Source organism: Paenibacillus whitsoniae, assembly GCF_003955665.1.
GTDB lineage: Bacteria > Bacillota > Bacilli > Paenibacillales > NBRC-103111 > Paenibacillus_E > Paenibacillus_E whitsoniae.
On sequence record NZ_RXHU01000042.1, the window covers coordinates 171,775 to 228,193 of the forward strand.

General features: G+C 53.0%; 32 protein-coding genes (1 of these 32 cut by a window edge). 12 read left to right on the forward strand and 20 right to left on the reverse strand.

The window, feature by feature from the left end; all coding sequences use genetic code 11:
* The 3 genes from EJQ19_RS15485 to EJQ19_RS15495 all read right to left on the reverse strand — a co-directional run.
* On the reverse strand, positions 1-1,158 hold the 5' portion of the coding sequence (locus EJQ19_RS15485) for a response regulator transcription factor (RefSeq protein WP_164716567.1). 402 nt of this gene lie to the left of the window's left edge; only the first 1,158 of its 1,560 coding nucleotides appear in the window; it begins with the start codon at positions 1,156-1,158; its stop codon lies off the left edge, out of view.
* 96 nt (positions 1,159-1,254) lie between these two features.
* Positions 1,255-2,079, reverse strand: a complete 825-nt coding sequence (locus EJQ19_RS15490) for a sugar phosphate isomerase/epimerase family protein (protein ID WP_126142135.1) — start codon at positions 2,077-2,079, stop codon at positions 1,255-1,257.
* 235 nt (positions 2,080-2,314) lie between these two features.
* Positions 2,315-3,151 (reverse strand): helix-turn-helix domain-containing protein, encoded by an 837-nt coding sequence (locus EJQ19_RS15495; RefSeq protein WP_126142136.1) that lies wholly within the window; start codon positions 3,149-3,151, stop codon positions 2,315-2,317.
* A 132-nt stretch (positions 3,152-3,283) separates the two neighbouring features.
* Here EJQ19_RS15495 and EJQ19_RS15500 point away from each other — a divergent pair, with 132 nt between their 5' ends.
* A complete protein-coding gene (locus tag EJQ19_RS15500) occupies positions 3,284-5,593 on the forward strand; it encodes a beta-galactosidase (protein ID WP_126142137.1) in 2,310 nt (769 codons plus the stop codon).
* Positions 5,594-5,662: 69 nt separating this feature from the next.
* Here EJQ19_RS15500 and EJQ19_RS15505 read toward each other — a convergent pair whose 3' ends face one another.
* The 8 genes from EJQ19_RS15505 to EJQ19_RS15540 form a co-directional block, all read right to left on the reverse strand.
* Positions 5,663-7,753 carry a glycosyl hydrolase 115 family protein gene (locus tag EJQ19_RS15505; RefSeq protein WP_206438425.1) on the reverse strand — a complete coding sequence of 697 codons (2,091 nt, stop codon included), beginning with the start codon at positions 7,751-7,753 and terminating at the stop codon, positions 5,663-5,665.
* Positions 7,754-7,825: 72 nt separating this feature from the next.
* A complete protein-coding gene (locus EJQ19_RS15510) occupies positions 7,826-9,145 on the reverse strand; it encodes an ABC transporter substrate-binding protein (RefSeq protein ID WP_241242927.1) in 1,320 nt (439 codons plus the stop codon).
* Positions 9,146-9,266: 121 nt separating this feature from the next.
* Positions 9,267-10,823, reverse strand: coding sequence for a response regulator transcription factor (locus EJQ19_RS15515; protein ID WP_126142139.1), 1,557 nt, complete (start codon positions 10,821-10,823; stop codon positions 9,267-9,269).
* A 23-nt stretch (positions 10,824-10,846) separates the two neighbouring features.
* Positions 10,847-12,550, reverse strand: coding sequence for a cache domain-containing sensor histidine kinase (locus EJQ19_RS15520; protein ID WP_126142140.1), 1,704 nt, complete (start codon positions 12,548-12,550; stop codon positions 10,847-10,849).
* A 70-nt stretch (positions 12,551-12,620) separates the two neighbouring features.
* Entirely contained in the window at positions 12,621-13,460 is an 840-nt protein-coding gene (locus tag EJQ19_RS15525; RefSeq protein ID WP_126142141.1) for a carbohydrate ABC transporter permease, read from the reverse strand.
* Positions 13,457-14,416, reverse strand: a complete 960-nt coding sequence (locus EJQ19_RS15530) for a carbohydrate ABC transporter permease (RefSeq protein ID WP_126142142.1) — start codon at positions 14,414-14,416, stop codon at positions 13,457-13,459. Before EJQ19_RS15530 ends, EJQ19_RS15525 begins: the two co-directional genes overlap by 4 nt.
* A 188-nt stretch (positions 14,417-14,604) precedes the next feature.
* On the reverse strand, positions 14,605-19,977 hold the full coding sequence (locus EJQ19_RS15535) for an S-layer homology domain-containing protein (protein WP_164716568.1): 5,373 nt from the start codon (positions 19,975-19,977) through the stop codon (positions 14,605-14,607).
* 150 nt (positions 19,978-20,127) lie between these two features.
* Entirely contained in the window at positions 20,128-22,386 is a 2,259-nt protein-coding gene (locus EJQ19_RS15540; protein WP_206438426.1) for a right-handed parallel beta-helix repeat-containing protein, read from the reverse strand.
* Positions 22,387-22,728: 342 nt separating this feature from the next.
* Here EJQ19_RS15540 and EJQ19_RS15545 point away from each other — a divergent pair, with 342 nt between their 5' ends.
* The 10 genes from EJQ19_RS15545 (at position 22,729) to EJQ19_RS15590 (ending at position 39,281) form a co-directional block, all read left to right on the forward strand.
* Positions 22,729-24,528 (forward strand): cache domain-containing sensor histidine kinase, encoded by a 1,800-nt coding sequence (locus EJQ19_RS15545; RefSeq protein WP_164716569.1) that lies wholly within the window; start codon positions 22,729-22,731, stop codon positions 24,526-24,528.
* Positions 24,529-24,631: 103 nt separating this feature from the next.
* Positions 24,632-25,951: an ABC transporter substrate-binding protein gene (locus EJQ19_RS15550; RefSeq protein WP_126142145.1), complete on the forward strand. Its 1,320-nt coding sequence runs from the start codon at positions 24,632-24,634 to the stop codon at positions 25,949-25,951.
* 77 nt (positions 25,952-26,028) lie between these two features.
* Positions 26,029-26,910 (forward strand): carbohydrate ABC transporter permease, encoded by an 882-nt coding sequence (locus EJQ19_RS15555; RefSeq protein WP_206438427.1) that lies wholly within the window; start codon positions 26,029-26,031, stop codon positions 26,908-26,910.
* The gene (locus EJQ19_RS15560; RefSeq protein ID WP_126142146.1) at positions 26,910-27,764 is read left to right on the forward strand and encodes a carbohydrate ABC transporter permease; all 855 of its coding nucleotides are present in this window, start codon (positions 26,910-26,912) and stop codon (positions 27,762-27,764) included. Before EJQ19_RS15555 ends, EJQ19_RS15560 begins: the two co-directional genes overlap by 1 nt.
* 33 nt (positions 27,765-27,797) lie before the next feature.
* Entirely contained in the window at positions 27,798-29,429 is a 1,632-nt protein-coding gene (locus tag EJQ19_RS15565) for a response regulator transcription factor (RefSeq protein ID WP_126142147.1), read from the forward strand.
* Between the two features lie 110 nt (positions 29,430-29,539).
* Positions 29,540-33,520 carry an endo-alpha-N-acetylgalactosaminidase family protein gene (locus EJQ19_RS15570; protein ID WP_126142148.1) on the forward strand — a complete coding sequence of 1,327 codons (3,981 nt, stop codon included), beginning with the start codon at positions 29,540-29,542 and terminating at the stop codon, positions 33,518-33,520.
* Between the two features lie 141 nt (positions 33,521-33,661).
* Entirely contained in the window at positions 33,662-35,218 is a 1,557-nt protein-coding gene (locus EJQ19_RS15575) for a spore germination protein (RefSeq protein WP_338143334.1), read from the forward strand.
* 4 nt (positions 35,219-35,222) lie between these two features.
* Entirely contained in the window at positions 35,223-36,329 is a 1,107-nt protein-coding gene (locus tag EJQ19_RS15580; RefSeq protein ID WP_126142149.1) for a GerAB/ArcD/ProY family transporter, read from the forward strand.
* Entirely contained in the window at positions 36,326-37,516 is a 1,191-nt protein-coding gene (locus EJQ19_RS15585) for a Ger(x)C family spore germination protein (protein WP_126142150.1), read from the forward strand. Before EJQ19_RS15580 ends, EJQ19_RS15585 begins: the two co-directional genes overlap by 4 nt.
* Positions 37,517-38,033: 517 nt before the next feature.
* A complete protein-coding gene (locus tag EJQ19_RS15590) occupies positions 38,034-39,281 on the forward strand; it encodes a carbohydrate-binding protein (protein ID WP_206438428.1) in 1,248 nt (415 codons plus the stop codon).
* Between the two features lie 824 nt (positions 39,282-40,105).
* On the opposite strand, the gene EJQ19_RS15600 is transcribed toward EJQ19_RS15590, so the two are convergent.
* The 4 genes from EJQ19_RS15600 to EJQ19_RS15615 all read right to left on the reverse strand — a co-directional run bounded on the left by EJQ19_RS15600 (position 40,106) and on the right by EJQ19_RS15615 (position 48,900).
* Positions 40,106-45,412: an S-layer homology domain-containing protein gene (locus EJQ19_RS15600; RefSeq protein WP_126142151.1), complete on the reverse strand. Its 5,307-nt coding sequence runs from the start codon at positions 45,410-45,412 to the stop codon at positions 40,106-40,108.
* A gap of 74 nt (positions 45,413-45,486) precedes the next feature.
* Positions 45,487-47,040, reverse strand: coding sequence for an extracellular solute-binding protein (locus tag EJQ19_RS15605; RefSeq protein ID WP_126142152.1), 1,554 nt, complete (start codon positions 47,038-47,040; stop codon positions 45,487-45,489).
* Positions 47,041-47,114: 74 nt separating this feature from the next.
* Positions 47,115-47,975, reverse strand: a complete 861-nt coding sequence (locus tag EJQ19_RS15610) for a carbohydrate ABC transporter permease (RefSeq protein ID WP_126142153.1) — start codon at positions 47,973-47,975, stop codon at positions 47,115-47,117.
* A 19-nt stretch (positions 47,976-47,994) separates the two neighbouring features.
* On the reverse strand, positions 47,995-48,900 hold the full coding sequence (locus tag EJQ19_RS15615) for an ABC transporter permease (protein WP_126142154.1): 906 nt from the start codon (positions 48,898-48,900) through the stop codon (positions 47,995-47,997).
* A gap of 211 nt (positions 48,901-49,111) precedes the next feature.
* Between EJQ19_RS15615 and EJQ19_RS15620 the strand changes: the two genes are divergently transcribed.
* A complete protein-coding gene (locus tag EJQ19_RS15620) occupies positions 49,112-51,340 on the forward strand; it encodes a helix-turn-helix domain-containing protein (protein WP_164716570.1) in 2,229 nt (742 codons plus the stop codon).
* A 420-nt stretch (positions 51,341-51,760) separates the two neighbouring features.
* Here EJQ19_RS15620 and EJQ19_RS15625 read toward each other — a convergent pair whose 3' ends face one another.
* The 5 genes from EJQ19_RS15625 to EJQ19_RS15645 all read right to left on the reverse strand — a co-directional run bounded on the left by EJQ19_RS15625 (position 51,761) and on the right by EJQ19_RS15645 (position 56,291).
* Complete coding sequence (locus tag EJQ19_RS15625; RefSeq protein ID WP_126142156.1) at positions 51,761-52,726, reverse strand: GNAT family N-acetyltransferase; 966 nt, start codon at positions 52,724-52,726, stop codon at positions 51,761-51,763.
* A 242-nt stretch (positions 52,727-52,968) separates the two neighbouring features.
* A complete protein-coding gene (locus EJQ19_RS15630; RefSeq protein WP_126142157.1) occupies positions 52,969-53,919 on the reverse strand; it encodes a Ger(x)C family spore germination protein in 951 nt (316 codons plus the stop codon).
* The gene (locus EJQ19_RS32855) at positions 53,916-54,410 is read right to left on the reverse strand and encodes a GerAB/ArcD/ProY family transporter (protein ID WP_126142158.1); all 495 of its coding nucleotides are present in this window, start codon (positions 54,408-54,410) and stop codon (positions 53,916-53,918) included. Before EJQ19_RS32855 ends, EJQ19_RS15630 begins: the two co-directional genes overlap by 4 nt.
* A 38-nt stretch (positions 54,411-54,448) precedes the next feature.
* The gene (locus EJQ19_RS32860; protein ID WP_126142159.1) at positions 54,449-55,006 is read right to left on the reverse strand and encodes a GerAB/ArcD/ProY family transporter; all 558 of its coding nucleotides are present in this window, start codon (positions 55,004-55,006) and stop codon (positions 54,449-54,451) included.
* Positions 55,007-55,031: 25 nt separating this feature from the next.
* Positions 55,032-56,291, reverse strand: coding sequence for a spore germination protein (locus tag EJQ19_RS15645; protein WP_164716572.1), 1,260 nt, complete (start codon positions 56,289-56,291; stop codon positions 55,032-55,034).
* Between the last annotated feature and the right edge of the window lie 128 nt (positions 56,292-56,419).

The following is a 56,419-nucleotide window of genomic DNA, read 5'->3' on the forward strand; positions in this document are numbered from 1 at the left end:
AGTTCGCCATTCTTGCGTACGAATAACTCCTTCCTCTCCGAGACGCCGCAAAGCAGGCAGCCCGCGCTCGGATCTAACGATATCCATAGCGGTGACCAGCCTGCCGCATATCTCCCTCAAATACGGTACACTTCGGAATTTTGCAGCCTTTTCGAAGGCATTATCCAGCATGCTCTCCATGGATGCCAGATCACCTTGTCGAAACAGCTCGACTACCTTTTCCATAACCGGCACAACGCGCGTATCCAATTGGGTTGAGTCGTCACCATGACCGGGTCCAACAATTTTCGTCCCTCTTACAAACAAACAGGAAGTGAGTTGAGCCACGGTGTTGCGATGAATCACACTCAACGCCTCCAGTCTGTCGAATGGTTCAGAGTAAGACGTGCATACCGGAACGCCTGGACAGACTTCCTCCAGATGTGCCTTCAAGCGGAATGCGGCATCCGCATGCATGTCAATCGCTCCCTTTCTGCTTGCAACTGGCAGTGTCATAAGAAGAAAACCGACCTTACCGTTCTTCTTATAGGCGAGCTCTATTTCATACAAAGGCAGCTCCGGCAACTCTCCATGCCATATTGACGGAGGTGTCTCCACTTCTTTGTAGGGTACGACGGGGAAAGGCTCTTCCACCGATACGACGACATAGACAAACTGCTTGCCCTTCACTCTTTTGGAGCTGGCTGCCTCAACAGCCAGCTCCTCCGCCGGAACACGTCCCTCTGTCAGATCCTTCAAGTACTGACGCAGTACCATAGCGCTTCGACGCTGTTCTTCCGCGATCACCTCTTTTACCTTGCTCAGTTCACTGCGCAAACTCTCAGCGTCCAGCTCATGCTTCACCAAATAACTGACGATACCCAGTCGAAGCGCTTCTTTGACATAATCAAATTCTTTATAAGATGTAAGTAGAATAATTCGCCCCCGAAATCCAGCAGATAACAAGCGCTTGCTCAATTCGATGCCGTCCATATTGGGCATTCGAATATCGGCAACGATCAGATCGGGTTTAAGTTCCATGATTTTTGGAAACGCTTGCAATGGTCTGAAAAATTCACCGGCTATGCAGAACCCTTCCGCCTCCCAATCGATTAGTGCCTTTATATGCTCAATAGCGAGCACTTCATCGTCCACAATCATGACATTCAGACGGGTCATTCTCATCGCACTCCCTTTACTGTTAGCAGACGCTACAAAATGTTAAAGCGATACATGGAATTTCTCCATGTATCGCGTCGGTACTGGGCTGCCCTGCTATTTATGGATATCCTTCCATATCGAACGGGCAATATGGGCGAATACTAACGATTGCGACCATCGGTCGCCAATCTCTCTTCGGCGATCTCCATACTCATCGATGGTAATCGCATATGGAGGAGGTCCTAATTCGCAAATGAATGGGAAGGGTCTGTCCAGATTATTATGGTTCAGCCAGTTCGTCATCCCGCTTCTCCACCATCGTTCAAAATGGCGCATCATCGGATGCTCACCACATTCGCCTACATCAACCTGAATCTGTTCCCCGTTCGATACACGGGCATGTATGCTTGAAGTTCGTGTAAGCAGTTTTTGAAGATGCGTCTCGGCTTCTTCCGATACGGTGTGCATTTCACCAGCTACGACATAATGGGAAAAATCAATCGTTAATCTCAAATCTTCGATATGCTCTGCATACCGTACCGTTCTTATGAGATCCTGTGTAATCGTACCTCGATGCGTTTCAATATAGACGGGGATTCCCGCTTCCTTCGATAAAGCATTGATTTCAGAAATGAGCCTTTCTGCCGACTGCCCATACAAGAACGGAGTCAGCACTTGCGCATTAATGAAATCAATTTGCCCGAATAACTTGGCTTTTGCCAAGAATTGAGCCATATCTGCTGCACTATTCGGATAGGCATTGACGCTAAATGACAGTCCGTATTTGTTCAGCAGCTTCCGCCAATTATCCGCTTCTTCCGGCGCAGGTACGAAACCATTAATCCCATCAAACCCAGCTTCTGCAATCCGATTAAACCGGTCCTCCATTCGCCGGGACCCATCATCTTTATCAAGCCCATTCATTGTCCACCATGACATCTGGACTTCCAAACGAGGAGGTCTGCTGGAATAATCTTTGTGGATATGCGATGTCGTATTCAATTTTGCAAGATCCTCCATCCGGGTATATTTCAAGAACTGCCGGTGAACCATCCTTTTCTATCCAAAGTATATTGGATATCCCCATAGAAATGAACGATCAATCGTGCTGACTTTTCACACAATCCTGCTATTGCTATTCCTGTATCCCCTCGTTGTATTATTGCACGATAGACTACCCGCCAGCTTTGTCCTTTCGGTACGTCGAGGGAGTTACGCTGAAATACGCTTTGAATAGCCTAGAAAAATGATCAATGCTATCAAATCCCACATCCTCTGCAATTTCTGAAACTTGTCTCGTCGTATAGACGAGAAGCTGCGCGGCCTTTTCCAGCCTAAATTTATGCAGCGTATTCACAATGGTGTCGCCCACTTGTTCTTTAAATAAATGCGATAGCCGGGAGGTTGATAGACAGCTTCTTTTCGCCAGTTCAGGCAAAGATACTTTGTTGCGAAAGGAATGCTGCAAAAAGTGCAAAATATCGGCGATTCTAGGATCTATGGCAGCTACGCTGCCGGTCATTGAAGCCAATCTGACATGCAGCAGCGCCTCTTCCAGAGCGATCATGGAAAGCCGAATATGAAGCGAATTTGCTCCTTGCAGGCTGTGCAAGTGCATTCTCTTCATCGCTTCTTCAATGACAAACCGGTACGGCATGTCCGCTATTGAAATGTGAACAAATCGATTGCATCGTTCCGGGAATCGCATCCAAGTATTCCATTCCGGATCTGGGATAAAATGAACCCATACAAACTCCCATGACGAACCATGGGTTCTGTAATGATGGGAGAGGCCAGGAAGCAGCAGAGCGACATCGCCTTGACGACAGACTACCCCATCTTCCTCCGTAATCACCATGCCCTCTCCCGATATTGTATACATAAACAACCAGTCTACAATGCCGGGCGGCCGCTGAACCACGTAGTGCTCGTTTTCCTTATAATGACCGGAGATTAGAATACCATATGCTCTCATTTCATTTATAGCATAATCCATCGTATGTTTAGCCATATCCACTCTTCCTCGTTTTAGTGGGAGTTTTGTACAATAGACCTCGAACGTCTCTTCTTGATTTTGAACTCAACAGAATACATCGACTACAAACAAACACAATCAATGTAACACAGGGAGGCAGCCTTCACAATGAAATCAGTTAGACTTCGCATTGATGGACCCAATAAAGAAATAAGACCCGGAAAACTGTCAGCCAACAACGGCCGCGATCCTTATGGCCGCTCATTCGGATTCACTAACTTTTACATGACGAAGAATGGGACTCCAACCATTCCTGTAGTCGGCGAATTCCATTTCTCACGCTTCTCTTATTTGCACTGGGAGGAAGAGCTCCTGAAGATGAAGGCTGGCGGCGTAAATATTATTGCTACTTATGTATTTTGGATATTTCATGAAGAAGAGGAAGGCATATTTGAATGGGGCGGCGAGCGCAACCTTCGTCACTTCGTCGATCTATGCGCCAAGCATGATCTGCCGCTCATCTTGCGGATCGGGCCTTTCTGCCACGGCGAAGTCCGCAATGGCGGAATCCCCGATTGGATCTTCAACAAACCTCTCGAGATTCGTTCCAACGACGCCAACTATTTGTTCTATGCACGGCGTCTCTATCGTGAAATCGCAAAGCAAGTTAAGGGAACGTTTTTCCAAGAAGGCGGGCCCATTATTGCCGTACAGCTGGAAAATGAGTTCATGCATTGCGGGGCTCCACTCGATGCTTGGGGTTACAAAAGCGGCGTCTTCCTGTCTTCTGGAAAAGGAGGCAACGAGCATCTGGCCGAGCTGCGCCGTATCGCAGAAGAGTCCGGTATGCGACCAATATTTTTCACCGTGACTGCATGGGGCGGCGCAGCTGTTCCAGAAAGCGATACACTGCCGATGCTTGCCGGATACGCTTATACCCCGTGGATTCCAAACCAACCGCCAAGCAAGGAGTTTATTTATCGTGATTTGCATGTAACGCCTGCTGAACGTGTCCATTATGACACATTGGATTACCCTGTTGCCTATTGTGAGATGGCCGGCGGTATGCAAGTCAGTTACCATGCCCGTCCATTCGTCCCTGCTGAGAGCGTTGAAGCGATGACGCTTGTCAAGTTAGCTAGCGGAAGTAACCTGCTCGGATACTATATGTATCATGGCGGCTCTAATCCTGTTGGCAAAAAAGGGTATCTCAACGAGTATGCCTTGCCGAAAATCACCTACGACTACCAATCTCCGCTCGGCGAATTCGGGAGAATCGGCGATTCTTACGATAGAATTCGAGCAATCTCCTTATTTTTGCAAGCCTTTGGTGATGTGCTTGCTCCCATGGGCACCGTAGTGCCGGAAGGGCAAAGTGAAATCGAGTCTACCGACACGGAATCGCTCCGCTGGTGTGTCAGACAAAGCGATGGAGCCGGATTCGTGTTCCTGAACAATTTTCAAGACCATCTGGACATGCCCGATCACCATGTGAAGATGGAGTTGGAAACCGCACGAGGCACCGTACGCTTCCCTTCCGAAGGTCATTTATTGCTGAAATCAGGAACTTGCGCAGTGCTTCCCTTCGGCTTAGATCTGGCAGGCGTACAATTAATTAGCGCTACAGCCCAGCTGCTTACGAAACTGGAATCTAACGGCGAGACCGTCATCATCTTTTTCGCGCACGACGGATTGGCTCCCGAATATCTGCTGAGCAAGAGCTCGGTATCTTCCATCGAGTCGGGTGCCGGCGCCTATAAAGAGCATGGCGACTCATGGGTCATACACCCTGCCGTCGGAAAACAGCACCAAGTTGTCATCACCCGTTCAACTGGGCATATCGTTCGTTTTGTGACGCTCACTCGCAGTGAGTCGCAGCAAGCTTACCGATTCAACTTATGGGGAGAGGATCGGTTAGTCATCAGCAACAGCTCTCTCATTGTCAAGAACGAGCAGCTCATGTGTACCTCTCAGGAACAGAATCATTTTGAAGTATCCCTGTTACCTGCTTTCACCGGAGAGATTCAATTCAACCATGAACCAATACAAGCCCGTGAACAGGGATTGTTTACGAGCTGCGAAGTGAGCGTACCGGCCTACGAGCCCGTTGTAAACATACAGCAACCTTTCGACCATATCGCGATTTTGGACATTGATTCGGAATGGCCGGAGCAGATCAGCGATGTTTTTTTAGAAATCACCTATGACGGTGACGTAGCCAGCGCAAGCTTGAATCATCGTTTAATCACCGACCATATTCATTACGGGAAGCCCTGGCATATCGGCCTGAAGCAGTTCCAGACAGAGCTTGAAGGCCAATCGTTAGTTCTATCGATCACGCCGCTGCGCAAAGGTACGGTGCATACCTTTGTCAACCAGGCGTTAGTAGAGCGATTCGACGGTATGGAGATCGCTAGTTTCCACAACATTCGTGCCATCCCTCATTATACAGCTGCTTTCACTCATTTCATGCGATAGGAACAAATAGCTGCAAAAAAGAGGCCATCTCCATGAAGGAGGAGGCCTCTTTGGTTTTTTAACGTGTCGCTACACCCCAAAAAATTGCTGCAATCTCAAGGCCAGCTCATCGTCGGACAATGGATTCCGATGAGTATTTTCCAAATAAATATACTTCTCCGTTTCCGGCATGAGATATTCCTTGTACCACAGGAAAAAATCAGGGCTATCGCCTTGCATCCGCAGGAAGCGGCGGAGCGTGTCCATATTGTCCACTGTGCTCTGCACGTTGGTCAGCCAATCCGCGCTGTAGAAGCGTTCCCACTTGCCATGCTCGGATTCGCGGAGCGCCTGCAGTCCGCGCTGATAACTCCACATTGCTTGCGAGGCGTGCACGAACGCCTGCGGATACAGGCCCTCGCTTGCCGCTGCGAAAGACCGGCACAGCCAGAAGAAGCCTTCGGCGCCTGACTGATGCAAAATGCCCTGAAGCCGCAGATGGTCAATAACTCGACTGCGATCCTCTTCGTCCAGATGGTCAATCAGCTCATTACACCGGCCGAGCCAAGCCGACCATTCGGCAGCCCCCGCTTCGCAGCGCACCTCGAACCGGCGCACCTGCTCGGCAAACGTCACCGCCCCCGGCGCCGCCCAAATCAAGCCAGGGTCCGGCTCGCTGCTCCGGCCTTGCAGCCAGTGCCCGACGATGCGCCGCGCCGGGTGATGATAGAACTCGTCACCGGCGAGGTCGTCCGCATTTGGCCCGTAAGGGATCGCCGCCTCGCTGTAGCTGCGGTACAGCTCCGCAATCTCCACATGGTGTCCCGCATAATAACGGGACGTGAACTGACGCAGATGCTCCGCGGTGTCCATCTCGCCGTGCTGCCACAGCGCCCGAAGAATATCGAGCGTGTAGATGTGCATGCGAATGTTGCCGCTGTTGACAAGCACATACTCGGTCGCCCCAGCGGCAAATGCCGCTTCCACTTCCTGTTTCAGGAAGTCGGCGCTGCCCGGGAACATCGTCAGATGGTTCGACGCCTGCAAATCATGGAACGTCACATGATAGTAGATGCCATGACGGCCTCCATCCCCTTGCGCAGGCAAAGCTGGAATTCGCAGGTTCAGATTGCCGTGACGGCGCGATACCATTTTGCCGTATCCGTTATCGGCCCAAATTTTAATAACATCGGGCGGCAGCTTAACGTGCCCTTCCTTATAAAGCTCCGCGATTTCTCCGTACAACGCTACACATGCGACAGGATCGGCAACCTTCTCGCGGATCATGTCATACTGCCGCTGAATAACGTGCGAAATCATCGCTCCGCGCTTCTCCGGCGTATCGAAGGAAGGATCGTTTTCCCAAAACGGCTTGTCGCCTTGTCCGCGGAAGGATAAAACCCAAAGAATCTTGTCGTCCTTCTGCTTCTCAATCGCCTCGCGCCACAGCCGTTCGAACAGCTCTGGCGCCTCCTTGTAGCTGGCTGAACGGCCGGTATACGCGCGTAGGAACATCTCTGCGCCCAGTGGTTCTGCATGATGATGCGTGAGCCACAGGCCCATCTCCGCCGCAAGCTCGGCATGCACGCCGGTTTTCGGCAAGTCCGTGCCCGGAATGACCATGTTCCCGCCGCAGCGCAGCAGGGCTTCGAATACCGGCAGCCACACCTCGCGTGATGGCGGGTACGGCTCTTTCCAGCCGATGAGGCAGACCTCATCGTTCACAAACCAGCCCCGGAAGCGAACTTTGCTGGGTGGAGCGTCATAATCTATGCAAGGGACGTCCACCGCCTCCCGCTTCCCAATCGTCTGATCCGCCCAGAACCAGAAGGGCTGGATGCCTAAATTTTTTTCACTTAGATAAAGTAGGCCGTATACGAACCCCAAATCATCGCGCGCCACAATGGTCAGAACGCTCTCGCCCGTCTCGGCCGCAGCCGTGAAGCGAATAGCAAACGCCTCCGGATACGGCGGACATGCATCGGCATCCACCGCTTGCCGTACAATAATTTCCGCCTGCGCCGGGTCATCGACAAGCTCAGGCCCCGCCCCCAACACCGAAGCAAAATCACGAAACAGCATCCGCAGCGCATGCTGCACTGGAGATGTCTGTTCCATCTGTACGTGAATCCGTACTGCCCCCTGCCAGCGCACAACCTGGTTGGAACTCCTGTTTTCCATGCTCGTCACATTCCTCTCCGAATAAAAAAAACATGGCGCCGTCGTCCTGAATGACAACGCCATGATTCTCATTTATTTTTTCACTGCATCATCGTATTCTTTCGCTTTTTTCATCAACTCGTCGTACGCTTGATCCGGTGTTGCTTTGTCGAACATTAATTTCTCTACGATCTTCTTGTAATCTGCCTTGAAGTTGCCCCAGCCTTGCGGTTCCGCAACGAATTTCTGCGCGTTCGGTGCGACTTTATTAATAAAGTCGAGGGACGTTTTATCGGCTGCGCTAAAGTTTGGAGAAAGCGTGCTAACAACTTTTGCATTACCCGGAATGCCGCGCGTCAACCCGAGCGTTTTGCCGGCTTCCTGGTCATTAATAAACCACTCGACAAATTTCTTCGCTTCCTCTTGCTGCTTCGAGCCTGCGTTCACGCTCCAGAACATGCCTGGTTTGAGCCAGCCGCCGGATTGCGCGCTTTTCGGCAGCGTCGTGAATCCAAACGCATCCGGCTTCAAGGAGGAGATCGAGCCGACTTGGTTGGAGAACAAGTGACGCGCCAGCGCCGTTCCGTTAACCACACTGTCTTGTTTAGGATCCAACTCTTTATCCGTTACGGTAATATCCGGAGGGGTAATAATACCCGCTTTTCTCAGTTCAGCTTGTTTGGTCATGTACTGAATCCACGTTGCTTTATCAATCGTCAGCTTATTGTCCGTGTAGACTTGTCCTTTACCTTGGCTCAGCTGATAAGCGGTATAGTCGACCAAGTCCGAGCTTTGATCTACGTAGACATATTTATCTTTGCCCAGCTTCGCTTTTGCTTCCTGACCGAATTTATAGTAGTCGTCCCAAGACCAATCCCAAGCCGGAGCTTTGAGACCGAGCTTCTCGATCACATTCTTGTCGTAGGCCATGCCGAGTGCGGCCGTTCCGAGCGGCATCGCATAGAGCTTTCCGCCTACTTTGCCGGATTCCAGCAAGCCTTTATCCATATCAGCTACATTGATACTGCCAAGATCGGCAACCAAGTTGCGAGCCACATATTCGTTCAGGTAAGCGGCGTCCATCTGAATGATATCCGGCGCATTTTTCGCTGCGAACTGCACGCCCAGCTTATCAAAGTAGCCGTCCCAACCGGAGAATTCGCTTTCAAAAGTAACGTTCGGGTGAAGCGCCGTATATTGGGTGAGCGCTTTTTGTGTCGCATCGTGGCGCTCCTGCGACCCCCACCATACGATCCGCAGCTTGACAGGTGCTGTCGATTCTGCCGCTTTTTGCGTCTCGGCCGGCTTAACCGAACTGCTTGGCGTTGCCGCTGGCTCAGAGCTGCTGCCGCAAGCGGATAGTGAAGCCATAACGACAAGTGAAACCGCTGCAGTTAATAGTCTTTTTTTCATTGGTAGAATCCCCTCTCGCATATGTCGAATTTACATGTTTATCGTAACGCCGAAAGGTGAAATGGTACATGAGGGTATCGAACTCATTTCTTTCAGTATTTCAAACTAAAGGCGAGAATCGTTATTTTTTCAGCAAATCACTAGGGTTCATACCGCAGTATTTCTTAAATAACGTGCTAAAATACGGCACATTCTGGTATCCCACCTGCTCGGCGACCTCATAGATCAAATAATTGCCTTCGAGCAGCAGCGCTTTCGCTTTCTCAAGACGCACCCGAATGACATAGTTCATGAACGTTTCACCGGTAACCTTTTTGAATAATTGATTTAAATAGTTTTTGGAAATGAACAATTTGCCGGCCAACTCGTCCATCGTCAAATCGCTGGCATAGTGCTCGTGAATATATCCGATCATAAAATCCACCGCCGCCTTATGCTTCTGGGAAATGACCGGCTGACGCTTGATCCCGATCATTTTCAGCTTGGCATTCAGGTAGCTCTCGAGATCGTGACGATTCATCACGATATCCACAGCCGCCGCAGCACCGTTATCTTCCTCTTCCATGATCGCCAGATCCGCCTGTCCGGCCGCATACTGCAGCAGTGTCCAAAGCTCGGTAGCGAGTACCTTATAGAAAAGTTTGACCTCTCCGCCGATCGCGGCAATCTCCTGCTGGTCGATGTAGGCCTGCACATGGCTCCACAAGCTTTCTTCGCTGTTTCTCTGCAGCGCATTTGACAACCTGCGGACAAGGTCTATCGCGCCCTGACTCTGCGATGAGGTGTTCAGCGCTTCAAATGCTTCGTCCGCAGAAGCTTTCAGCTCAGACCACAACTGCTTGCGCTGACCGAGCCCGATTCTGACCGTGAGCCCCAGATAGCGCTGCATGCTATCCGTGATTAGCTCCGTGAAATAGGCAAGTCGCTTCGATAACCTCTCCGGCGACTCCTCCCGGGAAATATGCAGTACAAAAGCCGAATAGGCGCCAAATAACCAAACGAATTCGGCTTCAGGCCATTCCGTTAGCGTCAGTTCCTTCGCGACATTCGACATCGCAAAACGGAACAAGTGCCAATCCGCCACCGAAATGTCGGTGATACGGTCGGTTTTGACCAATTCGACCACGGCGGTCAGTTGGTCGCGGTCCTCCCAGTGCAAGCGGGGACCCGGCAGCTTCAGCTCGGCCGCATTCGCCTGCACGGTGCCGTTCAACAAACCGGCCAGTTGTTCCGAGGCCGTTTGCTTCTCGTAATTTTGGACAAACGAAATGAGCTTCTTTTTCTCCATATTTTCCAGGTAAGAGTCTTCCAGTCTCCCGATTGTACGGAACAAAACCTCGCGAATCTGATTCACCGTAATCGGTTTGTTCAAGTAATCGTCGACGTCGAGCCGAATCGCTTGGCGGGCATACTCAAAATCCGTATATCCACTATGAATGACGAACCGCCCGGCAAAGCCTTCTCCGCGCAGCTTCTCAATCATTTCAATCCCGCTAATGCCGGGCATGTATAAATCCGTAATGACAATATCCGGCCCCACACGGCGAACCAGCTCGAGCCCTTCCTCACCGTCGATCGCTTCCCCGGCAAACTCCGCATCCAACTCCGCCCACGGAATGATGTGCCGCAGACCGCGCAGTACTTGAAAGTCGTCGTCTACAATCGCAATTTTCCACATTGTTGGTCAGCCCCTTTAAGTCTCTATTTTTCTGAGATTGGAAAAAGAATGTCGACCTGTACGCCGCCTTGCTCCCGGTTCGCGAGGGTTAAGCGGTACTGGGAGCCGAACAGCGCATCCAGCCGTTCCCGAACATTGCGCAGCCCGTAGCCCCCGCGCTTTCGCGGTTTATGCTGCCAATTGTCGGCGAGCCCGCGCCCATTGTCAGTGATACGCACATGCAGTTGATTGTCCTCGCGGGAGATGCGGACCCGCAATTCCGCCGCAGGAACGCCATGAAAGCCGTGAACAAACGCATTTTCAATAAAAGGCTGCATCATCACTTTCGGCATCAAGCAAGCCTTGGCGTCATCGTCAATCTCCACTGTATACGTCAACCGATCTTCCCACCGCAGCTGCTGAAACTTCAGGTAACAGTCGATATGCGCAATCTCTTCCGACACCGCGACAAGGCTGTCCGTGTTCGTCAGAACCAGGCGGAACATGCTCGCCACCTGCGCCAGCATGGCACTGATCTTGTTTTGCCCGGCTTCGATCGCCGTCCAATTAATCTGATCCAGCGTGTTATATAAAAAATGCGGATTAATCATCGTTTGCAGCGATTTCAGCTCTGCCGCTCGCTGCTGCTTATGCTTTTCGTCCAGCGAGTCGTACAAATCCTCAATCCGGTGTGTCAACTTGCGGTAGCCGTGAAACAGTTTGCCGAACTCATTCGTATAGTCGGTCGGCAAGGTCTGGGCTTCGCCGGGCGAGAATTCACCCATCGCACGCACCATCTGGTTCATCGGCTTCATGAACCGGCGGGATAGAAAAAGCGTGATGAGCAGGACGAGAACGATGGTCGAGACGCCGAGCAGCAGAAACAGCTTGGCCATGCTTTTGCTGCCCTTGATCATCTCGCTCCATGAACTCACTTCGAACAGTGTCCACTGGGCATCCGGCGACTTCGCCCAAACAAAAAAATCGTCGCCTGCACGCAAAGAACCGCTCGGTTGGGCCATTTCGCCGTTCAGTGTCCGGGTGGCGGCTTGCAGTTTGGCTTCGTCGCCGGAATGCGCAATCAACCGGCCGGCCGCATCCAGCAAAGCCATATTGGTCATGTCGTCCTCCGAGGAAAACAGTTGCTTGATAGAGCTGACTTTTATGTTAAACACCATCAAGCTGTAATATTGATTTCTATTATTAATCACCTTGCGCGCAAAACTGATCACGGGCTGCTCTCGTCCATTGGAGACGATTGTATGTTCGCCAATCCAAGCGCTGTCCGTGTCCACAATGCTGGCGTACCAGGGCTCTTGCCCAAGCTTATCCATCGTGTTAAACGTCACGGGCGATTGTGTATCAGACGTGAACGGATAGCCTGCATACACATGAATCGATTGCAAAATAGACGTGCCAAATACGACGTAATTTAACTGGGTTCTCAGCTCATTTTCAACCCGCAGCCGCTCATACGCATCGCTGTCCTGCAGCCTGTTGTACAGCAGATCCAGATTCTTGGCCGCCGTCACGGACGTTTGTTCAATACTAATGAGACTTGTGCTCATTTTTTTACTCAGTTCGTTCAGCAGTCGCTGTTGGTAGTAAGACGTGTTGCTCGCAACTTGCCTCGATGTACCCGAATAGCTGACCGCGCTCACGATGCCAATAAGCAAGACAATAATAATCGCCGAGCTAAAAAAGTAAACCCCGGTAATGCGGTACGTTTTAAATGGATTTTTCAGCATGGGCTGTTCCTCCGGTTATGATGCAAAGGAAGCTGCAGCACAAGCAGCAGCTTCCTTCCTATGTTCAAGCTTATCCTTTTAACGCCCCCGAAGCAATCCCTTCCACGAAGTGCTTCTGCGCGAGGAAGAAGATCACGACGGCTGGCAGCACCGATATGAGCGACATCGCCAGCATTTGTCCCCACGGTACTGTACCTTGCGAATCGATAAAAAGCTTGAGCGCCAAGTTAACGGTATATTTATCGACCGAGTTGATATAAAGCAGTTGGCCGAAGAAGTCGTCCCAGTTCCAGAGGAAGCAGTAAATCCCTACCGTTACGAGCGCCGGCTTCGTCAATGGAATGACAATCCGCCAGTAGATGCCGAACCAGGAGCAGCCGTCCATTTTGGCGGACTCGTCCAGTTCTTTCGGAATGGAGCGGATGAACTGTACCAACAGGTAGATAAAAAATGGTCCGCCGACACCGCCGGCTAGCAAATGCGGCACATAAAACGGCAAATATGTATTGATCCAGTTCAATTTGCTGAAGAGCACATACTGCGGCACGATCGTAACCTGCGTAGGCAGCATCAGCGTGACGAGCAGGATCGCGAACCAGATTTTACGGAGAGGAAAATCCAACCGGGCAAACGCGAACGCGACAAGCGAGCAGGAAATGATACTCGTAAAAAGGACACCTGCAATGAGCTCCACATTGTTCCAGTAGAACACACCGAAATGATAGTTCGGTACGGAAATCCAGCCCTCGGCGTAATTCGACCAGTGCGGCGTATCCGGAAATAAGTTCGGAGAACGCATTTCATCGTTGGTTTTGAGCGAAGCGCCCAGCCACCAGAAAATGGGATACATCATAAGCAAACTAAAAATAATGAGAAGGAGATGTGTGAAGCTTTTGCGCTGTGCGATCATTTCCCCTTTCCTCCTTGCGTTTCATAATACACCCAGTATTTGGACGTTGCGAAAATAAGCGCCGTCACCAATGCGATGATGACCAGCAGGATCCAGGCCAGCGCGGAAGCATATCCCATTTGAAACTTCGAGAACGCTCTTTCATATAAGTACATCACATACACGTACGTGGAATTGACCGGCCCGCCATTCGTAATAATGAAGGCCTGCGTAAACATTTGGAAAGAGTTGATCGTTGACTGCACGAAGTTGAACAGCAGAATCGGCGACAGCATCGGCAAGGTAATCGAGACGAACTGGCGAAATTTGCTCGCGCCGTCCACGGAAGACGCTTCGTAAAGGTCTCGTGGAATCTGCTTGAGGCCGGCCAGGAAAATAATCATCGCGGAGCCGAACTGCCAGGCCATCAGCAGCACGAGTGTGCCGAGCGCCGTATCCGGATCTGCAATCCAGGACTTCCCGTGGATGCCGACGAGCGCTAGTGCTTGGTTGATAAAGCCGTCCTTGCTGAAAATATTTTTCCATAAAATCGATACCGCAATACTTGTCCCGATCAAAGAAGGAAAGTAGATCATCGTCCGGTAAAAGGAGATGCCTTTGATGTTCTTGTTCAGCAGCATCGCCACGAGCAGCGCGGCAATCAATTTCACCGGAACCGAGAACAGGACAAAGAGCAGTGTTACTTTGATGGATTGACGGAATGTATCATCTTCTGTCAGAATCCGCTCGTAATTCTGGGTGCCGAGCCAATGCGGCGCGTCCAGCAGCGAGTAGTTCGTGAAGGAGTAATAGAGGGACATCAGAATCGGACCCAAGGTCAGCAGGAAAAAGCCAAGCAGCCACGGGGATAAAAACAAATATCCGGCTACAGGCGATTCCCAACGGCTTAAAAACGGGATTTTTACTTTTTTCTTGCCTGTCAGCAAACCGTCCGTTTGCAGTACAGTACTTTTCATCGGTAGCTCCACTCCTGTTCAAAGCGCTAGTACGTACTTGTCGCTTGTTGTTTATATTTGTATTATAGGAGTCTTTGAATAGCGGTTACATTATGCATCGAATAAAGTTCTTTCACTATTTCACACGAATTTGCTCTTGGCAAAAGAAATCCCCAAGGCGGAATTCGCCTTGGGGGAGTAAGTATTGTCTACTTAGTGGACAATAGCCGCTGGATCATCACCGCTGCTTCCGCGCGGGTGAGCGTTTGTTTCGGATGAAGACCAGATTCATCCCCTTGCACGATGCCAGCCGCAACTAGCGCTGCGACAGACTGGACAGCATAGGCGGAAAGCTCCGCCGCATCTTTCATCGGCGCCAATGCAGATGACGTCTGGACGCCGCCTGGCAGCCGTTTCAAGTGCTCGAGCGCTCTCGTGGTCAGCACCATCGTATCTTCCCGGGTGATCGCCTGCTCCGGCTCGAAGCGATTGTCGCTGCCCCCCGTCGCGATGCCGTAACTTTGCGCTGCTGCGATCGCCGTATAGTAGTAATCACTGCTCGTCACATCGGCGAACGAGGCAGTCGGCTTACCGGCAGCAAGCTCCAGGGCCCGCATCAAGAGCACGACGAAATCGGCGCGCGTAATCCGGCTGGCCGGATCGAAGCTTTGCGCGCTGCGCCCTTCAATGACACCTTTGGCCGCAAGCGTTTCAATGGCGGATTGCGCCCAGCTCACGCTGGCCAAATCCGTAAATGCCGGCCGCCCGAATTTCACCGCGTACTGGCTGAAATGCTTCACAGTGAACACAACTTGGCCAGTCCCCGCATCCCAATGTCCGTTCGATACCGGAATGACTGCGCCTTGCGGATCGAGATAAAACACAGCAATCCGCTCGGGATGCAGCCGCTCTTCCGCAGTCGGCGTATACGGCATCGCAACCGTTACCGGTGCGTCGGCGTTCGCCCATGCCAGCGGAGCTCCATCACTGAACAATTGAAGGTCAATGACCGGATGATTATCGATCTCACTTATTCTGGTCAAACGAATCTCAACGGTTTCGGAAGGAACCGACAAGCCTTTTAACATTTGAGTAGGAAGCTGTAGGCTGCCCAGCTCCGTTTGCACGCTCAGCCTATTGCCCCGCGCATCCGCTTGCAGGGCTGCCACCGGCACTTGCAGGCCAGTCTGACGGCTTGACGAGGGATTGCCGTTCACGACAATTGAGACAGTTTTACCGCCCTGTGCGTCCGGCTTTGCGGAAGCGAACGCTTGATTCAGCTCGCTGGCGGTCAGCGCCGCAGAGCCTTGATCACCTGCATGCAGCTCGATGCGTGCCGGATCTGCGCTTGTACCAGGGTTTGGCGTCGCAGGTACATCATCGTCAGAATCACTCGAGCCTGAATCGCTAGGTGTTGGATCGGTCGTTCCCGGATTGCCCGGGTCGGGATGCCCAGGATCCGGATTCGGGTCAGGATCCGGCGTGCTTGGCACCGTGATAACGAGCGCATGCTCCAAGGTCGTTGCCGGGAAGCGGTCGCCCCACGGATTAATCAGCTCAGCTTGCGAAAGGGCAATCGCCGTTTCGCCCGCTTGTGCCCCTGCCGTTACTGTCCAATTCAACGCGAACAGCCCGATGTTGGCGGGGATCGATTCATTCCCACCTGTCATAGCGGCTTGAAGCTGAATCGTATCCGCGCCCGTCTGAACAACATTCACTAGTTCCAGCTGCGGCAGTTGCGGAGCGGCCGATCCCCATTGCAGCTTCGCAGGATCGAAATGAATCGTTAGCGCAATTCCATATACCGCGGAGTACACGCTCTCCGACACATTGCTGAGCGAGAAGCTCGATTGGAGCGCCTGCCCGACTGTCGCGGTCGATACCCCACTCAAGCCAGCGACTGTCCCTTGCGCGGTCAGCGTCAAATCGCCGACGGTCGCCGTTTGGCCGCTCGTAACCGTCACAGATTCCAGGACGGCTTCATTGTAACCGGCTTTATTAGCTGTAATTCGGTACGCGGTGTCCGGCCGCAGTTCTTCGAATGTAAAATGGCCGTTCACATCCGAGGACGTCTGGTAAACAGCATCGGCTGCTCTCAGCACCACGGCGGCGCCATAAACAAGCTGCCCACCTTGATCTCTGATTGTCCCCGAGACGGCACCATACGGATTTTGCCCGCGGTGAACGGTGATGGTATAAGTCTGATTCGACGTACCATCCGGCGATACCACATAGACAGTGATCATATTGTCGCCTTCCAGCAGGGCAATCGGAGCCGAAGGGGTTCCACTGGTCACACCCGTACCATCGACCGTAATATCCGCGGACTCAACTCCGGCTGTCGGCGTTACCGTCACTTCACTAACCTCATAAGGCACCGTCACCTCATAATCGGTTACGTCCTTATCAAAGTCGGGACTCAGCGCCCCTCCCGATACAATTAACGAACGCAGCGATGCATCCATTAACGGCGAGATGCGGTTGACCGTAACCGTGTAAGCGGCAGTTGTCTGCCCGTCTTCCGCCGTTACGACAACCGGAACGTCTGTCTGATCGTCCGTCAGCACAATCGGCACTGAAGCCGTTCCGCTAGCAACAGGCGTGCCCGCAACAGTAATCGACTTGGCATTCGGACTGCCAGCCGTCGGCGTCAGTGTCAGGCTCGTCACATCACTGGCAACCTGAACAGCGTAGTGCGTGTCATCCAACTTCGCTACCGCACCCGCCGAGCTTGCAACATCCGCCAGCGTCGCATCCATTTTGGAATAACCAATCCCTTGGGTTATGCGCACATTATCCACGCTCACACTGCCGTAATTGGAACTATTCGCATAGAAATCAATCTTCGTTATATCAGTCATCGATTGTCGGAAGCCACTATGGTCGACAATTTTTTGTCCGTTGAAGTACAAATCATACGTCTGAGCAGCAGTGTCGATCACCATTCGCATGTTATACCACTTGCCGACTGTATAGCTCATAAATTCTGTTGACGCCGTGCCCACATACGCTTTGACCTTGCCTTTATCGAAAGCAAAAGAGAGGCCAGGATTCGCAGGGGTAGGGCTGGTTCCGTAGACGTAAGGCAAACTGAACCAGTTATTGCCGGTTGAATACGTATCGTTCCGTTTTAAGTCCGCCTCGATGGTCACAATCCCCTTAAGCGGCGTCGCAAAAGATTGCGCTAGGCTCGTGTTGCCCGAGTTCGAAGATCTCGTCAGCTTCACGCTTTTATCCTGCGCGCTCGGCACTTCTTCAACAACAACGCTGCCACCGCTTGCGCTAACGGTTAAGTTATTGCCTGACGTCATTGTACCTGTTGCCAAGGTGTTGAACGTATGATTGAACAACACCTGCGGCTGTTTACTGGACAAGAGCACTTTGCCAATATCCGTCAGACTCTCCGGTGTAATCGTGACATTGCTTTTGCTGACCGGGAAATAGCCTGCTTTGGACAAGGTTACTGTATAGCCATCACCGATCGGCACCTGTGCCATCGTGAGATTGCCCGTGCTGTCCGTTACACCGCTGGCTACCGGGTCGTCGCCATATAACACGCTCACCGCAACGTTCGGGAGACCATCCATTTTTTCGTCCAAAATGCTGCCCTTCAAACTGCCGTATGGGCTTGTCGACGTGATGGTCAAATCCTTTGTCGTCATATTCGGCGGCTGAATCGAGATGGTGTCCGTTGCCGTGAGATAACCGGCTTTTTCCGCCTTTAGCTCCACACCGACAGCGAGCGGCACATTCGCGATCACATACGCGCCTTTCGCATCGGTCGTTGCCGAATACGGCGTACCCCCAACCTGCAGCGACACCTTCGCGCCGGCTATGGCTTTGCCCGCTCCATCCCGGATTTTCCCGTTGACGGACTCCGTCGTGGCGCCGTCCGGTGTGTAGTACTCAAAGGCTCCGATATCCGGTAGGCCGTTGTACAGTGCCTTGCCTGCATAATCCTTGCCACCATTGTTAGGCATCGCGAGACCGGCATTGATCAGGCCGGAGCCGGATTGCGAACGGAAGCCCAGCGCAGAATCCAGCTGCGGGCCCGTCTCCGCCGTGCCGGACGGACCGCTCACCGTGCTCACAAATTTCGGATCTGCCTGCATCGCTTTCGTATCGACGGCCGGAATCAGCAAATTGCTGCCGTAGTAGTTGTTATTTTCATAAAACGTCGTACCGCTGGTCGTAATCGTTGCGCCGGCTCTCGTCGTATACAGATTATTGTTCCGTATATTGTACGTCGCATCGAGCGACGTGCCGTAGCCGTAAATCAAGTAATTGCTTTTGTCGTTATAAATGGTGTTATTATAGACCTCAGCAACCGCTTTCTTATCAGAGTGTAAATAGATCGGATACCGCGTATTGCTTTTAATGACATTGTTCCGAATGATCGTATCGCCAAATGAGAATTGGCAGATCAAAATGCCGTCGCCATTATCGTGAATGTAGTTATACTGAATCAAAATTTTAGTCGTCGCCTTGTCGGGATCAATACCGTTGGAGTCGGCGCCGCCCGCTTTCTGCGTCGTCTCATACACTTCATTGTGCTGCACGACAATATCGTCGGCGTAGTACATTTCAATCCCCGATGTCCCTGCTCTGTATACCACGTTGCGCTCGACCAATCCGCCCCGAATATCGGTTAAATACATGGCGTTACAGCCGTAAGCGGTGTCTTTCTGCGTAATGTAATTATTCCGAATGACAATATTCGTGTGTGGGGTGAATTTGGGATCCGTGCCGTTCGCACGCTCTCCCCAGCCCGTGGAGGTCGCGATCGTATTGCCGTTGGCATCCTTGCCATCGCCCGTATATTGCTTGAATACAATGCCGGCAAAAGAAGTGTTGCTGATGCTCGACTTTTCAATGACCACATCGTTAATAACCGTCGCCTGGCTCGGCGGATTGAAAATATTCGGCACCGTCGTATCGAAGACGATCCCTCCTGTTTTCTTTGAGCCGTCCCACCCCGTCTTAAAACGGATGCCCGGCTGAGGCGGATTCGGCTGTGTGCCGCTAATCCAGTTAATTTCCCCCGTCACATCATGTACATTAACAGCGACGATCCGGAAATAATCCAGTGTCGTACTATTGTCACCGGAAATGTGAATACCCCGGTAATCGTCCAAATTCTCGCCCGGCGTCGCCGTGGCTGGCTTTTGGTTGGAGACATCCAAGTTATGAATCTCCCAATACTCCTGATTGAACAAGCGTACCGCATCCGCGACAAGCCCTTGGCCTTGAATAGCCGGTTTGGCGCCGGAACCGTATTGATCGATCACGATGGGCAGTCCTGCCGTACCTGATCCTTTCGGCCACAGCTGCCCTGTCCAAACTTCACCGGATTTAAAAGCAATATGGTCGCCAGGCTGAAAAGTGGTAGCGTTTACTTTTTCAAGCGATTTCCAGGCCTGTCCTTCGCTTGTCCCCACATTGCTATCGCTGCCTCCTGTTGCATCGATATAGTAAGTAGTGCCCGAATCTGCTTGGACACCTGGCGTTGGCAACAAACCGCTGAACAGTCCGACGGACAGAACCGTCATCTGCAGTAAGGCCAGCAACTTCCTTTTTCTCAAGCTCTTCATCCTCCTCTTAGGTAGTTGCCCCTATTATAAAAGCCCCGTTTCCTTCGTTTGAAGTAGGGGAATGAACAAAATTCTTTCACTATCAGACAGAATATGAAAATAAAATCCCAAGCTCTTCCATAGAGCTCGGGATTTAAATGGTTACGGCGTATAGACGGATATATTATCGATGTGCGTCGTGCCCGTTTGCGAGTTGTCTGCGTAAAATTCGATTTTCGCTATGTTGCTGACAGGCGCCCGAAGCGCAGCCTGGGATAGCTTGAGCGTCCCATTCACATAGAAATCGAACTTATCGGTATTCGTATCCAGGACAAGCTTCAGTTCATACCACGTATTGGCGGTGAAAGCCTGCACCGTCGTCCATGTGCCGCCTACATTGGCTTTGATATTGCCGCCATCAAACCCGATCGTAGCTGCTAGTACACCCGCGTTATCATAGATGTAAGGCAGACACCACCAAGATGTCGTTTCTGTCCGTTTCACCCTTGTTTCAACGACGACCGTGCCGGATACAGCGCCGAATGACTTGGACATTGACGTTTTGGCGGAAGCCGCCGACTTGCTGATCTGCGCGCTCTTATGCGTTGCGTCCGGCACTTCCGCGATCGTAATCGCGTTTGGACTAGTACCGTTTGTTACCGTCCAGCCCGTTGGCGCGCTGCCCGTTGTCAGGCTATTGAACGTTTCATTGAGCGCGTAGACCGGCGTGCTGCCTCCACCCGCCACAGCCGTCTCATCTGCACCGATGTCCGCTGCGCCCATATATAACGTGTCGCCCCAGAAATCGAGACCGCCGTTGCCCGAAATCGTCACGCCTTGATTAACGAGCGGTGAAGTCGATTGCAGTTGGTAGCCGCTCAACGTATTGAGCGCAGGGCCGCTCGTCTCCGTACCGCTGCTCCCCGTTCCCGGACTAACCAGCAGCGGATTAGCTGTCTTGGCATTCGTATCGCCGGAAGGGACTGTCAAGCCCGAACCGTAATAGCTGTTCGTATTGTAGACGATGCCTCCGCCAGTCGTTAGGACAGCCTCGCTCTTCGCCGAATCGAGAATATTGTTGCGAATCGTATAGCTGGCGTTGATATAGCTGCCGTAGCCGTAGATCAGGTACGTACTGTTCGTGTTGTAAATGGTATTATTGTAAATTTGCGAGGACGCCGCTGAATCGGAATGCAGATAAATTTGATACCTGGAGTTGCCGGTAATGATATTGTAACGAATGATCGAATCCCCGAAGCTGAATTGGCACAGCAAAATCCCGTCGCCGTTCCCGTGCACATAGTTATACTGGACCACCTGTTTAGTCGTACCCTTATCGGTGTCAATCCCATTATAGTCTGCTCCGCCGGCTTTCTTCACGACGCCGTACGTTTCATTTTTTTGAATGACGACATCATCGGCGTAGTAGGTTTCAATCCCTGATGTGCCTGCCGCTGCCACCACATTGCCTTCAATTAGAGCCCCTTTGGTATCCGTCAAATAGATGCCATTGCATCCGAAGCTTGTGCCCGATTGTGTAATGTAGTTGTTCTTGATCGTGATATTGGTAAACGGGTACCAATTCGTATCCGAAGCCGAACTGCGCACGCCCCACCCCACAGAAACCGCGGGATTGCCGTTATGGTCAAGACCATCTCCCGTATATTGCTTGAAAATGATGCCTCCGAATGACGTGTTCTTGATTGAACTATTGGAAATGACGACGTCGTTGAACTTACTTTTCACGGTCGCCTTGGCCGGTGACAGCACATTCGAGGACATATCGAACACAATCCCGCCCGTCCGCTTGGAGCGATCCCAGCCTGTCGCGAAATTAATGCCAGTCGCATTATCCGCCGTATCGCCGCCAATCCAGTTCACTTCGCCGGTCACATCATGGACATTCAATCCATCCAGCCGAAAATAATTCAACGTCCCGATATCTGCCCCTGTAATGTGAACGCCCCGGAAATCGCCCACTCCGCTTGATGCCTGATTGCTGATATCCAGGTTATGTATTTCCCAATACTGTTGATTGTACAAGTATACCGTCGCTTGAACCGCACCTTGCCCCTGGATTTTCGGTTTCTCGCCTGAGCCGTATTGATCAATCACAATCGGGCTGCCTGAAGAACCCGAACCTTTGGGATATAGCTGTCCCGTCCACGTGTTCCCCGCTTCGAACAAAATGCGATCCCCAGGCTGAAACGTCGTCGCATTGACCTTTGCTAACGTCTTCCAAGCCGTAGATGCGCTAGTGCCGTTGTTTGCATCACTGCCTTGCCCGGCATCGACATAATATGTCGTGTTCGCTGCCGCAGCTTCAGTGGAACCCAGCAGCGCCATGAGCATGACGCCTAGTACAGCCAGCAACAGAACGGCGCCTAATTGCTTCCCTTTTTCAACCACCATCTCCATCATTATGTGCCTCCTCAACCTTCCTTGATGTAAACCCTTACATAAGAAACGAGCAAACTTTGCTGACTTGAGACTTTTTACCCTTCAACGGCTTGCACGCCGCCTGTACACCTCCTCACAAACTGTCGGCTCCCGTCCTGTTCGTCTCATCTGCCTTCCCGACATCCCTCAAATTGAGCTAATTGTAGTTGAGAACGCTTCCCAAACATAGGAGAGAAACGAACTATTGTCTTTCAGTTTTCTACACAAGTTACGCAAACAACACTACACCTCCCCCCTCCCCCTATGTTAATGTCTATCTTATCAAGCTCCTCCACCCTTCCCGAAAATGAGGTCGAACAGCCGATGAACCTGCTCCGCAAACCATGGCGAACGTCTACGACGCTTTATATTTTGCTGTTTACGATGGTCGTGCTTCCGATTCTGACTATTTCCGCGACAATTCTGCAAGTCTATAAGCGGGATCTGATAGAGCAAACGACGGATCGGACCTTGCAGACGCTGCATGCGGTCAAGTATTCCGTTGAGCAGGAGATCAACAACGTTGTCACGTTCTCCGCCGCCGTCGGCATGGATTCCGAAGTGCTGGACATCGCGACGAAGCTGCACGAATCCGCCTCCGGCGAGCGGCAGCCCTACTACAACGACCTGTCCAAGGCGCTTGGCAAATACAGCTCCTCCATGTCTGGGCGGGTGCAGTCGATCAATTTCTTTTATCAAGGTGGCGGCAGCTATACGTATTTAAAAGATCTCGCTGTCAGCGCGAACGACCTTCGCCGCACAGCCTGGTACCCCGCTACGATCGCTGAGCAGGATCATGTTCATTTCCTGGGCAAGATGACGGGCGTGCTGTATGGCGCCCCGGATACCGCAACCATCGTGACAGCGATCCGCCCCAGCTATTACCAAATGCTGCACAACATCGATTTTATCTATATCGTGTTCAGCCGTGACTACTTCGAGAAAATGCTCTGGCAGAACCCGATCACCGGCTCAGCCGCATTTCGCATCCTGACGGCGGACGGCGAAGCCATCGCATCGAGCTACAACCTGCCGCCCAGCGAGCAGGAGGAAGATCCTCAGCTGCTCAGTGCGATTACGCAAGCGCCGGAAGGCACGTTCGTCACAACGCTGCACGGCGAAAAAATGCTGATCGCCTACGCAACCGTCGGCACGGCCAATTGGAAGGTCGTCTACAAAATTCCGTACAGCGAGCTGACGGCGAAATATCACAGCATTTATCAGCTGATTCTTTTGGCAACAGCGATTGTCATTGTAATCTTCCTGTTCATCTCCTTCTCGCTGCTGCACAAGTTCATGAAGCCGATTCGCGTGCTCGTTGTAAAAATGTCGCGCGTCATGGACGGCAATCTCAATACGAAAATTGAAGCCTCCGGCAGCGCGGAAACCGTAACGCTCGGGCGCACGTTCAACCATATGATGGATCAGATCAAACTGCTCATCCGGGAAACGGAAGAGAAGGAAAAAGCGAAACAGCAAGCGGAATTTGCCGCGCTCCAGTCGCAAATCAATCCGCATTTTCTCATTAATACGCTGAACGCGATTAAACTCATGGCCATGATCAGCGGTGTGGACAACATCCGCCACATGACGCAGGCGCTCATCCGGCTCGTGTCTTCCTCCTTCAACCGGGGCGGCAAATTGATCCCGCTCGAAGAGGAGATCGAGAATTTGAAGATGTACATCTTCATCATGGAAACCCGGTACGGTCATAAATTTGACGTGAAGTGGGACGTTGATCCTGCGGTAGCCGGTACTTACGTGCTGAAGCTGCTGCTGCAGCCGATATTGGAAAATGCCATTACGCACGGCTTGGCCGCGAAAGACGCAGGCGGCGTCATCGACATCACGATGCGGAAGGCGGAAGGGCGTCTGCTTATCGCGATCAGCGACAACGGTCAAGGCATGACCGATGCGCAGCTTGCGCAGCTGACCGCCTCGGATCGGGAGCACACGTTCAGCGGCATGGGCGTCCTCAACGTCCATAAGCGCATCCTGCTGCACTACGGTGACGAGTATGGTGTTGCCCTGGAACGGCTTGAACCCACTGGAACACGCGTGAACCTCGCTTTGCCGATCATCCTTCATCACACAGATTCGGAATTGGACGGCAGTTCAAAATAGATCAAATTTTGTGCAAAAACGATCATTCGACCGCCGCCTGGCATCGATTAAGATGAAAGCAAGGTAAGAAAACCTAATCGAAATCACATGGAGGGTCCAAGCGATGCGTAAACAAAAATGGGTTCAATCCTTGGCTGTACTGAGCGTGGCGGCGATGGCCGTGCTGACGGGATGCAGCAGCGACAAGCCGGCAACCACACCTGCTGGAAGCGCTGCGCCGGAAGGCACGAAAGCAGCGCAAACGAGCAAGCCGGCTGAACCGGTCAAACTGAAACTGGCGATGTGGGATACGAAGACGGATCTGGATTTCTGGACGGAGAAAGCGAAGGAGTATACAAAATTAAAGCCAAACGTCTCCGTTGAAGTCGAGAAAGTGCCGGATAACGGCGGCCAATACTTGAAAGTGCGGCTGGCGGCGAACGATCTGCCCGACTTGATGTATTTGAAACCGGTTCATTTTCAAATTTATAAGCAAGCGCTCCTTCCGCTCGACGATCTGAACGCCGTCAAGGCCAACAAGTACCCGACCAAGGTCGACGGCAAAGTGCTCGGCGCTCCGCTCGTTTCGTTTACGGAGTTCGTGTATTATCATCCGAGTATTTTTAAGGAATTGGGTATCAACGTTCCGAAAACGTTTCCAGAATTCATGGCCGTCATGGAGAAGGTAAAAGCCGGCGGAAAATACATCCCGCTCTCGCTCGGCGGCAAGGACGACTGGACGTTCTACCCGCTGATGGAGTACGGCCCGCACATCCTGTCCGGCGATGAGCAATATCTCGCCAACCTGGCGAAGAATCCAGCCCCATTCGCAGCGGGCAGCATGTTTGACAAGATCGGCAAGAGCATCAAAGAGATCGCGGATAAAAAGTATGCGGGCCCGGACGCGTTATCGGTCTCTTTTGACCAGTCGACGCAGGCCTTCGAAGCCAAGCAAGCGGCGATGATCGCGCTGGGACAGTGGTATTATCCTTCGTATATGGAAAAAGTTAAGTCCGACGACGACCTGGCAGTCTTCCCGCTTCCATTCAACGATACGGCCTCCGGCGACGTGCAATCGATGATGATGTCCGACATGAACATCGGCATTAACAAGAATTCCAAGAACGTCGAAGAAGCCAAAGCGTTCTACGAGTGGATGTTCAGCAAAGACGTGTACACGGCTTACATCAATAAACAGCAGCAGTTCTCCACGGTGAACGGCATTACGTCGGATCTGCCATTTTTCAACAAGTGGACGGCGACGAATCCTTACAAACCTTTCATCTATTATGGAACGGATGAGGCGTACGCCAAGGTCAGCGCAGCCGCACAGTTCGATCCGAAGAAAGCCGCACAGACGATTTTCTCAGGCAAGTCCATCGATGCCTACGAGAAAGAATTGAATGACAAATGGAAAAAAGCGATGGACGCCGCAGGGAAGTAATGACCGTCCAGGGTACTATTTGCTGATTGCGCAGGTAGTACCCTTTTTATACCCAGAACGCGCAAGGAGTGAGTGAAGTGAGCTATACGCTGCAGAAAAAAATCATCATCGGATCGTTCCTGTTCGTCCCGGTATCGCTGATGCTGTTGTTCCTCATCTATCCGACGTTTCAATTGTTCCGGTACAGCTTTACGAATTGGGACGGCTACAGCCCCGCTCTGTCATACATTGGGCTGGATAATTACCATAAGCTGCTGTTCGATTTTCCAGATGCGTGGAAAGCGATCGGCAATAACGGCATCTATTTCATCATCCACCTGCTGTTCATCCCCGTCGAACTCATGATGGCCGTGCTTCTGAACCGCACGATGCGGGGAAGCGCGTTTTTCCGGTTTACGGTGCTGATGCCCTACATTATTAACGGGATCGCCGTCGCCTACATGTTCAGCTATATTTACAGTCCCGTGAGTGGGCCGCTCAATGTGCTGCTGAAGAGCCTTGGGCTCCAATCCCTCATTACCGGCTGGCTGAGCAACCTCCATGTGGTCAATTATTCGCTGGTCGCCGTCTCGCTATGGCGCTTCAGCGGTGTGCATATTATTCTCATGCTGGCGGGCCTGCAATCCATTCCCCAGGATCTGTACGAAGCGGCCAAAATGGACGGTGCCGGCTTCTGGCTGCAGCTGCGCCACATTACGCTGCCAGGCATCCGGCGGGTCATGGAAATGATCCTGTTCCTGAACATCTCCGGCGCCCTGCTGCAGTATGACATTCCTTACGTCATGACAGGCGGCGGACCGGGAACGGCCAGTTCCACGTTCGGTTTGTTCTCGTTGCAAACGGCGTTTACCTACAATAACTACGGACTCGCCTCGGCGATGGCGGTATCTCTGCTTTTCCTGATTATCGTCTTCTCCGCCCTACAAAACTGGATTATTAAAGACAGGAGCGAAGCCTAATGCCTACGCTGCGTGCAGACGCCAAACGCCAATTGCTCGGAGGCGCGGTGTACTATATACTTTTTATCAGCATGTGTGTGATCGTCTTTATTCCGATTCTGCTCGTCGTATTCGGCTCGTTCAAAACGAACACGGAGCTGGGAGCGACCTCCCCTTTTTCCTTGATGCCTAAGAATCTGCTCTACTGGGATAACTACGTGCATGCTTTCAAGGAAGGTCATATTCTTCTCGGCTTGCGCAATACGCTTGTCATGGTGGTCGTGAGTATCCTCGGCAATGCGTTGCTGGGCACGATGACCGCCTACATTATGAACCGTTTCGATTTTAAGATGAAAAAAGCCGTCCTGCTGCTCTTTGTCGTCGCCATGATCATCCCCAGTTATACTACGGAAATTGCCCGTTTTCAGCTGATTCATGCTATGGGGCTCTACAATACGCTTGGCGCGCCGCTCTTGATTTATATAGGCACGGATATTATGCAAATCTACATCTACATGCAATTTCTCGAAAAGATTTCGCCGCAGCTCGATGAGAGCGCCATGATGGACGGGGCCTCGTACTTTCGGGTGTTCCGGTCGATTATTTTTCCGCTGCTGCTGCCGGCGACGGCGACCTTGGGCATTCTCAAAAGCGTGACGATCATGAACGACATTTATGTGCAGAACTTGTATATGCCGCGAAAAGAACTGCTCACGCTGCCAACCGCCCTGATGTCGTTTGTCGGGGAGCGCACGTCCGATCTGGCTTCGCTCTGCGCCGGCATTATTCTGGTGCTGCTGCCCAGCGTGCTGTTCTATCTCGTGTTTCAACGCTTCATCTTCCAGGGATTGATGGATGGCGCAGTGAAGGGCTGATCTCGCTTAACTTCTCTCAAAGGAGGAACCTCCATGATCAACATGATGATTGTCGATGATGAACCGCTCGTCCGCCTTGCCATGCATCGGCTGATTGACTGGGATGCTTTCGGCATCCGCATTGTCTGCGAAGCGGCCGACGGCAGCGAGGCGCTGGCCCAGCTTCGGCAGCGCAGCGACATCGACCTGCTGCTCGCCGATATTCAGATGCCCCGGCTCAGCGGGATCGAGCTGCTCAAGGCGCTGGGGGAACCCGACGTTCCACGGCGTCCTGTCACGATCATGCTAAGCGCTTACAGCGATTATAGTTATGTCCGGGAAGCGTTCCTGCTCGGCGCGCTGGACTACATTGTCAAAGCGGACATGGAGGAAGCGCACATCGTGCCGGTGATCGAGAAGGCCGTGCAGGAGGTGGCGCGCCTGCACGAGGGGACGGCTTCCGCGCAGGAGGGCAGCCAAGCGGCGTCTGCGCGTGCTCCCTGGGAGAAGGAAGCGTTTCTGCAAGAGCTGCTGGCGTTTGATCCCCAAGGGGAAGCGCCGGCGATTGATCGCACCCGGTTGGCCGAGACCGCGCTTGTGCACGAGAAGAATCAGGTGGTGATCGTCATACAGCCTGCGGGCTCGCTCGATCTCGCGAAGACGCAGGGCTTTGTTCAGCAAACGATGCAGACGGTGCTGCACGAGCTGTCCATCCTCCACGAAATCGTGCGCCTGGAGGATGGCGGGTATGCGCTGCTTTGCGTCTTCCCGCACGACCGCAGCGAATCCGCGATACGCGCTAAAGTAAGCAGCGCGCTCTCGCTGATGCAAACGCGCCTGCTCCAGTTCGTCAACGCCGCCGTCTCCGCCGGCGTAAGCGATCTCGGCAGCGGCTGCGCGCGCTGGAGCCGTTTGGTCCGCCAGGCGGCTCAGCTGGCGGCGATGAGCTATTACGAGGGAACCGGCAAGCTAATGTTCCCGGAATTGGCCCTTGCCCCCGCAGCCGGGGGCAAGGCGCAGCTGTGGGAGGAGCTGAAGGCGATACGCCTCAGCCTCCCGCAAGCGCTGAAGCAGCCGGACGAAGGCGAATGGCTGCGGGTGTTCGGGCAGCTGGAGAAGCGGCTGCCCGGTGCAAGGCCGGAGCCGCCGTCGGCGCTGCGAGCGTTTTTCGGCGACGTTGTGTGGGACATCGGCGCGGTGCTCTACGCCAAGGGCATCCGCATCGAGGACGTGCAGCCGTCGGCGCTCAGCCCTTTGCAGGCGGTGAAGCAGCTCGATACGTGCGCGGACACGCTGAACTACTTGCGCTCGCTGTTGCAGCGGGTGCACACGCATCTGCATGACGGCAAGGGAAATGCACTTCGTTTCTCCCCGCCCGTCGCCGCCGCCAAAAAGTTCCTCGACCTCCACTTCCGCGAGGAGGTCAACCAAACGCTGATCAGCGACATGGTCGGCGTCAGCGAGAGCTATTTGAGCAAGCAGTTCGTGAAGGAAGTGGGCAGCAACTTCATCCACTACTTGACGAACCTGCGGATCGAGGAAGCGAAGCGGCTCCTAGCCCATGGCCACCGAATCGCAGACGTTTCGGAAGAAATCGGCTACTTTAATCCGGAGCATTTTAGCCGTATTTTCAAGAAAGTGACCGGCTTTAGTCCGAAGGTGTATCGAGATCAGACGAGGTCGTGATCAAGCTTATCAAAAAATATCATCTTTAAACAAAATGTATCAAGCCTTCGGCGGCCCCCTCCCTGCTATAGTTAAGGAGAAGTCCATCACAATCCGAAGGAGAGGATGAAATGATAACTCGAAGACCCCGACGATTTTCGCAAAAATTAAGCATCGCCCTGTCCGCCCTCTTAGCTTTACAGGCTGCGCCCGCTATCAGTCCCTTCGCCACCGGGTTTTACCGCACGGCGAGCGCAGCCACCCAATCCATCGCATCTTCCGTCTTGCGCGTGGATGTGGATACCTCGTTTCCCCAGGTATCCCAGTATACATGGCTGACGAATGGTGCTGTGATGTACGGGTCGGAGGATACGCTGAATCAGATGATCATTAACGGAACTGCCTACACCCCCACCGTCGCCTTCTCATCTCCCTCATCAGACACTGCATTGTATACGCTTACATTCGCTTCGCTGCAAGTTGTCTTAACGATTCAAATGAAAGTCGTGAACAACACGCTCTTATGGGACGTCACCCATATCGCCGAAAATGGCACCGCCAAGGTTGCCACATTGGAAATCCGCAACCATAACTTGCTCGCCGTTCGCAGCACGCAGTCCGGCGCCGCTTTTGCAGGAAGCCGCATGTACACAGCCGTCACCGGGTCCGGTGATACGTTCAAAACCGTCACCGGCTCCCCGGCTGCCGACAGTGCGGCGGTCGATTACATGTATGGATTTCTGAACACCAGTCAGCTCGCCGGCGGGCTCTGGACGAACGCCGTCTCCGAGAATGCGGATAACGACGGGCGGGTGAAGGAGCAGACGGTAGCCAAAACCGGCTACTCGCGCACGGGTCTCTGGAGCGGCGCCTGGATCTACCGGGCCAGCGACATGACGACGCCGGATCCCCTGCCCAGCGCCAAGGTTGCCATTACGCCGGACGCCAACGGCGACGGCAGCGTGGATTGGCAGGACGGCGCCATCGCCTTCCGCAGCATCATGAACAATCCGCTCGGCGCTGACAAAGTACCGGATCTCGTCGTGCAGCGGATTCCGATGAATTTTGCGAGCCAGGCGACGAACCCGTTTACCAAGACGCTTGACGAGACGAAGCGCATCTATAACGCCACCGACGGACTCGGCCAAATGGTGCTGCTCAAGGGCTATGGCTCGGAAGGCCATGATTCCGGGCACCCGGACTATGGCGACATCGGCCAGCGCCAAGGCGGCGCCGAGGATTTGAACACACTCGTCAATGCTGGAAGCGCCTACAATGCGTTCTACGGCGTCCATATTAACGGGACCGAATCGTATCCGGAGGCGCAGGCGTTCAATGAGACACTCGTGAACAAAACGGCGCCAGGCTGGGACTGGCTGGACGCTTCGTACTATATCAACAAGCGGTACGATTCCACTTCCGGCAGCCGGTTGTCGCGCCTACAGCAGCTTAAGAATCAGGTGCCGAACCTCGGCTACATTTATATCGACGTATGGCAGTCGAACGGCTGGGACAGCCGCCAGGCGGCACGGGAAGTGAATTCCCTGGGCTGGCCGCTCGCGACGGAGTTCCCTTCCGATCACGAGTACAACAGCATCTGGAACCATTGGGCCGTCGATTATAATTACGGCGGATCGAACATCAAAGGCTTCAACAGCCAGATCGCCCGCTTCCTGCGCAACCACCAAAAGGATACCTGGATTGCCCGCGACCCGCTGCTCGGCGGTACGGAGCTCTCCGCTTATGAAGGCTGGCAGGGAAAAACAAGCTTCGATGCCATGATTAACATGACGTTCGGGACGGATCTGCCGACGAAGTATTTGCAGCATTTTCCGATTCAGAAATGGACGGCGAACACGATTAACCTCACCGGCAATGTCACCGTCAGCAATACCAGCGGCACGCGGGTCATCACGAAGGATGGGCGTACAATCCTGAACGGCAGCGCCTACCTGCTCCCTTGGAACCCCGACACGGAAGACAAATTGTATCACTGGAACGCTGCGGGGGGCAGCACGGCTTGGCAGCTGCCGGCCAGTTGGGCGGGGCTGAGCACGGTCAAGCTGTACCAGCTCTCGGATCAGGGCCGGACGCTCGTCAGCGATCTCGCCGTGACCGGAAATCAGATCACGATTCCGGCAGCGGCGAATACGGCCTATGTTGTGTATAAAGGAGCGGCTTCCTCCTCTGCCGTCAGCTCTTATGGCGAAGGCGCCGGCGTGCAGGACCCCGGCTTTAATCGAGGGAATCTGTCCGCTTGGGCCGTGGCCGGCACGGGAGCATCCGTCTCGCGGAACACCAACGGCCAGTACGAGCTCAAAATCGGCAGCGCCTCGAGCACGACCACGGTCAGCCAGACCTTGACCGGCCTGACGCCCGGTACTTACTATGCATCCGTTTATGTCTCGACCAGCAGCGGACGGAAGGTTTACCTCGGCGTGAAAGACTACGGCGGCGCCGATGTTAACACGTATGCGGACAGCTCCTTGTGGAAAAATTACATTGCCGCCGACGCCAAACGGGATACGACGATGCAGCGCATGTACGTCTGGTTCGATGTGCCGGCCGGTTCGACCACCGCCACGCTGTATTTGCGCACAGACTCCGGTTCGTCTTCGGTGACTTTCGACGATGTGCGGCTGGAGCGCAGCGTTCGCACTCCGAACCCGGACAATGCCTACTTCGTGCAGGACTTTGAACATGTGCCGGACGGCTGGTATCCGTTCATCAAAGGCGCAGCCGGCGGTGTCAACGATCCGCGAACGCACCTGATGAGGCTGCACGCGCCGTTCACGCAAAAAGGCTGGAACGGACGGCCGATTGACGATGTCCTGGGCGGCAGCTGGTCGCTGATGGCGCATAAGGAATCCGCGGGCCTTCTCTACCAGACGATTCCGCAGACGCTGCGCTTTGTGCCGGGGACGACGTATACGGTCACCTTCAGCTACGAGAATCAAGCCGCCGGCGATTACGCTTTCCTTGTCGGCGACGGGACGGCGACCGTTTCCTCCACGCCTTTGAGCGCGGCGGCTTCACCGACCACCTTCACAAAGGTATTCACAGCGGGCGCCTCCGGCAACAGCTGGATCGGGATTCAAAAGGTGAACGGCAACAGTACCGACTTCATCATGGATGATCTGAAAGTGACGGTTGGCGGCACGGCCCCGGCTGATCCGACGCTGATTCCGCAAGGGCAGATGACTGCCTTGGCGACAAGCGAGGAAACCGGCAGCGACAACAATGCGGCGGCTAATGTGCTGGACGGGAATCTGTCCACGATCTGGCATACGAAGTGGAACTTATCCAACCCGCTCCCGCAGTCGATCACGTTGAATCTCGGCGGCAGCTACGCCGTGAACCAAATTCGCGTGATGCCGAGACAGGACGGCAGTACCAATGGCAATATCACCGGCTACAAGGTGTATACAAGCACCGATGGCAGCGCGTTTATGCTGGCTGCTAGCGGAACATGGGCGAACGACGCTTCGGAGAAAAGCGCGGCCTTTCCTGCCTTGACCGCCAGCTACGTGCGCCTGGAGGCGACTGCGGGCAGTGGCGGTTGGGCGTCTGCAGCGGAAATCAATATCTTTAAGGCCGGTGGATCTTCCGCCTATACGCAGGATTTCAACAGCGGCCTGGGCGGCTGGAACCGCGTGCTGGGCACCGGAACTGTCTCGCCCGTCTCGAACGGCCTTGCGATCGTTGCGAATAATAGCTCGACCGTTGTCGTCGACAGCAATTCGCCGGCCAAGGCGGACGGCGTCTACACGTTCAAAGTGACGCCGCAAAATGCAAACGGCCGCTTCCAGGCCGTGTTCCGGTACAGCGGCACTAGCACATGGGCTGCTCTCGGCTACGACGTCGGCACATCGTGGGCGTGGACGAACGGCGCCGGCCAGTACGGCAACTTTACAGGCCCTGCGTTAGCTAGCGGCACCACTTATACCGTAAAGATCCAGTTCACCGGATCGACCGTCACGCTGTGGGTGGACGGCTCGCAGGTGTATACAGGATCGATTGCCGGTTTGCCGACAACTGCCGGGCAGATCGGGTTCCGCAGCTGGAACGCGGGAAATATGTTGTTTGACGATGTCGTCTATAGCGACAACTAGAATTGATAGGAGCCCTTTCCACTTTCAAACGGAAAGGGCTTTTTTCTCGCCCTACGGAATCAGCACCGTCCGCGAACAATGGTTTTATTTCTCCCGGATTTGGGGATAACTGATGGAAAGGTGACAGAAAGAAGGACTGCCGTGCTTTTTAAATATCTCTTATCCCGAAAAAGCTGGGAGCACTCGCGGCAGCAAGCGGCTGCTCCCGGTTCAGGCATGACGCCAATATTCAGTCAAATGTCAGACAATTCCGCCTGGATTAAAGATGCGCTTGGCGCTCCTACCGATTTAGTCATCCGGACATTTACAATCGGACAAGCCGCGCATCCTTGTACGGTTGTTTGCATCGATGGTCTTGTCGATAAGGTGACGATTTACGAAGAGTTGATCAAGCCGTTGCTGGTGTACTTTTCCGATTACGGCATTACTTCAATGGATGAGTTTGCGAAGCAGGTCGCTTCAGTTATTGTAGCGAATCTAGATACGGAAGCTTCCCGTACGTTAGAGGATGCCGTTAACACCGTATTAGCCGGCAACTGCGTACTCTTCATCGATGGCCTTGCGCAGATGTTCAGTATTGACAGTCAAGGCTGGAAAAGCAGGGGCATCGAAGAGCCGCAAACCGAGTCTGTCATTCGCGGGCCGCACGAAGGCTTTATTGAGGATCTTCGATCCAATACTGCGCTGCTGCGCAGACGGCTGCGCGACCCCAGACTCCGGCTCCGGACTTACAAGCTGGGCCTCCGTTCCAAAAGGCAGGTTGTGCTAGCCTACATTGAAGATATTATTCAGCCGGAAATCGTCCAGGAAGCCGATCGAAGATTGAACAGTATTTCGATTGATGATATTGCTGGCTCGGCGACCGTTGAACACTGGATTGCGGACAGCTTTCTTAGCCCTTTCCCGCTCATCTCCAATACAGAAAGACCTGACAAAGTGTCCGGTGCCTTGCTGCAGGGCCGTGCCGCCATCTTAGTCGACGGCGATCCGTTCGTGCTCATTCTTCCCATCTCGTTCGTATCCAACATTCATTCGCCGGAGGATTTCTACCAGAACTGGCTGATTTCTACCCTCACCCGGGTGCTGCGGGTATTCTCCGGGTTTATCGCGACCTTCCTGCCTGCGCTTTATATTGCACTGTTGGAATATCATCATGGGATGATTCCCTCGAAGCTGGCTTTTTCCATTGCCGGCTCCAGGGAAGGTGTTCCGTTTCCCGCAGTCGTCGAGGCGTTCATGATGGAGACAACGCTCGAGTTACTGCGGGAAGCCGGGGTGCGGTTGCCCAAAGCGATCGGTCAAACGATCGGCATTGTCGGCGGTCTGGTCATCGGCGAGGCAGCGGTGACTGCGGGGATCGTCAGTCCGGTCATGGTCATTGTCGTGGCCGTTACCGCAATCGCCTCGTTTTCTTTTCCATCTTATTCGTTTGCCATTTCACTGCGCATGATCCGGTTTGCCATCATGATTGCCGCGGCTGCCTTTGGCCTGTACGGCATCATTCTTGCGTTCATCATGATCAGCATCCACTTTGTCAACTTGCGGAGCTTTGGCATCCCGTATTCAGCGCCTGCGGCGCCTTTTTTTGCCAAAGATATGAAAGATACCGTTGTGCGTGCGCCACTCACCTTTATGGAGGAACGCCCCGAGACTATGAAACCGCTGGATACAAAGCGTTTGAAGAAAGAAGGGCGGTGATGCGATGAACACGAATTCTGACAGCTACACCGAAGAGATACGTGTGTTGGATATGGTCGTTACCGTCACTTCCATGGTCGTCGGCGTTGGCATCCTGACCTTGCCCAGGGTAATTGCCAAAACGACCCAAGCCTCTGACGGATGGATCTCGATTCTGGGAGCAGGTCTTCTCTTACTGACTGCTGCTTACATTTTGGCTAAATATGCCGGCCTTTATTACAAGGAAGGATTCTTCGCTTTTACATCAAGACTCGTCAGCAAGCCCATCGCCGCGCTCCTTGTAGGCAGTCTTTCTGTGTACTATATCTGCTTCAGCGCTTACGTCATCCGGGCGATTGCCAATATTTCCAAGCAGTATTTATTTGAGCGCACGCCTGTTGAAGTCGTCGCTTTAATTTTTTTACTGGTCCTGGTGTACAGCGTCGCCGGATCCCGTATTGGGATCATTCGACTCAATATGATGTTTCTGCCGATTGTTTTATTTATGATTGGCATTGTGCTGCTGTTTAGCTTAGACATTTTCCAAGTGAAGTCGTTAAAGCCATTTTTCGTGAGCGATTGGAAGGGCTTGTTAACCGCGGCGAAAAACTCGGTTCCTTCCTTTTTGGGCTTTGAGTTGATTCTTTTCTACATCAGCATGATGCGGAATCCCCACAAAGCCCCTAAAGCAGTGCTGATTGGCGTTGCCATTCCGATGGTGCTGTATATCGCCGTTTATCTAATTTGCGTAGGCGTTTTTACCCAATATGCCCTCAAAGAAATCGACTATCCGTCCATTGAGCTCGCCAAGGAAATTCAAATTCCAGGGGAGTTTTTCGAGCGATTCGAATCGATCTTTTTTACGATATGGGTGATGACGATCTTTAATACGGCCTGCATGGCAATCGATCTTGCGGTGTACAATTTCAGCTCACTCTTTCCCAAGCTGCCCCACAAGAAATCGGTTTTCATCCTAAGCCCCTTCATTTACTTCTTGAGCATGGTGCCTAAGAATGTCACGCAGTTTGGTAGATTAGGGGATTATGTCAGCTATATTGGCCTGTTGGTAGGTATCATGATCCCCTGCCTGCTGTATGCGGTAGCCAAAATACGCGGAGTGAAGCAGCTATGAGGAAACTGTTGTGGATTGCGTTGATCATGTTCCTGCTTCTACTACCCGGCTGCTGGGATCGCGTTGAGATTGATCAGCGCGGATTTGTCACCGGCGTGGCTGTGGATCAAGGTGCACAGCGCGACGACGAACAAGGTCAGACAGCCAAGACGACAAAATACTTCGGTACTTACCAGATTATCATCCCTGCCGGGCTGAAACAGACAAGCGGCACCAGCGGTACAGCCGGTACAACCAAAGGAGGTACGTATTTTAACCTTGGCGCATCCGGGAATACGATGCCTGCGATTACAGCCAAAATTGCCTCGGAAACGAGCCGTTCGCCGTATTTTGAACATCTCCAGATTATTGTAATCTCTTCCGAGCTCTTGCGGACGCCCACCAGTTTAGCGGATATTCTGGACTATTTCTTGCGGAACAATGAAATTCGGCGCGGTGTCAAAATATTAATTAGCGAAGGGCCAGCCAAAAAAGTATTATCCATCGATGCTAAGAATGAAAAGTATCCCATCAACTATGTCGAATCGACGATCAACAACATTAAAAACAATAACAACATGGTTCCTGCAACCCGCATCGGCGATCTGCATGAGCAGCTTATTAAAGATGTCAGTTACACCATTCAAAAAGTGAGTTCCTCTGGCGGCGGTATCTCGCTTACGGGAGCTGCGGTGTTCTCGCCCCAGAACCAGTTCATCGGATTCTTGAACAACGAAGAGACCCTTGGCCTCAACTTGCTGAAAGGAGATGTCCGAGGCGGCGATCTTGAAACCCAAGTAGAAGGGCAGCTTATTAATTTCACCTTCGACAACGAGAACAGCCGATTCCGTGCGGTCATCGCCGACAACAAGGTCCAAAAGCTGATTGTCTCTATCAAAGCAGAGGGCAGTCTGAACAAATCCTCCCACGAGTTCGATCTCACGGATGAGAAAATCGTGAATCTCCTTGAGCAAGAAGTTGAACATCGCGTTGAACAGGTTAGTTTGAACACCATCAGTGTCCTGCAGAAAAAATATAAAAAAGATGTCGTCGGCTTAGGCGAATATTTGAACCAAAATCACTACAGGCAGTGGAAAACCATGGAAAAGGATTGGAACGATGGCGATCATCTGTTCTCAACCATGGATATTGAAGTGCATGTTCAGGTTGCGATTCGCCGAATCGGAGATATTAATAGAAGCGAGTGATAAGCCATATGCTTCAAGCTTTTGTACACATGCTGCCATCCTGGGATGTATTTCTCTGCACAGCGCTTGCTTTTGTCATCCCCTACTCCATTAATAAGGTCAACGAAATCCTGCATAAATACGGCGATCCACCGTGGAAACAATAAGCGAAATCGGCAAGAATCCAAAGATAAACGGCTCCACCGTCATTTCACGGACGGAAGCGTTACCGATGGCATAGAGCCACTTCGAGGATAAACTTTGCTGATATGTTTAAAAAATGCAAAGTGCGTTTCGAGCCCTCGCCATGAAAACGGATGCCTTTCCAAATATCGGATAGTAGTGGGTCTACGGCTCCGCAGCTACAATAGAAATGAGCAAAACACCAAGAACTGGCGGCCTTCCGTTTTCTTGGTGTTTTTGTTAGCTCAATGGAGAGGAGGAGAATGCACGAACTTGCTGGGTAAGGATCGAAAAGTCACCGAGAACAGCTCGCATGCATTGCCCGTTGGACCCAATAACGATTAGGAGGAATGTTATGAAAGTCAAAATTTTTCTGCTTGCGCTTGTCTTGTTTATTGTGATGGGATCCGTCCAGGCGATGGCGGCCCCAAAGTATAATACATTTGAGCGGCCCGCGAGAGGAAGCGCTTACACTTTGGCACAATGGGGCATTGACGGCTGGAGTGCGCCGTGGGACTTCGGCATGAGCACGAGAACGTGGATGGACGGCTACAATTTCAATCATTCAGGGGGCCAGTCGCTTCGCGTCTTTTATCCTGCAGGGCAAATCGATCCGCCTAACTCCGGCGCACAGGCTCCATTTGATATTACGCCTGGACAGGAATATTATTTGTCATACTGGGTGCGGTTCAGCAGTGACTTCAGTTGGGGCACGACCGAGCATGCAGGCAAATTAGGACTCGGTCTCGCCGGCGGCGGCGCATGTTCGGGCGGCATTCCCTGCACCGGCTATAACGGTTTCACGTCCCGGATGATTTGGCGTGCGGGCGGTCAGGCAGCAATCTACTACTATCATATGGACGACGCCGGCCAATACGGTGACTATGCCATACTCAAAAACAACGGTGCCGACATCTATTACCCCCGTGGCACCTGGGTCAACATCGTACAGCGCCTGAAGGTGAATACCGTGACGGCCGGTAACGCCAACCCCGACGGCGAAATTCAAATCTGGTACAACGGCGTCTCGGCCGCCAACATTACTGGCTTGCGCTTTGTCCGCAACGGCGACTTGGTCGACAAAGCGTACTTCTCCTCCTTCTTCGGCGGGGCCACCTCCGCCTTCGCGCCACAGAACGATTCTTACATCTGGTATGACGATTTGAAGGTGTCTACCAACAAGAACGACATCTGCGAATTGAGTCCTGGCGGCTGCTTCACCCGCACATTTCAGGCGGAGAGTTATAACGCCATGAGCGGCGTCATGACCGAAACGACGCCGGATACCGGTGGCGGGCAAAACGTCGGCGGCATCGACAACCAGGATTGGATCGCGTTTACGGGCGTCAATATCCCGACGTCTGGTCGATATTTGGTCGAGTACCGGATCGCAACGCCCAACGACGGTGGCAAACTGTCGCTTGACCTGAACGGCGGCGCTACCGTCCTGGGCGAGATCAATATCCCGAATACTGGCAGCTTCTCCACGTATCGAACCGTCTCGCACGAGGTGAATATTTCTGCCGGCACCTACCAGTTCGGCCTCTACGCCGTCACCGGCGGATTCGATATCAACTGGTGGAAAATCACGAAGCTGTATTAGGCGCAGCAGCCGCTTGGCGCTGGGCGACGGCTTAACAGGGCCGGCTCTTCGGAGCCGGCCACCGCTGTTGGGGCGGACGGCTCCGGCGACTTCCGTCTACCTTTCCGTATTCCTGCGCACCCTTGCTATACAGCATCATACCACTATAGGTCTGATTTCTAATCCTCTTCCCCCATCGCATTCCTGATCCAACTCCACCTTTTGTACTCCTCTTCCTCGTCCTTCACAACTTTCCATCTACCTTCGCCTTCCCGCAGACCTCTCACCTCTCCATCTACCTTCGCATCCCCGCCGACCTCTCACCTCTCCATCAACCCTCGCACTCCCAACGACCTCTCCACCTTCCATCTACCTTCGCATTCCCACCGCCCTCTCACCTCTCTATCTACCCTCGCACTCACGTCGACCTCTCCACTTTCCATCTACCCTCGCATTCCCACCGCCCTCTCCGCTTTCCATCTACCTTCGCATCCCCACCGACCTCTCCACTCTCCATCCTCTACCCTAACATTCCCGCCGCTTCCGCCGCTTTCCCACTGAACCTGCAAAACCTACAGGAAGTTCCCCCGTAAACGGTGCAAATTAGCTCTAATCTTGTAAAAACTACATTAAAATCTCCACATGTCCGCCCAAAACGCCTCATTTGAAGCCCTACGCACCAAATTTGCTGTATAAAATGCAGGATGACCCTCGAAAATCGCACCAATCCCGTGATTTTGCTGTACAAAATGCAGGTTCGCCCAATTAGCCATGAGGTCGTACGAAAAAAAGAAGGTACAGCGCCCCGACTTGCGAGGCTAGCTGTACCTTCTTTTTCCTTAAGCTTACGGTTTCAGGCTTTCCAGCAAGCGGTTAATGACCACAACCGCTTCGGCGCGCGTCGCCGTCTTGCCTGGGGCGAAGCGGCCTCCCTCATAGCCCTGCATGAGGCCCTGCTCCTGCACCACAGCTGCGCTGGACAACGCCCACGCCGGGATGTCGGCGCTGTCCGTGAACTTCAGCTGCGCACCGTCCTTCGGCGAAGCGCCCAGTGCGCTGGCCAGCATCACGGCCAGCTGCGCTCTCGTCAGCTCTGCGCCCGGGCGGAAGCTGCCGTCTTCATAGCCGCTCACCAGCTTGAGCTGAGCGGCTAGCGCAATCGCCGGCTGCGCCCAGGCGCCGATGCTGGCCTGATCGGCGTAGGCCGTCAGCTGCGCCGGCTCTACGCCGGGATGCAGCGCGTTCATCAGCAGCACGACGAACTCCGCACGGGACACGGTCTGATCCGGCTTGAAGCTGTCGTCCTCATACCCGTGCACGATGCCGGCTTTCACTGCCGCCCGAATATCCGCTGCCGCCCAGTGAAGGGCAATGTCAGACAGAACCGGCTGCTCGGACGTTGTCGCCTCCACGTTCAGCACAGCGAATTTGGTCAAATGGTTGGAGGACACTTCAATGGTATCGCCATTGACCGTACCGCCCATGTCCACCCATACTTTCTTCGTCTCATCGTAGTAATGAACCGATGGCCTCTGTCCTTGCTTCACTTTCGCTGGATCGAACGTAAACACTAGTTTGATCGGCACGGCGAACTGGCCGGCCTGATCTTTCGTAATTTCGAAAATCGGGCTGAGCGCTTCAACCCCGCCCTTAAGCAGCCCATCAATGACAGCAGGATCGCTCAGCTTCTCGACCACGTATTTCGTCGCTTGAGGCATGGCTCCCGCAGGAATCTGTACGACCAGTTCCTTTGTCAGCGCCAACTGACCGCTTTCACCGACCGCCAACTGCTTCTCAGAATGAGCATCGTTCGTCGCTGGTGCAGACGGCCCCGATGGAGAAGACGGTTGCGGGGTGAAGTCGCCTGGGTCGGTCGAGCCCGGACCTGTCGTGCCTGGATCGGTCGTGCCTGGATCCGTTGTGCCCGGATCCGTTCCCTTACTCACGCTCACCATCACAAAGCCGTTGTCCGTCGTGAACGGCACTTCCGTACCATTGAGCAGCACCTTCGTCACTGCCGGTGCATAAGCGACCGCCGTCAAGCTGTCGACATCCGTCAGCCCGGCTGTCAGACTGAGCTCGCCACCGTTCAAGCTCGACGTTACCGCAACGCTGTCCGACGCATACAGCCTGCCGTCGACGAAGTAGTACTGCAGCTCACCGGCAGCTTCCGCCTCGCTGTTATAGTAGAACAGCTGCTTACGGCCGTCCTTCAGCTTCACTTCCACATGGGAAGCATCCGTTTTCGTTACGCTCGCAATCCCGCTCGTGCCTCTGTACGGTTCCAGCACGCTGACAAACTGCGCACGCTTGCCGACGACACGATTGACCAAGGTCGGCGTGTACACGCTGGTATCATTGCCCGGCCCCGGCGCTTCGCCGACGATCATCGTCGAAGGAGAATCCTGCGAGCTCGTCAAGCTGAACAGCTTGAGCCCGTTGCCGTTCGCCGTTTTCCAGGCGCCTTCCCAGCTGCCGGTCAGGCCGACCGACTTGCCATTCCGGAAAAACGGATACGCATCTTTCGTACCCAGCGGTCCCGTAAACGGCGCCATCTCCGTACCCGGCGTAAAGTCGCCCATCCCATGCAAAATCCAGTCATACTGCCTTTCAGTCTCCGAACCAACCGAGAACAGATCGATGACATAGTCTTTCGTCACCGCAACCGTCCGCTCATAGCGGTTCAAACCATCATACGCTTTTTTAGCCGAGTTGGTCATAATACCAAGCGGTCCCGCTTGCAGGAACAGCTTCGTCGGCTCATACACTTCCACATTGTTCACCATCGGCGTCGCCTGCGTGTCGCCGTCCACCGCTACGGTGTTGTGGGAGAACGTCTTTTTATAATACGTCGTGTACATCGAATTGCTGTAAGGCGGAATGCCGAGATCCGGCGCCAAACGCTCGCCCATGCCGAACACTTCCAAATGCAAGAGATCCGGATGCCCATGGTAGCCGCCATGCAGACCATAATCGACCAGGGTGTACAGTTGATCGTCACCAGTACCTGCCCGAATAACCGAGTGACCCAGTCCCGTGAAATTATTGCTCGCCGAAGTCAGCGTACCGCCTGCCGGAATGACCGATTTTCCGTAGAAAACCGCCTGCTCCCCAGCGATACCAGAACCGGTATTCCCCGGCACCACAAATCCGCCCCGTACCCGGCCTTTATCGTTATACAGCTTGCTCAGCAGCGCCCCATACGTCGGGTCATTATACTCCGCGTAGACACCTTCGTAGTCCATCGGCACAACCCGGCCCGGCGCCGCCAAGCTGGTCGGATACTTGCCAGAGTCATTGCTGTTAATGATGCCGAGGTCCGGGAATGCGTACTGCAAGGTGACATCGAACGTCTTTTTAAAATTCGCGTTCGCGAACAAATCATACCCCATATTCTTCAATGCCTGCGCATGGAAGAAAAGCGCCGACTGTGCGTAGAAATGGTAGCCGATGGCCCCTTCGTACCAGAATCCATCGGACAATACGCTGTTCGCCATCTGGAAGTTGAACCCGCTTCGGCCCGAGACAGAGAAGTCCATTAGCGTCCGATCCTCCAAAGCGGCGCCGATCGCGCCAATGGCGGCATTATGCCAAGTTTGCCAATTGGATTTCCCGACATCGTAGCCTTGCAGCGTCTTCGCCGATGGCGCAAACAAATTCTGCTCGACATTGTACTTCTCAGCTGCATTGAATAAGCCGCTCGGCTCGATCAAATCGTACGCCTGCACGAGCTCGATCATTTGCACCGCTTCGTCCAGCGACTGATAGTACAGTCTGCCGTTCAGCGCCTGCATGGAATAGCTCGGATACAGCTCTGCGTAATGCAGAAGCATGTCTTTCGCTTTCACCGCATAACGCGTGTCTCCGCTCAGCGCATACGTCATGGCGAGGTTGCGAACCGCCTCGATGTTGACCGTATGGGCGGTGAACCGCCAAGCGGCATCAACGGCATCGCCTTTGACCCATGTATTGTCCTTCGGGCATAAGTGCTCGAACGGTTTGTCGTAGTCGAACACAAGCGGCGTATCTCCGCACACGTACAGCGTGCTCTCGCCCGCCGGCTTCGACGGATAGTACACCGTTTTGTCCAGCCAACTGTCGGCTTTCATTTTGATCGCGTTCAAGTAATCCTGCGCCCAGCCGAAGCTTGCAATCTTCGCTCTAGCTTCATCCAGCTGCGTCTGCGACGCCATGATGTACGGATGCTGCTTGGTTGCAACCCTCGGCGCACCAACCTTCAGCCCCAGCTCTATCGTCACGGCTTTGCCGCCCTGCAGCGGAGTGACGATATAACTGGCTTTCAACGTATCTCCGGCCTGCGCTCCAGCCGGTACTTGCACCTCGACGTCAACGTCCGTCTCCGCGCCTTTCGCGACAATCGGCGTCGTCAGCACGACATTTGCGGTGTAGCCCGCACCGAATGTCTTCTTCGGTGCGATACCGTACGCCGTCGAGGCTTCGCTGATATTTTTCAGCGAGAACGTGTAGTGCACGGTGCTGCCTGGCAGTGCGCTTTTATCGATCTGCTTGATGGAAGGTTCCACCGCATTTTTGGCCAATGCAAAGTTGTCAAAATAGAGCTCATCCATTGGGTCCGGCGCCGGGTCGGAGTCATACCATTTCGGATGAATAATGATCTTGCGGAAGTTCGTGAAATCCGCCATTCCTGTCGAGTTCAGCATTTTATTAAACGGAATCTCAATCTTTTTCCATCCTACCCAATCTACATAAAAGGACGACATGAAGTAATCAAAGCTTGAAGTGCTGTCTACGTCACAGTCCAGGATAAAATAAACCTTTTTCCCCGATGCCTTGCCCGAATACAGCCAGAATTCGATCTGGTCGTTCTGCTGCCATGGTGCCGTAATGCCGGTAATGTTAATCGCTGTCGTTGGATCCGTCCAACGACCGGCCTTCGCACCCAGCACCGCAGGCGTCGTCACAGGTGTTGTATTCGTCCAGCCCGTGAATGTTTCCGTATCGCCGATCGGCGTCGAACTGCTGCCGGACAGGTCGATCGTATACGCGTGACTGATCTCTTCGCTCACTTTGCCGCCCTCTTCAGCCTTCGTCACAATAGTCTGCGAATGATCGACGAGCAGCGGTGTCGTATACAGCTTATACGTGCTGTCTACGCCTTCCACTTTATAGTACACGGCTGCGCCAACGGTTGCTGAAGCGAGCGCTACCGTCTTAGCCTCCGCATACGTACCGGCCGGCGGCGAAGCGGTTACATTTTCAACAAAATCGCGATACACAAGCGTGTACTGATACGTCGTTTCCTCGCTGTCCACATTGTTCAGCGACGATTTCGTCACCAACGTCGTGTCGGAGGTCAGCGTTAGCGGACCCGTGTACAGCTGAAATGCGCTGTCTATGCCTATCCGCTTATAATAAAGCTTTGCCAGCACGGACGGCTTCGTCAGCGAAGACAAGCTGACTGTTACTTTGTTGACATACTCGCCCGACGGCTTGTCGACCGTCACGGGATGCACTTCCGCATCGTTCGTCAGCCGCAGGTCGTCCAAATAAATCTGCAAGCCAAGATCAAGCGTCGTGCCCGAAACACCTGCCTGATCGAAGCGGATATAATCAAGCGGCCCCCATGCTTTGACGGAATCGCTGCTCTTCTGGCTCTGCACGACGCTAAGCGGTACTTCGATTTCTTTCCAGCCCGTCCAGTCAAGCGGCAGGCGGTAATAGTAATATTGGGAATCGCCTTTCATAAAAAAACGGATCTGAATCGGCTTCTCCGCCTGATCGCCGGTTCTCGCCTTCACGGAGTACGCCCACACTTTCAATGTAGCGTAACCGTTCAAATCGACGTTCGGCGCCAGCTTCGGATAAATGAGCGCCGAGCCGGCTGTATCGACATTATTGCCATCTTTGAAGGCGAGCAGCCACTTCTTCGAGCCTGTGCCCTCCTTCACATAATCGCCGTACGTGTTCGCCACGACGGCTACGCCTGCCGTTCCCACCGTATCGCCGGTCGAATTCGTCGCCGAATCCATATTGTTCAGCTGCAGGGAAATCGGAAAAGACTGCACGGCCGCCCGGGCAACCGGCTGAGGCAAGAGCGCCAGAAGTAAGCTGGCGAGCAGCAGCGAGGCAAGGATGCCGGACAATGGAGTCTTCCATCGTTGTAAAGCCATCACGAATCTTCCTTTCTGTAGGTAAAATAGAAGCCCCGCTATTGCAACGGGGCTTTGAGATTGGCGGTACTGCCTTATTTTTTCACAGCAGCTTGAGCGCGATCAAACGCTTTTTTATAAATATTCACGATGTCATCGTAACCGAGCTTCTTCTGCTCGTCGATAAATTTATCCCACTCGCTGAAGCTGCGCGTGCCCATGATAAATTTCGCAAAGTTCTCATCACGATTGGCGTTGAGCGAATCGCCTTTCGTGCTGAGCACTTGCTGCTCATCCAGCGAGAACGCCAGTGAGACGTTCTTGTCGCCGTCATATTTCACGGCTTCTTTATAAGCATTTTGCAGCTCCGGCGAGGACACTGAGATGTGCGCGTTAAAATCAAACCAAGTATACGTGCCATCTGTGGACAGACCGGTTTTCTTTCTCATGTCAGCGATGTCGGTGTACTTGTCGACAAACGCATTCCCCTTCGCCGTCTCACCCTCCTTGCCCCAAGAAACAAGCTTCTTGCCATCTTCCGAGTAGAAGAAATCCAGAAATTTCATGACATCCTTAATATTCTTCGACTTTGAAGAAACCATGAAGCCCTCTTCCGTGAACGAGGTGTACGCATTCTTCCTTACACCTGGCACACCGGCAGGCGGCGCCATAAAGTTCATCGTGAACTGCGGGTTATCTTTGCGCAGCGCACTGTTATAGAAGTCGATGCGGCCGATGTAATCCAGCGTGACGAATGCACGGTTCGTGGATACAATGTCCTGCCACATTTTCGTATCGATCGTCAGGAAGTCTTTCGGAATCAGGTTTTCTTTGTAGAATTTGTTCAGGTAGGTCAGCATCGTTTTGTATTCTTCTTGAATCGGCGCATATTTCCATTGGTTCGACGCTTTGTCGAAGTAGACACTCGCTTTGCGTTTCTCTACCTCAGCCGGCACGTTGAAGCTTGCGCCAAAGTCGAATAAGTAACGAAGGCCGTTGCGGAACGTCAGCGGGTAGCTGTCCGGGTATTCGGCTTTCAGCTTCTTGAGCACGTCGTACAGCTCGTCCCACGTATTCGGCGTTTGCAAGCCGAGCTTCTTGAACACGTCTTCCCGGTACATCCACGTGCGGCGGTTCGATTCGCCCAAGCCTTCGTTCGGGAGCTCGTACATTTTGCCGTCGGAGGAAAGGACGTTTTGCGCTTCTGTCGGGTATTTCGCCATCCAGGCTTTCAGGTTCGGCATGTCGTTCACATAATCCAAAATATTGACCAACGCGCCCTGTTGACCGAATTTATCGGCAATCGCTTTACTTTGCGTCCACATCAGGTCCGGCATATCTCCCGAAGCGACCGTCATACTGAGCGCATCCTCAAGCAGGTTGCCGGGAGGCAGTTGAACGTCGAGCTTCACGCCCGTTTTCTCTTTAATGTACGACCACACTTTCCAGTTTGCATCATAAGGCCAGCTTGGGTTGCTGTAATCGAGGAATTTGAACGTCATTTCTTTCGGCGCAGATGATGCTGTTGCCGGTGCTGAATCTGCTGGTGCCCCTGAAGGCTTCACGTCGCTTGTTTCTTTGGAACACGCACCCACGATCAGGCTCACGCTCATCATGGTTGCTAACATCACGGCTGACTTTTTCTTCATACTTGCCCCACTCTCCCTAATTGTCTTAAATTCGCTTGCCCCTTGCTCTTTTCCTTGCTTCCCCTAACTTTATGTTAACCTTTGATCGACCCGATTAACGCGCCCTTCGCAAAATACTTTTGCAGGAACGGGTAGACCAGCAGGATGGGAACGGTCGTAATAATAATCGCTGCGTATTTGATCGCTTCATCGACAATCAGCGTATCGCCGCCGATATTGCCGGCGCCTGTGCCTTGACCTTGCAGCACCATGTTGCGCACGATGACTTGAAGCGGGAATAAATCGGCATCCCGTAAATACAGGAGCGCGGAGAAGAAGTTGTTCCAGATCGCAACGCCGTAAAACAGCCCGATCGTGGCGAGAATCGCTTTGGAGAGCGGGAGCACCAACCTGAAAAAGATGCCGATGTCCGTTAGCCCGTCTAATTTCCCGGACTCCTCTACCTCTTGCGGAATGCCCGAGAAAAACGTGCGCATCACAATCAAGTTCCACGAACTGACCGCCGTAGGCAGAATCATCGCCCAGATCGTATCGATCAGATGATAGCTGCGCACGACGAGGAACGTCGGGATCATCCCCCCGCTAAAAAACAGCGTAATGACGATCATAATCATAAAGCCCTTCTGAAAAATCAAATGCTTTTTGGATAGCGCATAAGCGCCCGCCCCCGTCACTAACAGGGAGATCACTGTGCCGAGCGCCGTATATAAAATCGTGTTCAGGTAAGCGCGTCCGATTTCCGGTTTTTCAAACACCGATGCATACGTAGCCACATTGAACTCCTTCGGCCACAGCCACACCTGCCCTTTCAAGACCGGGACGACACCGCTGAATGAAACCGCAATCATATACACGAACGGATAGAGTGCGGAAAGCACCACACCGAGCAAGATTAGATACAATACAACATCGAACCATCCAAATTTAGGTTTCACAGCCAAGCCTCCTCTCCCTCTACCACAAGCTTGTCTCGCTCGTCTTTCGGCTAATCCAGTTTGCCGTTAAAATAAAAATCAGATTAATGACGCTCGTAAACAAATCAATCGTCGTGCCGTAACTGTAATTCATGGACTGAATCCCTGTCCGGTACACATAAGTCGAAAGCACGTCGGCCGTTGCGTAAATCGATGGATTTTGCATCAGCAGTACCTTCTCAAACCCAATATCCAGCACATGGCCGATGTTCAAAATAAATAGAATGATAATCGCCGGCCGAATACCTGGCAGCGTAATATGCAGCAGCTGGTGCTTGCGACTGGCCCCGTCGACGCGTGCGGCTTCATAGAGCTGCGGGTCGATAGCGCTCAGCGCTGCCAAATAAATGATCGTTTCCCAGCCGACATGCTGCCAAATTTCCGAAAGCACGTAGATCGCGCGGAAATAATGTTCATTTTGCATAAAGTTCACCGCATCGCTGCCGAACAGCTTGATCACCTTATTGATGACCCCGCTCGTCGGCGATAGGAAGAGGAACATCATGCTTACAACCACGACATTCGAGATAAAATGCGGCAAATAGGAGATCGTCTGCACGAACCGCTTGAGGACCGCTTGGCGAACTTCGTTTAAGAGAAGCGCCAGAATAATCGGCGCCGGGAAGCCGAAGATGACTTTGTACAACCCGAGCAGCACGGTATTTTTCACTAATTTGAGAAAATCCGGACTATGGAAGAACAAGGAGTAGTATTTGAAGCCTACCCATTCGCTCGCCCACACCCCCTTGAATGTGTTGTAGTCTTTAAACGAAATCATAATGCCGAACATAGGCACGTACTTAAACATCACGTAATAAAGTAGTGCCGGCAAAAACAGGATCAATAAATATTTGCTGTTATTCCATCTTGTTTGGAATCGCTGCATGCCTTGGCCTCCAGTCTGGGTGATCTAGCTATGCTCAAACTGTACCTTGAGACGGCCCTCCTCGACAATTAGGCATGCTTCGGATCGTTCACCGTTTTCCGCCTGTCCGAAGATTGGATAAGTTTATTAAACTCTGCGTATTGAATCGCCCCTAGTTTGCCGTGCTATACTTAATGAAAGATTAACAATGCACCCTGGAAGGAATGACACGATGAAGTGGATTACACGAATTCGGACAAGAAACCAGAATCAGGTCTCTCTCTTTTACACCTTGCTTATCAGTTTCATTTCCATTATTGTGCTGCTTCTCTCGATTCACGCATGGTCCTACTCCTTCTTCCGCAATCGCATTAAAGATGAAATCATCTTGAACAGCGCGATGAACCTGAATACAACTGTCGCAAACTACGAGAAGCATATCCGGCTCATTCGCAGCTACATGGTCGGCTATCTCTTCGGGACCGATACGGAAATTTTGAAAAACGGCAACCCGCTGTCGCACTACGATACCGTCGTCAAAGCACAGTACGAGCTGCAGCATTCCTTGAACAACTCGCTCCTCTATCTGGAGAACATTATCTACTACTATAAGGACAGCGGTTTTGTGATTGAAAAAGACGGTACCCGGGACGCCGCCACCATGTTCGGCAAGTTTTATGTGCAGCCGGCCTACGGCGTCAATTTCTGGAACCAAGAATTGGAGGGCACAGACAGTTTCAAAATCTACCCTTCAGCCCCGTTCACCTCCGAGACGGCCTTTGAACGCAAATCGCTCGGTACCCTGATGCCGATTCTTGTGAAAGGGTCTTTTGAACATAATTTTGCGTTTATCGTATTGATGAAGAGCAGGGCGCTGTACGAATCGTTTCATCAACCGCAGCCGGAAAGCCAGTTCATGATTTGGGACGGCCGTCAGCTTGTTTTCACCTCGGAGAGCGGGATCGAACTGCCGCCTGGCTTGATGGCGAAGAAGGGGGATGGGTACGAACGAATTGGGGGCGCGTACTATTTCTATAAAACGAGTGCGGAAACCGGACTTACCTATATCGAATCCGTGTCCGACAAAGGGCTCGCCAAGCAGCTTCGCCATTTGAATGCGATCATGGCTGTACTGCTGTTCCTTTCCTTGCTGATCTCGTTGGCTGTATCTACCTTTATCGCCAAACGATTTCATAATCCGCTCGCCAGCCTGCTGCGCTCCATCGAGAACTATGGCGTCGGCCTCCCCCTGCTAGGCAAAAGCCGTATTAAGGAATTCAACGTGCTGCACAACGATCTGCACTCCAAAAACTCGCTGCTCCAGCAGTTCGCCTATATGACCAGGCTCAAAAACATTCACGGCAAAGGCGCGCAGCTGCTCACCTCGGTGGACGCCAACCGGCCGTTCAAACTGATCCTGTTTCAAATCGATTTCAAAGCGCAGCTGCTCGCCGAATTCGCCAACGTGCATCATCGCGCGTTCAATACGTATCGTGAGTTGATTGACTTGCATTTTGCCAAATTGCACAGTGAATCGCTGACGTTTCAGATCGAGAAAGACCAAATTCTATCCATTCTCTTTATTGAAAAAGAAGACGAAGACCGGCACGCCGCCGACTTCGACGCGCTTGTGCACACCCTGGCAACCGACAGCGTCTTCTGCAATTTCACGATCGTCCCGAGTCCGATCCACGCGCACTCCTCCGATTTCGTGGAGGCGTACCAGAACGCGTTGGAGCTGATCCGGCAGCGGAAGCTCGGCGAAGGCGTGCAGGTGATCACCGAATGGGAGCCGCAGCCTGCGCTCATGATCCCGACGCCGTCCGAAGAGGGCGAGCTTGTCGCCAACCTCCAGGCCGGATCGGATTCGGTCACCCTGCCGCTCGTGGACCGGCTGCTGGATCAGCTCGCGAAAGCGGGGGCGCTGGCTTGGCAGTTCCAGGACTTTGCGCAGGATGTCGTGAACAAAACGATTAAAATGATGTACGCCCAGAACATCTCCATTCAGGCGTTCTCGGACAAAGGCTCACCGTACGATCATCTGAAGGCTTGCTACACTTTGGAGCAGTACAAGGATTTTTTCCACTGGTTCCTGAAGCGTTCGGGGGAAGCCATTCAAGACAAAAAATCCGAAACCGACGTTATGACCAAGTTCGTCATGGAGTACGTGGAGTCGAATTTTGGCGAAGATTTGTCGCTGGATGCGATTTCGGCGAAGCTCGGCATTACAGGGCCTTACCTGTCCACCTATTTCAAGGAAAAAACGGGTACGAACTTTTCCGACTATATTTTTACCGTGCGAATGAATAAAGCGATGGACATGCTGCGCGATACCGACCTGAAAATCCAGGAGATCGCCTCGCTGATCGGCTACTACACCGCCGCTTCGTTTAATCGCGTGTTCAAGAAGCACACGGGGATCACGCCGAGTGAGTTTCGCCGGCTGAATAGTCGGCATTAAGTGAGGCTCGCGAGGGGATGACAAGCCCCGGTGGGTGGCGGGCGGAGCGCAAGAGCGAGTTACAGCGCCAAATGATCGGCATGTCCGCGCTCGGGCATCTAAGCCTGCAAAAAGGCAGGAATCTTCCCCGATCCTTACCTGATTTGTAGAAATGCCTGCGATTTGGCAGGAATTTTGGGCTAGCTCCCTCTATTTAGGGCGATCACATCCGAAAAAACTGCTTTATTGCAGGCATGATGCTGAAAACGCCCTTTTTAAAGAAGATTCCTGCCTTTTCGCAGGAATCTGTCTGTGCACCTCGACAGGTCCTCACTCCAGCATCGCCAGCTTTACTGAAGCGAGACTGATTACGCAAAAAGTCCCTCGCCCCCTTAACGGGAGCGAAGGACTTTTTGAATTGCGCACACCTGCCGCGCATCTCTATTCCAGCACCTTGGCGTACTTCGCATAGCTTTTCCAGGTGCGGTAGCCCAGCTTGCCGTAAAAATCGACAAACGGCGTTGTGTCGATCACGATGCGGCGCACGCCTCGCTCGCGCAAATAATGGATCGCGGCTTGCACGATCGAGATGCCATACTTCAGGCCGCGGCAGCTTTCGTCGATGCCGAGCGGCCCGATGCCGCCCAGCTCGCCGTCAAAAAGCGGCGCCCAGTAGACGTTCTGCGCGAGCAGCGGCGAGGCGCTGTCGTTCATGCGGCAGAAGCCGACGATCGCGCCTCCCTGCTCAAGCAAGACGAACTCGCGGCCCGTGCCGCCGCGCGCCCAGTAGTCGCGGTGCTGGTACGTCCACGCGCCCGGAAAGCAGCGCGCCATGAACGCGAGCAGCGCTTCCCGGTCCGCGGGCTCCGCCACGCGGAAAGCGGCCCCTGCCGCCGCGGGCAGCGGCACTTCCTCCTCCGCAGCGTACGCGTGCAGCAGGTCGTGCACGGTCTCCTGATAAGCGTAGCCCTGCCGCTCATACCAAGCCCTGGCATCCCCGAACTCGTCGGGAATGCCAGGAAAGATCCGGCTGTGCAAGTCATTGCCCAGCTGAATGCGCTTCGCGCCGGCCTCCCGCAGCGCGGCCTCGGCACGAAACAGCAGCGCGCGCCCGACGCCCCGTCCCCGGTACGCGCGGTCTACCAGATGGGCCTGGATCCAACCCAGGCCCTGGGGAATGCCGGCACGCACGGCGTCCTCGCGTGCGATCTTCGCGACAACGAAGCCGATGACACGCTTCGTCCCTTCCTCCAGCGCCACCCAGGACCCTTCGCGCAGCCAGTTGCGGTCTTCGGCGATATTTTGCTGGAGCAGCCTGCGCCTCATCGGAAATGTTTCCGCCAACTCCCCGTTCCAGAGATACAGGATCGCTTCCAAATGCGCTTCATCCATGCGTTCAACGTTCATGATGCTCCTCCTCCGAGATCAGTTGCGACATGTCACCTACCACTATCATTACTATAGAGCATCAGGAGAAGGAAGCCTATAATCAAATCTTTCGAATGTTGACGGATGATCAGGTGAAGTCCTTTTAATTTCCCACAATATCCCCGATATTGGTGATCCGGCTTTTAATCTCGATCTCGGTTAGCAGACGCGGATAATACACTTCCCGCCAGTCAGGAAGCCGCTCAAAGGGAAGCTTGCCTCTAAAATACTGGCCCGTACCGAGCACGTCCGACCGCGGCAGCCTTCAGCTGCCGGAACAATGCTTGAAAGCGACTTTCCATATCTTTGGAAAATTCCGTTTCAATTTGCTTCACACCCTGCTCGCCGTTATTTTCGATGAGATGCAATCCTAGCTCCATCCGCATACGCAGCACGGGACGATCCCCGTCCCAAGCGGTGTGAATGTGGTTTTGACATTTAATGATCGATACACTTGCCTGATGGGTTACTTGAATGACAGACCCCTGAAACAGCTCTTCAAATAAATTCACTAAGAGCGACTGCTCCTTGACGATTTCATCTTTCATTTTATCTTTCGACATGACGGCGGAACCGATGAACTCCATCATGGTCGATTTGCCGGAACGCAAGATCGGAATGCTCACGTCCTGTGTATCTGAATGGATGGCGCTGAACATTTCCCAGAGATAGACCAGATTAATCTCAGGACTCCAACCCGCATTTTTATTAAAAAAGTTGAGCATTGCGCTGCCATCGGTTTGAATCGCTTTGCCCGTATGATTCAGAAATCCCCCGATATCCTCGGAGGTAACGGCAAGCAGCGCCTTCGTCGGCATATGCTGGCTGCGCATTATAAAGGCGATCTCCTCCCGTATACCGTCCAGGGCGACCTGGCGATCCAAGACAATCAGTTGAAGATGCATAAAATCAATGCCGGATTCAATATCCGTGTCGATATCGGTCAAAGCTTTGCTGATCGTATCGGCCTCTTTGTAATAAACCTTGGAATTCAGCCCCCGGCTGATCGGCAGCGGAAGCTGGATGTGGACACGGTATTTGGCCGTTTTCCCGTAGGACACGCCCATGACGATCGGCAGCACGCGGTGGTTCACATCTTTAATATCCCAACACCCCGTCAGCAGTATCGTACTCGCGCAGAGAAGAAGCAACGTGCGGAATTTGCGCATCATTTTAGCCCAACCTGCTTCCTGCCTTGCCGCTCAATCCGCTTCCCGCACAAATAGACGGCAATCGGAATCACCACGAAAATCGCCAATCGCAGCCACGTATCCGAGGAGAAAATTTCCACATACCGCTCCCACGTCGGAATCAGCATGGCCGCCACATACACAATCAAGCTCAGTCCGCCTCTGATATAGGTTTCCTTGCAGACCGGCACGAGCTTGTGAAGCAGAAGGCCGCATGACCACAGTGCAAACGACGATATCGTCATGACGAAAGCCAGCAGCGCAACGGCATAGAACAAAGACACACGATCAAATATGGACCAAGTGATATTGACGGAATCCAAACTTGTCATCAATGGAAAATTCATGATTCTCGCTGCATTCACGCCATAAACGAGAATCGGTAGATAGACAATAAACACGTACAGCAGGCCAATAAGCGCCCATCCCAACAGCATTGGCTTGACTCGAACTTTGCACACAGGCGGCAGCATGCCGAGAAATAAGAAAGGACAGATGGAGAATAGCGTGGTCAGAAATTTTTTTCCATCAGGTAGTGCAGATGTGGATTGATCAGCGGTCGGATTTGCGGCCAATTGGTGTTCGTCAAACAGGCCAGCAGGGCGAACAGCAGCACAGGAAAGAAAATGAGCGTCATCAGCGTGCTCGCCCGCATGATACCTTGCGGGCCGAGCGAAGCCCCCAGCCACATCAGCAGACAGAGCAGCGCGAGAATAGCATACATGGGTGAATTGGCGATGAACACAATGATCATCAACTCGGCAAAGCTGCGAACCGCCAGAATCGGCACCAACATGAAATAGCAGGTCAGCGGCAGCAGCAGCGCTGCGCCCACCCACCTGCCGAGCGGCAGAAACAAGTCGCCATAGTCCCGATTGCTCCCTTTGCGCAAACCTTTCATTAAAATCAGCATCAGCGCCAGCTCGATCAGCATGATGACCGTTGCCGGCTCCCAGTGGCCATAACTGGTCGTCGACAAAATCGCTCTAGGATAGGCGATAAACAGAATGCTGCAGTGCGCCCCGATAAAAAAAATCGGGGCCGTCATCGTAGAAATCCAGCGATGCATCACACACGTCACCTCGATTCATTGGTCATTGTCCAAGCTTCTTGGGCGAAAGAAAGCTCATGAAAGGCACTCCGAAACGCTCCAGGCTGCAAGCGTAATAACCGATAGCTATAAACCCGGCAAATAGTCCCATAATGCCGAAAATGCCGGACAGAATAACAATGCCCGATCGCAGCAGCCGGATGACCAATGTATTTAAATAGGTAGGAAAGGCAAAATTAGCGGTTACGGAAGCAGAGAGGACAATGAGCACAAGGCTGCTGACCAGATTGGCTTCGACGATGGATTGCCCAAGAATGATCCCGCCTATTAGTGTGTTTGTCGCCGCGATGCCCCTAGGCAGTCGTTGGGTAGCCTCAATAATGATTTCACTGATCAGCAAAAGCATCAGCATTTCAAGGAAAGTCGGCAATGGTATGCCAATCCGACTGGTAGCTACAGAGAGTGCCAGCTCGATTCGCATCATTTCCGGATTGACCGAAATCAGCGCAACATACAGGCCCGGCATCAGGAGTGCGACCAGGATACTGAGCAGCCGCAAAGCCCGCAGCACCACCATGATAAACAGTGGAAACTGCCTATCCCCTTCCAGCATAATAAAATCGCAGGACAATAGCGGAAGTACATACGCAGTCGGCTCGCCGTCAATCAGAAGCACGACCCGCCCACGCATCATGGAGGCGATGGCTTGAATCGGAATTTCCGTTTTATGGTACGGCGACAGCAGATGAAAACGATGAAATCCGAAAATCCGATTGAGATCCTGTCCGTCGCGAAGCTCCTGCGCAGTCGCGTTCCGCAAAGCGCGTCTGACCTTGTCCAACAACTCACGGTCGACGCAACCCGCCAGATAGATCAGGGACACTTCCTTCGTTCCTACACCTTGGAACTGAAAGCCATCCACTTCTAGAGCGTCGGATTTCAGCGAGGTTCGAATAAGCCCCAGATTCGTACCCAACAGCTCCGTGAAGGCAATCGCTGGCGTAAACAGCATCGGCTCGTTCTGGGCCGATTCGATTGGCCTGATTAGCGATCTGAGCTTACCCTGCACGCTGAAGGCAAGGTTTGTGTCCGCTTGAACCAGCACGACTTTCCCCTGCAGCAGTTCATTCATCGACGCCTCTGTCCATGGATTTCCAAGCAATTGGCGACTAATTTCCTCAAAGCCAGCTTCGGAAGGAACGGCGCATAGGGAGATAGCAGTCAGCGTTTCCTGCCAATTCACGATGGATTCATAGCCCGCCATCCGGAACGATAGCGACCCGATTTGGACGGATTCGATCACTAAGTCCTGCCGTGTTTTTGATTTGTGGATGAGTATGTCTATACAATTTCCCATAAAATACCTCAAAACGTAGTATTTTCTTGGGAAGCGGAAAGTATGCAGTCGAAGGCGGCGGAGCGATGGGGCAG

What these genes read in the sequence shown, in the direction of transcription:
- EJQ19_RS32855 (WP_126142158.1), bottom strand. Translation starts at nt 54,410, where the DNA reads ATGCTGCCGCCTGTGTGCAAAGTTCGAGTCAAGCCAATGCTGTTGGGA.
- EJQ19_RS15525 (WP_126142141.1), bottom strand. Translation starts at nt 13,460, where the DNA reads ATGATCGCACAGCGCAAAAGCTTCACACATCTCCTTCTCATTATTTTT.
- EJQ19_RS15580 (WP_126142149.1), top strand. Translation starts at nt 35,223, where the DNA reads ATGAACACGAATTCTGACAGCTACACCGAAGAGATACGTGTGTTGGAT.
- EJQ19_RS32860 (WP_126142159.1), bottom strand. Translation starts at nt 55,006, where the DNA reads ATGCATCGCTGGATTTCTACGATGACGGCCCCGATTTTTTTTATCGGG.
- EJQ19_RS15550 (WP_126142145.1), top strand. Translation starts at nt 24,632, where the DNA reads ATGCGTAAACAAAAATGGGTTCAATCCTTGGCTGTACTGAGCGTGGCG.
- EJQ19_RS15585 (WP_126142150.1), top strand. Translation starts at nt 36,326, where the DNA reads ATGAGGAAACTGTTGTGGATTGCGTTGATCATGTTCCTGCTTCTACTA.
- EJQ19_RS15490 (WP_126142135.1), bottom strand. Translation starts at nt 2,079, where the DNA reads ATGTCATGGTGGACAATGAATGGGCTTGATAAAGATGATGGGTCCCGG.
- EJQ19_RS15560 (WP_126142146.1), top strand. Translation starts at nt 26,910, where the DNA reads ATGCCTACGCTGCGTGCAGACGCCAAACGCCAATTGCTCGGAGGCGCG.
- EJQ19_RS15625 (WP_126142156.1), bottom strand. Translation starts at nt 52,726, where the DNA reads ATGAACGTTGAACGCATGGATGAAGCGCATTTGGAAGCGATCCTGTAT.
- EJQ19_RS15630 (WP_126142157.1), bottom strand. Translation starts at nt 53,919, where the DNA reads ATGATGCGCAAATTCCGCACGTTGCTTCTTCTCTGCGCGAGTACGATA.
- EJQ19_RS15495 (WP_126142136.1), bottom strand. Translation starts at nt 3,151, where the DNA reads ATGGCTAAACATACGATGGATTATGCTATAAATGAAATGAGAGCATAT.
- EJQ19_RS15515 (WP_126142139.1), bottom strand. Translation starts at nt 10,823, where the DNA reads ATGTGGAAAATTGCGATTGTAGACGACGACTTTCAAGTACTGCGCGGT.
- EJQ19_RS15615 (WP_126142154.1), bottom strand. Translation starts at nt 48,900, where the DNA reads ATGCAGCGATTCCAAACAAGATGGAATAACAGCAAATATTTATTGATC.
- EJQ19_RS15565 (WP_126142147.1), top strand. Translation starts at nt 27,798, where the DNA reads ATGATCAACATGATGATTGTCGATGATGAACCGCTCGTCCGCCTTGCC.
- EJQ19_RS15520 (WP_126142140.1), bottom strand. Translation starts at nt 12,550, where the DNA reads ATGCTGAAAAATCCATTTAAAACGTACCGCATTACCGGGGTTTACTTT.
- EJQ19_RS15510 (WP_241242927.1), bottom strand. Translation starts at nt 9,145, where the DNA reads ATGAAAAAAAGACTATTAACTGCAGCGGTTTCACTTGTCGTTATGGCT.
- EJQ19_RS15545 (WP_164716569.1), top strand. Translation starts at nt 22,729, where the DNA reads ATGAACCTGCTCCGCAAACCATGGCGAACGTCTACGACGCTTTATATT.
- EJQ19_RS15570 (WP_126142148.1), top strand. Translation starts at nt 29,540, where the DNA reads ATGATAACTCGAAGACCCCGACGATTTTCGCAAAAATTAAGCATCGCC.
- EJQ19_RS15530 (WP_126142142.1), bottom strand. Translation starts at nt 14,416, where the DNA reads ATGAAAAGTACTGTACTGCAAACGGACGGTTTGCTGACAGGCAAGAAA.
- EJQ19_RS15620 (WP_164716570.1), top strand. Translation starts at nt 49,112, where the DNA reads ATGAAGTGGATTACACGAATTCGGACAAGAAACCAGAATCAGGTCTCT.
- EJQ19_RS15605 (WP_126142152.1), bottom strand. Translation starts at nt 47,040, where the DNA reads ATGAAGAAAAAGTCAGCCGTGATGTTAGCAACCATGATGAGCGTGAGC.
- EJQ19_RS15600 (WP_126142151.1), bottom strand. Translation starts at nt 45,412, where the DNA reads ATGGCTTTACAACGATGGAAGACTCCATTGTCCGGCATCCTTGCCTCG.
- EJQ19_RS15500 (WP_126142137.1), top strand. Translation starts at nt 3,284, where the DNA reads ATGAAATCAGTTAGACTTCGCATTGATGGACCCAATAAAGAAATAAGA.
- EJQ19_RS15505 (WP_206438425.1), bottom strand. Translation starts at nt 7,753, where the DNA reads ATGGAAAACAGGAGTTCCAACCAGGTTGTGCGCTGGCAGGGGGCAGTA.
- EJQ19_RS15540 (WP_206438426.1), bottom strand. Translation starts at nt 22,386, where the DNA reads ATGATGGAGATGGTGGTTGAAAAAGGGAAGCAATTAGGCGCCGTTCTG.
- EJQ19_RS15590 (WP_206438428.1), top strand. Translation starts at nt 38,034, where the DNA reads ATGAAAGTCAAAATTTTTCTGCTTGCGCTTGTCTTGTTTATTGTGATG.